We start from the raw sequence: 55,668 nt of genomic DNA, 5'->3' as shown, positions 1-55,668 counted from the left end.
ACAGGTCGCGAAAGCTGGCGGTGTCGCTCTCGAACGCGATCCACCGCCCGTCCGGCGACCACGACGGCGAGCGCACGCGCGCGCTCACCGGCCCGATGGCCCGCGCGGTGCCGTCCTCCCCCAGCAGCGCCATCCGCTCCTGCATGTCCTGCCCCTCGCCCGACACCGACACCGTCAGCAGCGCCGATCCGTCCGGCGCGGGCGCGGCCGGATAGTCGTGCGAGGCCGCGTTGGTCATCCGCCGCAGGTCGCGCCCGTCGGGCCGCACGGAGTAGATCTCCGGCTGGCTGTCTCGCTCGGAAACAAAGACGATGCGCCCCTCCAGCCCACGCAGCTCGCCGCGCGAAAGGGACGCGGTACCGCCTGATTCGGCGGACGCGCGCTCGCACGCCGCAAGGGCGAGCAGCAGGACGGAGGTACGGAGGATGTGGATCATCGGCGGATGCATCTGGTTGTTACCGTGCGTGGAGGGGAACGATGCAGACGGATCCACGGCTCGTCGAACGAGATCGAACTGCGTCCGCTGGCGCCCCCCCTCTCCCGGCCTCTCCCCCCCGAACTGCAGGGGGGAGAGGAGAAATTCGATCCCGCCACGACGAGTTTTTCTGCCGTTCTCCCTCCCCCACGCAGTTTGTGGGGGAGGGCCGGGGAGGGGGGCGCCGGCCGCTCGCGGCGAAGCCTGCCGGACGCTGCCCCTCCCTTCCCTTCCGCGTTACCGCGCGCGGACGGCGTCGGCGATGACCACGTAGCCTTCGGTGGTCCAGCGCGACAGCACCACGCGGTTCCAGCCCGCGCTGAAGTTCCAGGTGCCAATGGTGCGCCAGGCGCCGCCGCCCGACTGCTGGTTCACGTTCACGCGGCCTACCTCGGTGCCGGCGGCGTTGTAGGCGATGAACGGCGCCGTGGCCGAGCGGTTGGTCCCCGACGTATACCACACGTCGATGGTCCGGGCACCCGCTGCGGACAGGTAGAACGAGAACGTGGCGCCGTCGCTGACGGGCTGCGTGGACGCGAACGCGTAGTTGCTGCCGTAGTAGCCCGCCGTGCCCGTCGAAGCCTGCCAGGTGGCGGACGACGAGAAGCTGGCGACCGAGGCGTTGTTGTTCGCGTTGTTGTTGTCCACCACGATCCCGGTGACGGGCGTGCTGCCGCAGTGCGAGTTGATGCGGTTGATGTAGTCGGTCCACGGCCAGTTGGGGCCCGGGTCCGTGCGGTTGTACGGCTGCAGCTGGCCGTGCGCCACGTAGTGATAGCGGTCGCGCGGAATGCCGTACGCCTTGCTGATGTCGCACGAAAGCTGCGCCGACCGGTCGATCTGCCCCACCGGGAACGACGTCTGCGACGCAAAGCCGCCGTGCTCGATGCCCACCGTGAAGTTGTTGCTGCTGTAGCCGTTAAGCCCGCACTTGACGTTGCTGTTGAGCGAGCAGTTGTACGTGGCGGCAATGTGCCAGGCGCGGCTGCTCTCACGCACCAGCTGGCTGATCTCGCTGCCGCTCTCGTTCACCACGTAGTGCGCGCTGGCCTGCGAGGCCGAGTTGGTAAGCCAGCTCCAGCAGCTGGTGTAGCTTCCTTCGCAGGTGTGGATGATGACCATCTGCACGCCGCCCAGGCTGCCCGCGGGACGCGCGTTGTAGTTGGGCGACGGGCGCCAGATGGTGCCGCTGACCGGGTAGTCGGGCGCCACCGCCAGCGCGGCCCCGCCCTTGGGCAGCTGAAAGTTGGCCGTCACCTTGACCGGCATGATGGACGCGACCGCGCCGCCCGTGGCCGTGCGGCCCACGACGCCCTGGTTGAGTGTGGCGTACACGTCGTTGTGCACGTAGTTGGCCTGCCCGTCCACGTCGCCGATGCCGCTGTAGCGCGCCACGACGGGCCCCCACGCGGCCACGTCCGTCGCGCCGATCCCGGCCCCGTCGGCCCACGACGAAAGCAGCGCCGCGGCGGCGCGGATGTTGGCGCGTGCCTGGTTTTGCACCGCGCGCTCGTCCAGCTTCGCGAGGGATGCGCCCTTGCGCAGGTTCTCGCCGCGCAGCGCCATCACGCCAAACGCCGGCTCCTGTCCGGGGAACTCCGATTCGCCGCGTACCATCTGCCAGCGCGTTTCCACGTAGCCGATGGACTTGAGCAGCCCCGCCGGCACTCCGTAGTCGCGCGCCGCCTCGTCGAACAGGGCGTCGAGCTGGGCGGTGCCTGGCGTTTGCGGAGCGGCGGTGGAGTCGGGTGTGGTAGCCTCGTCCGAGCACGCCGCGAGCGCGGCGATGCACAGCAGTGACGTGGCCACAAGGCGGAGCTTGCCCATGCGTCCTCCTGACGGGTGGGAAGTGTGGCGCCCGCGAAGACCGCGCAGCGCCCCGGCATAATGTGGAAGCACTCACACCTTATGTCCGAAAACATCATGTCGCAAGAGGCGCGAGAGAACCGGTTGCCTGGCAACCACTTAGACTTTTTCGGTATATTTATCCAGTGGGATGCGTAGTGACTTCGAGAAAAATCTGCGCCGGAAGTGCAGGATCCAGGCCTATGCCAAAAGGGATGTCGGATCCTGCAAGGATCAGGGATTGCACAAGGTTTAGCCTTCCACCGCTGCACAAAAACGTGGCAACTGGCCCAAATCTGCAGCGCCGCATCACATGAACGATACGTCCGCAAGGGAACGATTCACTCAGAAGCGCGGAGGGCGCGGAGACAAAAAGAAAGAGGACGCCGAGTTTTCTCAGCGTCCTCAGATTGTGTTCGACGTTGGTAGAAGGTCCCCTGGATCACCGATCAGGTTACGCGCTCGCCTGATGACGTCCGCGCTCGCGGAAGCGCGCACAAGTTCCTCCCAGGCATCCGGCGGGTTTCCTGAGTTGAGCATGTCCCGGAACACCGCGTAGGCCTCGGTACGGCTCCCATACGTCCGCAGCGTCTCGGAGTCGTTCACCCAGGCATACACGATTACCCGGGATTTGCTGTGGTATCGAAAGAAGAGACGGAACCGGCCGTTGCCGAACTTGACGCGCTGCCAGTGCCGAAACCCGGGCCCCAGCGTGTTGCCCTGGCGGTACGCGGAGCGGGATGGATCCTCCGGCACTTCCCTTACCAGTTGATCCCACAACGTGGCCAGCAGCTTGGTGTTGGGCCCGGCAGGCGCACCGGCCGGGCGCTTGGTACGCTCACCCCGGGCTGTGTCACGAAGGCGTTCGACTTGATCGATCAGGCGAGGGTGGAAAAGAAGCGTCCAGCCGTTGACCACGACCAGAGCACCGGAAACGCCGGCTCCCGGTGCAGATGGGGTCTTCTCGTCCCGTCCGCCCTCAGAGGACAATCGACCCCTCGAACGAGTCGTCGGGATCCGGGGTCACACCGTCGGTGAGCTCCAGAATGCTGCGGTACAGATGCTCAGGCATTCCCTGAAGACGCTCCGGGTGGGCTTCGATGTCATCCGCCAGCATGCGCAGAAACGGCTCGAGAGCCGGATCATCTTCTTCTTCCTCCGTCATCTGGGGAGCGCGCCGCACGATGGCCTGGTCACCCCGGATCTCCCACGCAAGGCGGTCTTTGCCCTGAACTCCCAGCGCCTTGCGAACGCCGTTGGGAACGGTGGTCTGATATCTGTCCGTTACTGAGCTCTCCAGCATGATCCCCTCCAGCGATGTCGCATTCTCTTGTTCAAAGGTAATGCATTTGCATTGCCCACTCAAGTTCCGGCGCAACCTTAGACCGTCAGCTCCCAGGGGCGGGCGGAGGGGGCGTGGCTGCGGGTGTGGGCGTCGCGCATCAGCATCTCCTGGTAGTTCACCTCGGGCTCGCCGGGGGCGGGGCGGCGCTGCACGTAGCGGCCGTCGGAGCGCAGGTCCCACGCAAGGCGGTTGTCGTTCAGCGCGTAGTGCAGAATCTCCACGATCCGCTCGCGCAGCGCGGCGTCCAGCACCGGCGCCATGGTCTCTACCCGCTCGTTCAGGTTGCGCCCCCGCCAGTCTGCGCTGCTGATGAAGATCTCCGGGTCGCCGCCGTTGTGGAAATAGTAGACGCGGTCGTGCTCCAGAAACCGGCCCAGGATGCTGATCACCCGGATGTTGTCGCTGTATCCCGGCAGCCCCGGCCGCAGCCGCGAGTGCCCGCGGATGATCAGGTCCACCTGCACGCCGGCCTGCGAGGCGCGATACAGTTCCTGGATGATCCCCGTGTCGTCCAGCGCGTTCATCTTGGCCACGATGCGCCCGCGGCCGCCCGCGCGCTGCGCCTGCACCTCGCGGTGGATTCGCTCCTCCATCACCCGGCGCATGTCGCGCGGGGCCACGATGAGCCGCTGGTAGTGCTGGTCGGGGGCGTAGCCGGTAAGGAAGTGAAAGAAGTTCACCAGGTCCGCGCCGATCTCGCGGTTGGCCGTCAGCAGCCCCAGGTCCGTGTACAGACGCGTGGTCTTTGCGTGGTAGTTGCCGGTGCCGATGTGGCAGTAGGTGCGCGGCCGGCCCTCCTCCATCCGCACCACCAGCGTGACCTTGCTGTGCGTCTTGTAGCCGACGAGGCCGTAGGTCACGTGCACGCCGGCGTCTTCCAGCATCTGCGCCCCGACGATGTTGTTGGCTTCGTCGAAGCGCGCGGTGACCTCCACCAGCACGGCCACCTGCTTGCCCCGCTCGGCCGCGCGCAGCAGCGCCTGCACCACGGGCGACTGCACGCCGGTGCGGTACAGCGTCATCTTGATCGCCAGCACCGCCGGATCGTCCGCAGCCTCGTTCAGCAGCCGCTGCACGCTGGCGGTAAACGACTCGTACGGGTGGTGCACCAGCAGGTCGCCGTTGCGCAGGATGGCGAACAGGTTGCGCTCGTCCTCCGTCTCGCCCTCGTGCTGCAGCGCCTCGGGGGTCACGGGCTCCCACGGGTCGTACTTGAAGGCGGGCAGATCCAGGTCGGCGAATGCGATGCAGTCGGCGTGGTCCACCAGGTCGGCGGCGTCGTACACGTCGGTCGTATCCAGCTCCAGCTCGCGGCACAGCAGGTCGCGCACCTCGCCGGGCATGCCCCGCTCCACCTCCAGCCGCACCACGGGCGCAAAGCGGCGCTCGCGAAGCTCCTCCGAGATCATCTCCACCAGGTCCTCGGCGTCGTCGTCGTCGCGGTCCACGTCGGCGTTGCGGGTGACGCGAAAGGCACTGGCGCTCACGATCTCCATCCCCGGAAACAGCTCGGCCACGTTGGCCTGGATCAGCTGCTCCACGGGAAGCACGTGGTGGCGGTGCGGCGAGTGGGGAACGGCCAGCCAGCGGCCCAGCGTGGTGGGCACCTTGAGCCGCGCAAAGTGCATGGTGTTGCGCGCGCCGTGGCGCATGAGCACCGCCAGCGAAAGGCTCAGGTTGCTGATGAAGGGGAACGGGTGCCCGGGGTCGACGGCCAGCGGGGTAAGGATGGGGTAGATGTTCTCGCGAAAGTACTGGTTCAGCTCCTTCTGCTGGGCCCCGTCCAGTTCCGTCCAGTCGGCGATGACGACGTCGGCTTCCGTGCGCAGCAGGGGGCGCAGCTCGCGGTCCCACGCGTGGGTGATGGCGGCGTACATCTCCTGCGCGGCCTCGGCGATAAAGGCCAGCTGCTCGCCGGGGCTGCGGCCGTCCTGCGACAGCGCCTGCACGTTGGCGTCCAGCTGCCGCTTAAGGCCGCCGACTCGTTTCTGGAAGAACTCGTCCAGGTTGCTGGACGTGATGGCCAGAAAGCGCACGCGCTCCAGCAGCGGCACCCGCCCGTCGCGCGCCTGGTGCAGCACGCGCCAGTTGAAGTCCAGCAGCCCCAGCTCGCGGTTGAAGTACAGCGAGGGGTGGTCCAGGTCGGCGTCGGGCGGCACCGGCTGCGGCTTGACGGCGGTGGGCTGCTGCGGAGTGATGGCCGGCACGGCCTGCAGCGGCGGGCGGGACGGGGCGGGTTCCGCCGCCAGGTCATCCACCGTGACGGGCGTTTCCTGTGCGCGCATACGGAAGGCAGAAACTTTGTAACGACGCCAGGAGGTTCAGTGACGCGGCGCCGCCGTGTAACGAAAACACATCGTAAGTATGTGTGCGTACACGCGGGAGGTGCAATGAGGTTCGTGTAACGATGGATTGTAACGAGCGTCTGCGGCTGGGTGCGGAGGTGCGGCGGCTGGCCCCGGCAACGGCGGTTCACGCGGAGCCGCGGAGAAAAAGAAGAGGCGCGAAACCGATGAGAGGTTTTCCGAGCCTTATTTGCGTAGAGGATAACTTTGAACTTTCGAGAGGCGCGTCATCAAACGCCTCACCTGCCGTCGACGGTAGCCCCACTGTCATCCTGAGAGAGCGCACGCCCGCAACTCGCCTGACCACAGAAGCTTGCGCGCGACCGAAGGACCTCTGTCGGGTCGGGCGAGGCCCAGCCTTGGGGGACGTTTCCGATCCCTCAGCCAGCCGAGGTCCTTCGGTCGGCGCCAAGCCGTGGGGCAGCGGACGCTTCTATGCGGCGCCTTCTTCGAAATGACAGATGGGGCGCGGACGGCTTCCATCCTGCCGCCGCCACGATCACTTCGGAATCCCCACTCTCCACTCGCTACTGCTTCGCGACCGGCTGCTCGGGCTCCAGGGTGATGGAGCGCATTACGCGCTGGGCGAGGGTGTCGGTCTCGGCGGTGGCGGGGCCCAGCACCTGAACCTGCCACAGCGTCTGGCCGCGGATCACCGACAGCATCTCACCCATCGCCGGGCGGTCCTGCACGGCCATGCGCAGGGAGGTGCGCAGGGAGGGCTGGCCGGACGTCTGGGCGGCGGCGTGCGTGTGCGTCATCCCCGCGACGGCGGGGTTGGCGCGCATGGCGTCGACGGCGCCCTGCGCGGAGTTCCGCAGGCTGAGCGCCACGCCCGGCGTGTAGGTGACGCGCGAAACGCGGATCTCTGCCTCACCCTGGCTGCGGCCATGGCTGTCGATGCGCTGCACGGCGTCGCGCACGGCGGGGTCCAGGGCGGCGGGCACCTCGGTGGTAATGCGCAGCAGGCGACCGGGCGAGGAGAGCGTAAGGCCGCTGACGGTGGTGGGCGCCCACTGGCCCTTGGCGTTGGCGGGGCGGGAGCGGTCGCAGGCGGCAAGCGCGCAGGCGATCGCCAGCACGGCGGCCAGCGACCGGTGGATGGACTTCGTCACGTTGCTTTCGGGGTGTGGACCAGGGGTCCGCGTGCCGTCAGGCGGCGTCCAGGTCGCGGACGATGATGATGCCGCGCTGCTCCGCGGGGACGTACGTCATGGAGATCTGCACCAGCCGCGCGCCGCCCCGGAAGCGGAACACGTAGCGAAAGCGCGCCACCCCGGCGGTTTCCGTCTCCACCATGGTGCGAAAGCGGCCCTCGAACTCCTTGACCGAGGTGCACGGCGCCACGTCGTGAAAAAAGCTGCGGCCCACCACGTCGGCGGCGGCAAACCCGCTGTAGGTGGTCTCCATCGCGTTGAACCCCATGATGATCCCATCACGGTCCACGGTGATGAAGCCTACGGGCAGGCGGTCGCTGGCGGCGGCATCCAGCGAAAGCAGGTTTTCAACCGGGACGATCTGCAGCTCGGCCGCGCAGCCGGCGCAGAATCCGATGGGCGGGCCCGTGTGCGGGCGGTCCGCGCGAAACGTGCGGTCGCAGAGCACGCATGTGCCCCGCGCCGAAAGAGGCGAGGTCTCCATGTCCGGGAATCTATCGTGCCCCCCCGCCCCTGCGGGAGAGGACAAACCTTGGATCGCGCGGGTGAGATGGCGGACGCCCTCATCTCACACCTCTTCACAAGGTTACTCGACACTTGATCCTGTCCCCGCGTCGCACACGGTTGCGAATCGGCGAAAGTGCCACGATCTTGTCGGTTCAGGTATGTCTCTCCCCCCAGGCAATCCGGATGACTTCCCTCTCAGACGCGGTCGGCACGTCGGGTGTGCGCCGGGACCGGGCCATTACCCGCGTTCCGCTGCGCGACCAGGTTCACCACGCCATCGTCGACCGCATTCTGCGCGATGAGCTGCGGCCCGGCGCGCGCATCAGCGACACGGCGTTGGCCCGCGAGCTGGGCGTGAGCCGCACGCCCATTCGCGAGGCGCTGCTGCGGCTGGAGCGCGAGGGGTTCCTGGAGGCCGACATTGGCCGCGGCTTTTTCGTAAAGCCGCTGAGCGTGGCCGAGGTGCGCGAGGTGTATCCCGTGCTGTGGACGCTGGAGGTGCTGGCGCTGCGCAGTGCCGGCGCGCCCAGCGCCGAGCGGCGGGCAGAGATGGACCGCATCAACGCCGCGCTGGAGGCCGAGGACGATCCGGAGCGGCGCATTGACCTGGACGGCGACTGGCACCGCACGCTGCTGGAGCCGTGCGGCAACGAGTACCTGATGGGGCTGATCGCCAGCCTCAAGGCCGTGATCCGCCGCTACGAGTACGCGTACATGCAGAACGCCGGCTACAGTCCCGTCTCTACCCGCACCCACGAGCAGATCGCCGAGCTGGTGTCCGCGGGTGACGTGGACGGCGCTGTGCCGGTGCTGGAGAACAACTGGCGCTTTACCATGCAGAGCCTGCTCGGCTGGCTGCACGAGGTGGTGTAAACCTCCTAGGAAGTGACCTCACACAGAGTCAACAGGGTCAACAGAGTTTGTTCTGCGCGAGGAGCAAACTCTGTTGACTCTGTTAACTCTGTGTGAGGCCCATCTTTTTGCCTCAGTCTGCTCGGCGCACGGTGATCGGCCGGCGGGCGGTGGCGGCGGGCATGCCGGGGGCGGTGACGGTCACCTCCAGCGTATAGTCGCCGGGACGCAGGCCGGCGGGGATGCCCACGGACAGCGAGCGGCCCACCACGGGCCCCGCCTCCATCCCCTCGTTCCACCCCATCCGCACCGTCCGCGCGCCCTTCACGATCCCGATCGCCTCCAGCCGGCGGCGGCCCCATGCGGCGCGGCCGGGGATCAGCCCCACGCGCACCTGCACGGAATCGCTCGCCTCTACGTCGTACATCTCCCAGAACACACCCACGCGCTCACCCGGCGCCAGGATGGCCGATCCGCGCGCGATGCGGGCCGCCTCCATCACCTCCACCGGCCGCGCGTCGGGGTGGGCCAGCAGCAGCAGGTCCGATACGCGCGCCTCCGCGTCCCACGCCACCGCCTGCCGCCGCCGCGCGACGGAACGGGTGGAATCTTCCCGCAGTTCCAGGCTGATGACGGTGTTGGGCGTGGGCAGCTCCACGTACAGCGCGCCGCTGGCCGCCTGGGGCTGCCAGGGCGACTCGGTGCGGATTCCGCCCACGTCGTCCATGGCCACCAGGGCGGCGTGCAGGCGCGCGTCGGCGGGCAGGCTGTCCTCCGGAAGCGCGTAGCCGGCCACCAGCAGCGCGGCGCCGCGGCGGGGAAACACGGCCAGCTGGTGCGGCAGCGCCATGATGTGCCGCGCGTACTCCGGCGCGTAGCGGGTAACGGTGGGTTCCGGCTCGGAGAGCGGCCACTCGTCGCCACGCAGGCGGGTGGGGTCGCGCACCGTCGTGAGCGGTGGGATGAACTCCCAGGTGCGCGGCTCGTGGTAGCCGATGCCGGAGCCCTGGCCGTTGCTGGGCGAGGTGGGCTCCTGGCGCTCCCACGCGGTGAACCAGCCAAAGCGCAGCAGGATCTCCGTCAGGTCGTCGCCCCAGCGCACCACGTCCACCTGGCGCGCGCGCTGCTGGATGCGGTCCATCGTCCACCGCGCGTAGTGCTCGGTAAGCCGGTCGTTCCCCGGCTCGGACCACAGCGGGTCCGCCAGCCACCACAAGCGCCGCAGCAGCCGCGCGCGGTCCGTGTCCGCGACCGTGCGCCAGGCGCGCTTGTCGGCGGGCTCCAGCAGTACCTCCACGTCCGTCCACCGCGCGCGCTCTTCCGCCGGCATGGCATCCAGCGCGGCGCCGAACGCCTGCTCCGCCTGGTCGAACCGCTGCGCCTCGTGCAGCGCCATCCCCTCCAGCGCGGCGCACCACCAGCGCTCCGCCTGGCAGGCGCGCGCGGCCGCGACGGCGCCGTCGTCATCCCCTTCCTCCACCAGGTAGCGCACCCGCTGCCCGGCGATCCACGCATCCCCGGGAAGCACGGCGGAGGCCTGGGCAAAGTCGGCCAGCAGCCCGCGGCGGCGCTCGGCGATCACGGGCGGCTCCGGCGGAGGTTGGTCGCCCTCTTCCTTGTCGCTGAAAAAGAAGCAGAAGCGGCCGATGGTCTCATCGCACCGCCCCGACGACCCTCCGTAGCTGCGCGGCAGCCGCGCAAAGCGAAAGCGCTCGAACGACGCCTGCGCCGTGCGGGCCCGCGCCAGCACCGTCGCGGAGTCCTGCCCCGCGAACTGCGGAGTCCGGCCGTCGGCGAGGCGATCGGCCTGTGCACCCGCCAGTGTGGGAGTGATGAGAAGGGAACCGGCGACGACCGTGCATCGAACGATGGCAGGAACCATAGGCCGCTCCTGGGTCTGCGGATCAAACGGGAGGACGGAATGGACGGTGCCGCATTCCATGGACCACGCCACGGTGCCGTGTCCATAGGATACAGGCCGCCACCGCGTCGATTTCACACACCGGGCCTCACCCCGGCTCGTTCCTCGCCTGCCCCTCTCCCACAAACTGCGTGGGAGAGGGGCTCAACGGCACCAGCCATTCGGTGTGTTTCGATTTTGTGGTTGAAGCCCGGTTCGGCGAGCACGAGCGAGACCGGGCTTATGGCCTTTCGAGCCGCGGATCATTCGCCCTTGGCGGGTCATGCGCGAGGCGCTCCGCCTCACCCCGTGCCGCCGACGTTCCGATATCCGGAGGAAAAGACCAGCGCCACCAGGATGATGAGGATCACGCCGTACGCCGCCGCGCCGCCAAAGTCAAAGCCGCGCAGCTGCGACAGCATCTCCACCGAGATGGGCCGCGTGCGGTGCGTGTACAGCAGGATGGACGCGACGAACTCGCCCAGCGCCGTCACGAACGCCAGCAGCGCACCGGCGGCGAGCCCCGGAAGCACCAGCGGCAGCACCACGCGGCGCGCCGTCGTAGCCCGCGAGGCGCCCAGCGAGGCGGCGGCTTCTTCCAGCGAGGGATCCAGCTGGCGAAAGCTGGCCAGGGCCGCGCGAGTCACCAGGGGGATGTTGCGGACAAAGTACGCCAGCGGCAGGATGGCGAACGTGCCGACGAGAACAAAGCGGCCGGCCAGCGGCTGGTGCACGTTGAAGGTGTACGCCAGGGCAATGGCCAGCACCGTCCCCGGCAACGCCCAGGGCAGCGCCACCAGCGCGCCGATGAGCCACTTGCCGCGCACCCGCCGCCGCGCCAGCAGCCACGCCGCCCCGAACGCGAACACCACGTTGGCCACCGTTGCGATCGTCGCCATCCGCAGCGAGTTGATCACCGGCACCAGCCGCTGCGAGTCGCTGAAGATGCGGCCGTAGTTCTCCGCCGAGTATTCCGGCGGCAGCGCCTGGATGGTCCACGTCCCCTCGGGGACGAACGACACCAGCAGCACCGTCAGGTGCGGCAGCAGCAGAAATCCCACGAACGCCGCCGCGCCCAGCCCCACCAGCCATCCCCGCCCGCCGCTCTCCCGCCGCCCCGCGCCCAATCCCTTTCCCGCCCCCGTGTACTCGCGGTTGGATTCGTAGCGCTGCAGCAGGAAGAGGAAGAGGAGCGACGCGGCGGCCAGCACCACCGCCTCCACGGCAACCAGCCCGTCCTCGCCGTTCAGCTTGCTGCTGTACAGCTGCGTGGTGAGCACGCGAAAGCCGCCGCCGAACACGTACGGCGCGCTGAAGCTGGCCATGGACGTCATGAACACCAGCAGCGCGGCGCCGCCCAGCGCCGGCCCCAGCATGGGCAGGGTCACGCGGCGCAGCGTGGTCCAGCGGTCCGCGCCCAGCGCCGCGGCGGCCTCGGCGTACCCCGCGTCAAGCCGCGACAGGCCGGCGGAGACGAACATGTAGAAGTACACGTACATGGTGTACGCGTGCACCAGCAGCACCGCCCACGCGCCCGAAAGCCGCCACGGCGCCTGCTCCATCCCGAACAGCGCCTGCACGCCGCGCGTCAGGAATCCACTCTCGCCGTACAGGAACATGAAGCTGATGGTGCCCACCAGCGGCGGAAGCAGCACCGGCATGGCCGCCAGCGCGCCCAGCACGCGCCGCCCCGGGAAGTCGCGTTTGGCGAACAGAAACGCCAGCGGCACGCCGATCAGCGCGGAAAGCACCACGCTGGCCAGCGAGATCCACACGCTGTTCCACAGCGCCTCGCGCTCGCTGCGGCTGCCCAGAAAGCGCGCGTAGTGCTCGCCCGTGACCCGGCCGCCGTCCAGAAAACTGTCGGCCAGCACGAACAGGTTGGGATACAGCACCAGCCACAGCAGGATGACGAGGACGATCCCCGTCAGCACCGCCACGGCGCCCGGCCGCCGGAATCCGCCGCGCCCGCTCATCGTCCCCTCTCCCTCACGACCACCTTCCCGGATTGCATTTCAGAGGATCCATGTGATGATGGATGCCGCCGGCGCGCCACCGCGCACTTCGCGGCGGCGCCCGGAATTTCTTTCGGCGCCGACGCACCCGCGCCATCAGAATGCGGCGCGAACCGCTCCCACGCGATCAGTCATCCTGAGGGAGGCGCCGCTCCGCATCCTATTTCTACAGAATGCTTTGACGCCGACCGAAGCACCTTGTCTGCCCGACTTCCGGACCTGAACGGCTCCCGACGGCTGGATCTCGCGCGAACCGACAAAGATCCTTCGGTCGCGCGCAACCTTCTGTGGTCATGACCGTACGGGTGTGCGCTCCCTCAGGATGACAGCGGGCTTCTTACGTGCTGGGCCGCTCAGGCGTCCGCCGGGCCGCGGAGGCGGCGCGCCAGCAGGATGTCGGGCTTGCCGAAGCCGTTGGCGTCGGGCACCACGCCGGCAACCTGAAAGCCCAGCTTCTGGTAGAAGCCGAACGGATGCTGGCGGAGGTTGCGGAGGTCGCGAAGGTGGTCCAGCAGATCCGGGTACAGGTCCGCCCCGCCCAGGCTGGTCATCTGCGCCTCGTCGTCCGTTCCCACCCACAGCGTGAACGCGCCGGATTCACGCGCCGCATCCGCCAGAAACTCCACCAGCGCCCGCCCTACGCCGCGGCCGCGGTGGTCCGGATGCACCACCAGCGGGTGCAGTTCCCACACGTTGCCGCTGTACCCCTGGATGGCGCCGATCCAGCCCAGGACGTGCCCGTCCGCGTCGGTCGCCGCCCAGGCCACGCGCTCGTCGTCGGTGGCAAAGGTGGCCAGCTCCGCCAGCGCGTCCTCGATGCGCGGCCACGCGTCCGGCCAGTTGGCGCGAAAGCCCTCCACCAGCAGCTCCGCCGCCTGCCGCACCACCTCCCTGTCTTCCGCCCGCAGCGGGACGATGCGGATTCCGTCGAGCGTCATACCTCCTCCATCGCGTAGACCATCACTCCGCGCACGGCACAGGGGCCGAGCGGATCATGTACTCGGACCCATCCGGTTGACCTGCATATCCCGCCAATCAACACCATTCTAATTCCCGGTGATTCGCACGGTGCGACCTCCGGACATCCTATCCCCACGAGGAGCCGATGAAGAAGCTCAGGCTTGATCCCGAGACGCTGCGCGTGGAGTCGTTCGCCTCAGACAACCTGACGGCGCCGGCGCGTGGAACGGTGGACGCGTACCTCAGCATCGTAATCGGCGCGTGCTCCGACCCCGACAGCCATACCTGCCCCCCGACCGCCTACCCGTTGAACACGTGCGGCAACTCCTGCCAGAACGACTGCTTCCCCACCGAGTTTGACTGCTCACCACACTGACGGCGGCCTCTCCCTCGCCGCTCTACCACGAGCCGGTCGCATCACCGTGGAGCCATCGCGCCGCCGCCTCGGTTCACGGGGGCGGCGGTTCGCGTTCAGTCGCCCGCCTCCGGCGCGTAGGCCACCGGCTCCGCGCGCGGGTGCAGCGCCAGGCGCACGGTGTCGCCGGGGTTGGCGTCGTGGGGGCGGCCCTGCACCAGCACGTCGGCGCCGCCCTCCGTCTCCACGCGGTAGAAGGTGGCCGCGCCGGCAAAGCGGCGGTCCGCGATGACGCCGGGGATGGCGTCCGCCGCGCCCTCCGCCGCCAGCTCCAGCGCCTCCGGCCGCACCATCAGCCGCACCGCCGCGCCGGGCGCACGCGGCGCGTCCGCCGACAGCCGCGCGCGCCACGCGGCGCCGCCCGACAGCCGGCAGACCGCGAGATCGCCCTCCACCGACGCGACCGCCGCGGGAAAGAAGTTGGCGCGCCCCAGGAACGAGGCCACGAACGCGTTGGCCGGCGCGCCGTACAATTCTTCCGGGGTCCCCAGCTGCTGAAGGCGACCGCGATTGAGCACGGCTACGCGGTCGGAGAGCGCGAACGCCTCTTCCTGGTCGTGCGTGACGAAGACGGCCGTCATCCCCAGCCGCTTGAGCAGCGCGCGAAGCTCGTCGCGGGTGCGCTCGCGCAGGGCGGCGTCCAGGTTGGACAGCGGCTCATCCAGCAGCAGCAGCGGCGGCTCGGGGGCCAGGGCGCGGGCGAGCGCCACGCGCTGCTGCTGCCCGCCGGACAGCTCCTGCACCTTGCGCCGTCCGTATCCGCCCATCTCCACCAGCTCCAGCGCGCGTTCCACCCTGGGCCCCACGGCGTCCCGGCCTTCGCCGCGGGACTTGAGGCCGAACGCCACGTTTTCCCACACGTCCAGGTGGGGAAAGAGGGCGTAGTTCTGAAAGACCATCCCCACGTCGCGCTTTTGCGGCGGCAGCGCGCTCACGTCGCGGTCGCCCACGGTGATGCGGCCGGAGGTGGGCTGCTCGAAGCCGGCGATCATCCGCAGCGTCGTGGTCTTGCCGCAGCCGCTGGGGCCAAGAAGGGTAAGAAACTCGCCCGCCGCCACGCCGAGCGACACGTCGTCCACCGCGGTCGTCTCTCCGAAGCGGCGTGTCAGGTTCTGGAGCCGGAGCATTCCGTCAATCTGGCTGGGCGTGCCGGAGGGGTCCGGCCCGCCGCTAGTTCATCGAGGAGTCGCGCGCGCTGTGCTGCACCAGGAACGGTGCCTCGTGGCGCACGGAATCGCCCAGCCGCACCACGAAGCGGTACGTGCCGGGAGTGGGAAACTGCACGCCCACCAGCGCAAAGATCTGGTTGGCGGTGGTAAACTCGCCCGGCGGCACCGGCGGCGCCATCATCTCCCCCTCCGCCTGAAAAAGGGGCTCGCCGTCCTCATTTTCCATCGACACGTTCACGGGAAAGGCACGGCCGCCGTCGCCGGAATCGGCCTCCACGCGAAAGGCGAACACCATCTTGGGATGGATGACGGGGAACTCGGCCGCGGCGATGCGGTCGAAGATCCCCATCAGGTTCAGCTTGCCTTCCTGCGAAACGTTGGCCTCGTCGGCCAGCACCGCCATGCGGATCTTCACGGATCGGTCTTTCGGTTTGATGATCAGGATGCCGGGCAGTCGTCCGTTCCCTGGCGCACCCACATGCGGTCCACCTTCGCCGCCTCCGGCAGCGCCTCGGGGTCCAGCGGCGCCGCGATCGAGACGGTGGAATCCAGCCCGAAGCTGATTCCCGGCGCCGCGGGGAACCAGACGGCGACGCGCCCTTCGCCCGCCCCCGCGCACATCCGACCGTAGCGCCCGCGCAGCTCCGCGACGGTGGAGCCCACCCCCACGCCCACCCCCGTGCGCACCCCCGCCGTGTCCACGACGATGCGCTGCACGCGGTCGTTCTGCAGAACCAGGGTCACGGGGCGTCCGGCCAGGCGCACGTTCATCCCCCGTTCCGTGCTCCCCTCCTGCTTCCACGTGGTGTCGCGCGCCTCGGGGCACAGGGTGCGCACGTCGGAGGCCTGCATCTCCAGCCGCAGCGGGCCGATGCCGTAGCGGGTGACGCTCACGTCGTCCACGCCGCCGCACCCGCCCGCCACCACCTCGCTTCCCGCGCGGATGCGGATGGTGTCCGCCGCCACCGCCACCTCGCGCCCGTCCGCCGCCGCCACCCAGGCCCGCACGGCAAAGCGCGACGTGGTGTCGTCCACCGCCGCCGGGCGGCGCTGGCGGGGCGCGGGGGGCATGCGCACGGCCTGGCGGAACTCGGCGCTGGCGCCGGCGGCCAGCGTGCCCAGCGCAAAGGTCAGGCGCGTCCCCTCGCCGGACGAGGTGAGCGCGGGCGCCGGCGGCGCATCGGCGGGGCGGGCCGAGTCGCGCAGCACCTCCACCGGCGCGCCCACGAACAGGTGCAGGTCGCCGGACAACGGCTGCTCCGTCCCGTTGGCCACGGTGACGGCCAGCGTGTCTTCCTCGTTCCAGGCCCAGTCGGTGGCCACGTACAGCCGCACCTCCACCTGGCGGGGGACGGAATCCAGCTGCATCGCCTCACCTTTGGCCGCCGGCGCGTCGCCACGGTCGCGGCACGCGCCGGCCGCCAGCGCGGCGAGCAGCATCCATCCAATCCCCGCGAGCCTCCCCGTCATCCTCCGCATCCGTCTTCCGTTCGCCCGGTGAACGCGATCCACAGCCCCCCCAACATGGCGTCGGGGAGCCGCGCGCGCGAGTCCCGCTTTTGCGTGCGGGCAGCCCCTTTCATATCATCCCCCCGCGCCGGCGCCCCGCGCGGCGCGCAAACCGGCCCCACGAGGATGCAGATGGCGGAAAAGCAGCCGCAGGACAACCCCACGCTGAACGTGGCGCAGCGCACGCGCACCGCCACCGAAGACGAGCGGCTGCTGCAGTCGCCGGTAGAGGCGCCGCAGACGGACGACTTTACGCGCAGCGACCCGTGGCGGGTGTTCCGCATCATGGGCGAGTTCGTGGAGGGGTTCGACAACCTGGCGCGCATCGGGCCGGCGGTCACCATCTTCGGCAGCGCGCGCACGCCGGCGGACCATCCGCAGTACGCGGCGGCGCGCGAGATGGGGCGGCTGCTGGGCGAGGCGGGGTTCGGCATCATCACCGGCGGCGGGCCGGGGATCATGGAGGCCGCCAACCGCGGCGCCCGTGACGCGGGGGTGCAGTCCATCGGCTGCAACATCGAGCTGCCGTTCGAGCAGGGGATCAACCCCTACGTGGACGTGGCGATCAACTTCCGGTACTTCTTCGTCCGCAAGACGATGTTCGTAAAGTACGCGGAGGCGTTCGTCATCTTTCCCGGCGGGTTTGGCACGCTGGACGAGCTGTTCGAGGCCATGACGCTCATCCAGACCGGCAAGGTGCGCGACTTTCCGGTGGTGCTGATCGGCACCGAGTACTGGCGCGGCCTTACGGACTGGATCCGCGACACGCTGCTGGCCGAGGGCAAGATCAGCCCCGACGACGTGGACCTGGTGACGGTAACGGACTCGCTGGAAGAGGCGGTCAAGGTCATCGTGGACTGCTACGAGCAAAGCTGCTCCGCCGGCGGCCGCCCCGACCATCGGAAGAAGAAAAAGGTGGTGGAGGTGCAGGCGGAAGAGGTTCCCGCGACGCCGGCCAACACCCCCGCGGAGCCGGAGAAGCACGACGCGCAGTAGCCGGCGGCCCTCACCCGGCTCGTTCCTCGCCTGTCCTCTCCCACAAACTGCGTGGGAGAGGGGATACACGGCACGGGCTGTGGTGCGTTGAGGCTGAGCATGGCGCGAGGGGCAGCGCCCCCTCCGGGCTCGTAAACCTCGCCCACCTCCCCCAAAAAAGACTGGGGGAGGTTGGGTAACCGAAAGCCTGTCGCAGCACGATCGAAGGTCTCCCCTCTCCGTGAGGAACGAACGGGGAGGGGCCGGGGGCGGGGCACCCCGCCGACGCAGTTCGATCTCGTTCGAAGCAGTTCCGTACCAACGTACTCTCGTACTTTTCGTACTTTCGTACTTTCAACCCGGACGCAGCGGATGTCGCGAAGCAAGTTTCTCAGCGGAAAGCGCATCGAGCCCAGGAAGATCGCCGCCGGGCTTTCCGTCACCGACCTGGTGGACGGTACGTTCCAGGCGTACAACGCGGCGCGGCTGCGGGAGGCGTGTCACCTTCTCACCAGGAAGATGCTGGACGAGGACGTGACCGTCGGGATGACGATGACGGGCGCGCTCACGCCGGCGGGGCTGGGGATGAGCTCCGTCATCCCGCTCATCGAAGCCGGATTTGTGGACTGGATCATCAGCACGGGCGCCAACCTGTACCACGACACGCACTTCGGCATCGGGCTGGAGCTGCGGCAGGGAAGCGCGCAGATCAGCGACACCGTGCTGCGCGAAGAAGAGGTCGTCCGCATCTACGACATCTTCTTCGACTACTCCGTGCTGCTGGATACGGACGCGTTCTTCCGCCAGATCATCACGGCCGACGAGTTTCAGAAGCCCATGTCGTCGGCGGAGTTCCACTACCTGTGCGGCAAGTACGTCTCTGCCCGCGAGCAGGAGCTGGGCATCGGCCGCAAGTCGCTGCTGGCGGCCGCGTACGAGCACGCGGTGCCCATCTACACCTCGTCCCCCGGCGACTCGTCCATCGGGATGAACGTGGCGGCCAAGGCGCTGCAGGGAAACAAGCTGATGTTCGACGTGAACGCCGACGTCAACGAAACCGCGTCCATCGTCCTCGAGGCCAAGCGCAGCGGCGGCAAGAGCGCCATCTGGATCCTGGGCGGCGGATCGCCCAAGAACTTCGCCCTGCAGACGGAGCCGCAGATCCAGGAGGTGATGGGGATCGACGAGCGCGGCCACGACTACTTTCTGCAGGTGACCGACGCCCGTCCCGACACCGGCGGCCTGTCCGGCGCCACGCCCGCCGAGGCGGTGAGCTGGGGAAAGATCGACCCGGACCGGCTGCCCGACGCCGTGGTGTGCTACCTGGACTCCACCGTCGCGCTGCCCATCCTTACGGCGTACGCCTTCGACAACCACGCGCCGCGCACCCCCAAGCGCCTGTACGACCGCCGCGAGGCCATGATGCAGCGCATCCGCGACGAGTACGAAAAGTCCGAGCGCAACGAGAGCAGCCAGGAGAGCGCCCGCGACCACGCCGTGCACGAAGGCGGCATGCTGGACCGCGACCGGTAGCCGGCGATGACCCGGGTCGCCGGGCTGCTCCGGTCGCTGGACGGCCGCGCGTGGGTGGATGAGGACGGCGAGGCCGAGCGCCTGGAGCTGCCGCCGCCCCTGACGGACGCGCAGATCGACGCGCTGGCGGCCGTGCGGGGCGTGCCGGTTCCGGCGATACATGCGAGGTGTTGCGCGTGGCACGAGGGTTGGCGGGTAGAACAGGCCGCGCGTCGGAACCTCCTACGAATCCCGCTGTTCATTGTGCACCCGATCCCGGATTATGGAAAAGACTCGTCTCACACGGGGTCAACGGCTTTGATCGTTACCGTTGACTCTGTTGACCCCGTGTGAGACCGAAGCCGCAAAAAGATTGGGCACGCAGAGGAAGCGGAGGAAGCAGAGAACTTGCATGTAGGAAATCTGCTTCCTGTGCTCCGTCTGCGTGAGAACCTGCAGTTGGGGAATACGGCGTGAGTTGGCGGATGCGGTTGAAATCTCCGGTTCTGGAGGTGCAGTCGGGGTTCACCCGGATTCGCCGAATGCACGACGAACCGTGAGAAACGGTCCCCGGCGCGCATGCGAAAAGGCGGCGGCGCTCTGGCCCGCGGGCCGCACGCCCCCGCATCGATCGCTACCCCGCCCCACCCCTCCGCGCGCGGCGTCTCAGCTCACGCGCGTCCCCTGAAGGTCTACCTGCCGGTCCAGCTGGTCGGGGCGGGGGAACGGCGCGTCCGCCGGCAGCGCGCGGTTGTACCCGTAGATCCACGTACCCGCCAGCACCCCCTGACGCTCGAGCGTCACCGCCAGGTTGCTGGAAAAGTTCACGATCTGGCTGGCACAGGCGTGGATGAGGATTTTGCCCGCGTACCGCGGCGCCTGCCGCGCCAGCAGCTCGCCGATCTGCCGGTACGTCCAGGTCCAGTGATCGTCTTCGTCACCGATCTCCTCGTTGTTGCCATGGGCCGAGAAGCAGAGGGGGTCTGCCGCCCCCAGCGCGCCCAGCGCCGCCTCGATCACGTCGGTGGCTCCCTCCTGCGAGAGTTCCGGGTCCACCACCACCAGCTGTCCCCAGGCCGGAGCGCCCGACCGCGCGTCCTGGGCCGTGCGGACGATGGTGCGGTCCGTGGTGCAAACGATGAGCATGTTCGATCCCCTTGAATCAGAGCCGCGCGCTGGAGCGGCGCGGCGTTAAAAGGTCACGCGTGCCAGGGGGACGCCGGGGCTGCCGTGCGCCTCCACCGTCGCGTTGTGATGTCCGATCTCGTCCCTGCAGCGCCACCACCGCCTGCGCGGCGGCAGCCACACGTCGCCGCTCACGGGCACCCAGCCCCCTTCGGCGCGTCCCATCACGCAGATCCGGATGGGCGCGTGGCTCACGTTGGTCACCGCCAGCCGGCGCGTGGCGCGCAGGTCCAGCACGCGGCGCTCGCCGTTGCCCAGCTGCAGGGTAAACATGACGTGGGCGCCTCAGCCTCAGTACTCCACCTCGACAACGTTCCGTCCGTTGTCCGCGCGCCCTCCGTCGTCCCCATTCCGTCCGTCTGCCACGGCAAGCGCGACCACCAGCAGCAGCTCGCCGGGCACCTCCCCGCACGTCCTGCTCCACGCCTCGTCGGGCTCCAGCGTCACGCGGCCGCTCCACGGGGTCCAGGTGGACCCGCACTTTACGTCCACGTACACCGCCGCCCGCCGGCCGCTCACGTTCCGTACGACCAGGCCCGCGCGGCCGGCCATCGAGATCACGTTGCGTCCCAGGTGGTTCAGGTAGAAGGTCGCCATGGCCGTGGTACCGATGAAAAGGATGGGGAGGATGGATGCGCGGACGGGGAGAGGGCGCCTTTCCGGCCGGAAAGGCGCCCCGTACGTCACGCCGAGGGCTGCACCAGCAGGGGCACCAGGTTCTGGTTGGGCGGATACGACTTCGCCCAGTCCGCCTGGTCGGCCCAGGCCCAGCCGCCGTCCGCGTCGTACGTCACCGACCGGCTGCCGACGCCCGTGAGGTCGATCAGGATCCCCGGCCCGTACCCCTGCTCCAGCACGACCCCGGTGTTCAGGGGGATCGACGAGAACATCAGGAACACCTTCTCGATGGGGATGATCTCGTCCATGTTGTTGCCCAGCAGCGGGAACGCGCAGATGGGGCCGGACGAGCCGTCGGGACGGGTCTGCGAGATGCCGCAGGTAAAGCGGTTGGACGTGAGGTTGACGATGCAGATGGCGCCAGCCGTGCCGCCCACCTCGCTCACCTCGCCGATGCCCATGGGATTGTTCACCTGCAGCACCTCACCCAGGTCTGCCGCGTACGATGCCGCCGTGTCGATCTGGCCCTGCGGGATGAGGCTGCTGCGCGACGTGTACGCCTCGTACTGCTCCGTCCACGAGATGGTGTTGGTAAGCTCGAACTGGCTGGTCTGAAACCAGACCACCGGCTTGGCGCCGGGCGAGCCCGCCACCACCCTGAAGCCGTACAGGCTGAAGCCGTACTCCTGCAGGGTGGCCACCGTCTCGCCGGTCAGGGCCAGGTTCACGCTGTATGCCGATGCCATTGTCCTGCTCCTCGGGTCTGTGGGGTTGTGGCCGGGCGCGGAGGTGGCCGGGCCGGTGCGCTGCGAACGGGAACGGCGCCGTTCCCATCCCCAATGTGCGTTCGGGCCGCCTGGGCTACCGGGCCCCGACCGGCCACGCGAGGGGCTGAAAGGGACAGCCCTTCGGCCGGCTGCGTTCCCCGGCGGCCTCCCCGCCGCCGTGCCCGTTGAACGCGGACGGCCCCGCCACGCGGTGAACACCGCGTGGCGGGGCCGTATGCACTCCGGGAACGGGCGCTAGCCGCGCGCGTGCCGCGTCCCCGGCTTTGCCGCCGTGTGCGCGCCGCCTTCATCCGTCCCCGCCGTCGCCCAGGGACCCAGCGTGATGGACACCAAAGTCGGGTTTGCCACCGACAGGGTGGACGACTGGCCGCCCTGGTCGTCGTAGGGGCTGGCGTAGGCCACGCCGTTCACGCTGACCGCGGGCTGGTGAAAGAAGGCGTCGTACGCGTTGGACGGGACGTCCGCGGGAAAGTACGAGGGCGGGCTCTGGGGCGTGCCCGCGCCGCCGCCGTCCACGTACGCGCAGACTCCGTCCGTGTTGGGGACGGATGCCAGCAGCACGTTCTCCCCCCGCGACGCCGTGCCGCGGTACACGTTGAACGACTGGGCCTGCGCGGTCGACATCGGCAGCCAGTTCACCTGCACGCACGGATCGGCGGCCGTGGGTGTGGCGGAGAACTCCAGGCTTCCCACCGTTTCGCCGCCTCCGTTTACCGCCGTCACCACGTAAAAGTACGGGGTGCCGGCCGCCAGCGTGCTCGTTCCCGTAACCAGGGTGGGGGACAGCTGCACCGGCGCCGTCCCGTTTCCCCAGTTTTCCGGGGCGAGGGTGGAGGTGGCGATGCCGCGGACCAGGGCCGCCACGATCTGGTTTTCCAGCGAGCCCAGCAGCGTGCCGTACCGGGCCGCGCTCGTCGCCGGCACGCCCGGGGGCAGGTTGGATGCCGCCTGCTGTGCGCCGTCGGCGAACACCCCCTCCGCCGCCAGCACCATCATCGACGCCGGCACCTGCGGATACGGCGCCCACGCCGGGGGCGCGGGATTGCCGTCGTCGTACGTGTTGGTGTTCCAGTACGGGGAGTACACGTTGAACGGCGTTCCCACCGCGATGGGAGGCTGCGCGACGGCCACCCCCGCCTGCGTGACCGCGCTCAGCACCAGCTGCAGGCACGGGAGGCCCGATGCGTCGGTGGTGGTGGTGCCCTGGAAGGCGTACACGTACCCGTCGGAGGTGCCGTCGGTGGCGGTGAGCGAAAGCGGCGGCTGCGGCGCCGTGTAGCGGGCAAAGAACGCCTGGATCGGCGCGTCGAACCAGGTGGCCAGCGGGTTGAGCGGCGGGGTGGCGGTGGTGGAGGCCTGGCCGGTGTCGGTGAGCGCCCCCCCGCCCGTCAGCGCGCTTGCCTGCACGCTTCCCAGCAGTCCCCACGCCGTCGATCCTCCCGACGGGGTGCCGCGGTAGACCTTCTAGCTCGCCGTTCCGGCCGGCTGGTCGTCGTTGGGCGCCTAGGCCACCTGCACCGCCTGCCCGGCCGTCACCGTGGCGCGGGCCACGGTGGCCTGCGCGTAGCTTTCGGCCGCCCCGGCCCCGGTGCCGTCCAGCGCGGTGACCACGTAGTAGTACGTTCCCGCCGCCAGGGTAGAGGGCGGGCCGTCGAACGCGCCGGCCACCACCCCCTGGGGCGCGTTGGCCACCAGTGCGTTGGCGGGGGAAAGGATGCGCGTGGCAAGCGGCTTTCCAAACGGGTCCTGCGCGCATTGCAGGAACCCGTTGCCGGCCACGTACCCCGCGAACGTGCCCAGCACCTGCGCGCGGGGCATCGTCACCCCCGCGCCGGCCGGAAGCGCCGCCTCGGCCGGCTGCACCTGGATCTGGATGGGGATGCCGAACTGGTCGATCATCGTGGTGTTCAGGTACAGCACGCCGTCCACGCCGTAGGTCAGTTCCACGAAGTCATAGATCCCCGGCGTGGAGAGCGGGCTGGGCTCCTGCGGCTGCCCGCCGATGACCGGGATGGCCGGCAGGGTGCCGATGCCGAATACGACGTGGGCGGCCTGGATGGCCACGTCCGGCAGGTTCAGCGTCTGCGCTCCCGCGGCCGTGTACGTGGCGAACGGGGGTACCGTACCCGACGCCGCCGCGTAGTCCTGGCCGGTAAAGCAGACCCACTGGCCCACGGGAAGCGCGGTACCGGCCGAGGCACCGGCCGTGGGGGTGTACGGCGCCAGCAGCCGTCCGTACATGGCCGCCTGCACCGGGCCGCCGTCCTTCAGCACGTCCTGGGGCACGTTGATGGTGATGGTGAACATGGATTCGGTCCTGGAGGGGAGGTGAACGCCGCCGCGGCGCGAGGCCGGGAATGGCGGATCCGGGCGGCGAAGAAGGGAGCGGCGCCGCTCCCCTCCACAGGGTGCGCCGCCCACGCGCACACCGCCCGGCCGCGCGCGGCCACCAGGGGGGCCGCACCGGCCATTCACGTTCTTATTCCGTCGCGGGGCGGCCGCAGCGGGCCAGCAGCAGCTCCGCCAGCAGGCGCACCCCGCCGCCGGCCACCAGCTCCGCGCGGCGCAGCCCGGTGAGCGTGCGCAGGCTCCTGCGCAGCGCCGAGGGGCTGGAGAACGCCAGCGACCGCGCCACGCTTTCCACACTGCGCCGCGGATCTTCCAGCAGCGCGGCGGCGTGCAGCAGGCGCCGCCAGGCCAGCAGCTGCTCCGCCGGGGGCAGCCCCGCCGCGCGCAGGGTACGGCGAAGCGTCCGCGGGCTGCAGCGGGCCAGCGACGCCAGCTCCGCGGCGGTGGCGGGCGTGGTGGGTGACCGCAGCGCCCGCGAAAGCCACGGCCGCACGTGCGGCGGCGCGCCCTGGGCGATGCGCGCCAGCACCCCGTCCAGCACTCCCGCGTTCAGGTGCTGGTCCAGCGAGGCCGCCAGCGCGGCGGGCTCGTCCCCGGCCCCCAGCGACACCACGGCGCGCACGCCCAGCAGCGCCAGCGTGAACGGGTCGTTCGCCGCGCGGCCGGTGAAGTCCGCGTACGCCACCACCTCCAGGCGCGGGTGGCGCTCGCGCAGGCACCGGATCTCGGGCTCGGCCAGCCGGCCACCCACGTAGGGGTCGACAAAGGCGAGCCCCGCCGGCGTGCGCGCGGCCAGTTCAAACAGCTCCGCCCACCCCGCGGCGGTGCGCAGCGCGTGGGGAACGCCGCCCGCCGCCGTCATGCGGATGGCGCCGCGCAGGCGGTCGAAGGCGGCGGGAGAGCAGGAAAGCACAAGGACGTCTGCCATGAACGGTACCGGGATCAGCTAAGGTCATCGTCGGTGGGGGTGCCGCCCGGGGTGGGGGCCGCGAGCGCGGCGGCCCAGGCGGGGAGCCGCGCCCGCTCGCGCGGCGGCAGGGCGCCCACCTCCACGCGCACCCGGGCACGCAGCGACGCCTGGGCGCGCTGGTAGCGGCGCTTGGCCCCAGCCTGCGTGGTGTCCAGGGCGAGCGCCACCTCCTTCCAGGTGTATCGCAGCTGCACCCGCAGGCGCAGCAGCTCGCGCGTGGGCTCCGGCAGCGCGCGCAGGGCCGCGGCCACCACGGCCGCCAGCGAATCACCGCGGGCGCGGCCCGCCATGGGGGTGCGCCAGTGGTCCAGCGCCACGCGGCCGTCCAGTGCGCTCACGTCGCCGGGGGCCACCACCGCTCGCCGCGCGCGCTCCGCCCGCACGTGATCGATCAGCACGCGCCGGGCGATGGTGAGCATCCAGGCCATCAGCCGGCGGTCGTCGGCGAAACGGCTGCGCGGCAGCGCGGCGGCGGCGCGCAGCAGAACCTCCTGCCCCAGGTCGCGGGCCTGGTCGTCGCAGTCCCCCGCCGCCGCCAGCCGGCCGCACAGATAGTGGTGTACCGGGTCCTGCACGGCGCGCAGAAGCTGGTTGAGAGCAGGGGCTTCGCCCCGGGCGGCGGCACGGGCCAGATCGGCCAGGAAACTGCCTTCCCATCGGAACGCGCACGGCAGGTGCGTGCACGCGGGTGCGGGGCGGGATTCGGCGCACATTGTCTTGGCACATGAACGTTTCCGCGGATGAGCCGACGCCGCTGCTCTGCTACCGTACTTGTGCACACCGTTTGCGCCGATTCATCCATTCACTCAGACAACGGAAACGCGGCACCGTCCCCCCCGCATACGACCGCGGGAGCATGAATGCGCAGAGGGCCCCCGTCCGTGATGACGGGGGCCCTCTGGCTGTTGAATGGAACCGATCAGGTCTGGCTCACCTGGATCGGCGGAAGTCCCGGATCGGTACCGGCCGGCTCGGGGCCCCGCTGCCGGCACCGACGAGGCGCGCGGTGCGCCGCCGAACCGTGTGGGCACCGCGGGTGGGCGCTCCGCCTCCCCGAATGTTTGCTGATCGATGCGAATCCCGCGCGTAAATCCTTCACGTCTCCACGCGCGGCCTTGCGTCCGGCATTCTCACCGACAGGCAAACAGGGACTGTACGCGGATGGCGCTCGATGCGTCGAGCGCCATCCGGTTGAAAAGGATGCCAAAGGCGCGGAGAGAACCCATCCTCTCCGCGCCCGTGCGCCTCCGCGCGAGCCTGCTTCCTCAGCCGGGCGCCGGCGCCGTGGCGCACAGCTGGTCGCGGACAGCCGCCGGAGATATGGACTCGTCCTCCAGGCGAATGCGCCACTGGCCGTCCTGGCGCAGCAGCAGGCCGGTGTACGAGATGGGCAGCATCTTTCCCTGCGCGTCGGTCCACTCGAAGCGCCCTACCACCATCACCGCGTCGTCGCTCAGCACCTCGTACGACAGGTCGCGCCACTCGAACACGGCGGGCGCTTCCCACCGGCTCATGTACATGGCGCGGGTGGAATCCAGCGGCTCGAACGACTTGTGGCCATTGCCCACCCGGTACGAACCGCGCGGATCGTAGCGCGCGATGATCGCTTCGCGTGCGCCGGCGCGCAGGTCCTGCGCATAGCTTTCCATGAATGCGCGCGCCTCCGCCTCGGGGTCCCGGTCCCGCTGTACGTTGACGTTCGCCGCGCAGGAGGCGGCCAGAACCAGAAACGCGAGGGCCGAGGTGGCGCGGAGGATCGATGGCATCGGCAGGGAATCCGGGCTGGGGGTAGATGGCTGGACGTGCAGGCGGGTAGAGGATTGCTGTCCTGCTTATCGTCGCGCAATACCCGGGATCAGCGAAACATCCATGTGCTCCCGCAGGCGGACGGTCCCGCCGCCGCATCAGATCGCGACCCAACGCCATCGGCCGGTGCCATCCATGGCGCTTACCGCCAGCCCGGCGCCCACGGTGGGGGCGAGCGGAACCGCACGCTGTGGAGGATGGCGTGGGCGACGGCCTGGCTGTGCGGGTCCGACGCGCGCGTCCGGATGGAAATGGCCAGGTTCGTGTCGCCCATCGGCCCGGCGGGCGCGATCCGCCGCCACGCCGCGTGCAGCACCAGGCCGCCACGCGGCGTGTTCCACGATGCCACGTGCGCCTCGGCGCCGCCAATTGTCGTGGTGCATTCGGAGTAGTTGCGGGCGTCGGATGACCCGCCCGGGGCGGGGCCGGCGTACGGTCCCTCTTCGTGGCTTATGCGCACGGCGCGGCCGGTGTAGGTATCGATCCCCGAATCGATCCCCGTAACGCGGGCGTAGCGCAGGCCGGGCGGGACCCGGAACGTGAAGAGCACGCCGTTCCTCGTCTCCCACCCCGCCGTGGAAGCGGGTGCCGGGGCGCACGCCGGCAGCGGCGCGACGACCGGGCGGCGGTGCACGCAGCCGGCGGCAAAGGCGAGGCCCATCAGCGCGATCCGCGGCAGCGCGCGCACGCTACGGCTGCGCACGGGGGACGAGGAGGGTGAAGACCGAGCCGGTACCCACGGTGCTCGCCGCGACCAGGTCGCCGCCCATGCCGCGGGCCAGGTCACAGCCCCACAGCCGCTCGAACGCGGGGTTCACCGCCAGCAGGCGCCCCGCGGGGTCGTAGATCACCGTGCTGAGCGGCGACTGCGTGAACAGCGCATCCGCCAGCGCACCGTCTACCCCCGCGGCCGGCGCGGGCGCAATGGAGACGTGGGGCAGGTGGATGCCCGCCGCCGGCGTGGAGTCGTGCATGGTCATATGGGTAGTGCACCCGGCGGTGGGACGTGCATCGCCGGTGAAGGGAAGAACGCGCGGGTGCCGTTCCGGAGGGGGCGGACTGTTCGCGGAGTTACGGAAGGTAAACGAATATGCGGCGGGATACAACGCGCCCTTTTCCGTCCGACTCGGGCCGTGCCGGAGAAAACGTCCGTTCCGCCCAGGTGCGCCTCGCGGGACGCGTCATACCATCTGCCGGATTTCGATGTGCAGTGAGGGGAGCGATTTTCACGCGGAGGCGTGGAGGAAACAGAAGAGGCGCGGAGGGAACGCCAAAAAACGCCTCCGCGCCTCATCAGTTCCTCCGCGCCTCCGCGTGATGCTTTTCCGTCGTTCCTCTGATTGCACAACGAACCGCGAGAACTGGTATCAAGATGTTACGAAGCCGCCCCAAGCGTTGATTTCCTGGGGAGACGCCGCGCAGAACCTGCTCGGGCGATGGGGATTGGCGCCGACCGAAGGAATCTCGCCGGCACAAGCGTGGGGTTTGATTCCACGCCCGGATTCCAGCCCTGCGTGGGGCAGACGAGATCCTTCGGTCGCGCGCAAGCGGTTGTGAAAGTTCAGGTTCGGGGTGGCGCCCCCTCAGGAAATCAACGCTCGGATCGAGTGTAGCGAAACCGCTCAGGCGGGATTGGGCGGCGCGACGGGTCCCTTGGTGTCCAGGTCTTTTTCCTCCACCGCCACCATGGGCCGGCGGGTGCGAAAGTAGCGCACGGCCTCGATCCCCAGCCCGCAGATCACCGCCCACGCCGCGCCCATGACGAACCCCGCCAGCACGTCGGACGGGTAGTGCACGCCCAGGTACAGCCGCGACCAGCCGATCAGCAGGATGACGAGGATCGCCAGCAGCCAGGTGAGCCGTTTGAGCAGCGGCGTGGGCGCCAGACGGGCGATCAGAAACGCCAGCGTGCCGTAGACCACCACCGACGTCATTGCGTGGCCGGACGGGAACGACGCCAGCCCCACGTGTGTGGTCCGCCAGGGAAACACGTCCGGCCGCGGGCGGTTGAACGACACCTTGAGCGCCGCGTTCACGAACCCCGCGCCCAGCATGGACACCCACAGCAGTGCCGCGGAGTAGTGGTGCCGGCTGGACCATAGAAAGACGCTGGCGATCAGCACCACCATCCAGACGACGACGCGGGCGCCCAGCGCCGTCACCTCCAGCGCGATGTTGTCCATGAACGGCGAGCCCATCCGCTCCATCAGCCGCAGGATGGACTCGTCCATGTGCAGCGTGTCGCCGGCCATCACCCGCTCCGCCAGCGTGGCGAACCCCACCGCCGCCAGCAGCACCACGGCCAGGCCGATGATCAGGAACACGCCCACCGCCCGGTAAAAGCCCTGCACGTGCGATCCGATCCACCGCAGCAGCCGGTAGAGCAGGTCGTACAGCGGACGCTGCGGCCCTTTGCGGGGGAGCGTGCGCCGGTCGTAGACGGGAGGCTGGGTCCGCGGTCTCATGCCGCACGGCCCGCGCACGCTCCATGCCGCACTTGCGTTCCCACGGGTGCGGGCGGTACGCTCCCGCCATGATCCGGCTAGAGAAGGTGGTCAAGGAATTTGGCGGCCCGCTGGCGCGCCTGCGGGGGGAGCGGGTGCGCGCCCTGGACGGGGTGACGCTGCACGTCCCGCCGGGCGCCGCCGTGGGCCTGGTCGGCCCCAACGGCGCGGGCAAAAGCACCATCATCCGCCTGCTGCTGGGCTACCTGTCGCCCACGGCGGGCGGGGTGCAGGTGGGCGGCATGCTTCCGCGCGACTACGCCGAGCGGCGCGGCGTGGCGTACGTCCCGGACCGCGTGGCCCTTCCCCCCGTGTGGACGGTGCGCGGCGCGCTGCAGGCGTTCGCCGCCCTGGGCGAGGTGGAGCGTCCGGCGGACCGGATCGAGCGGGTGACGCGAAAGCTGGGGCTGACGGAGCTGGCCGGGCGCCGCGTGGCCGCGCTCAGCAAGGGCAACCTGCAGCGCCTGGCCATTGCGCAGGCGCTGCTGGGCGACCGCAAGGTGATGGTGATGGACGAGGGGACGGACGGGCTGGACCCGGAGTGGGTGGCGCGCGTGCGCGAGATGCTGGCCGAGTGGCGCCGCGCGGACCCCGAGCGCGTCCTGATCTACGCCTCGCACGACCTGGACGAGGTGGAGCGCGTGGCGGACCAGGCCATCATCCTTTCCGAGGGCAAGGTGCGCGAGGTGGTGGACCTGCGCGGCGGCGGAGGCCCACGCCCCGCGTACCGGCTGGAGGTGGAGGGTGCGGACTGCGCCCGCCGCGTAGCCGAGGCCTTTCCCGGCGCGCTCCCGGTCGCCGGTGCGGCGCACGCCTTCCGCGTGGAGGCCGGCGGCGCGCGCGACCTGACGCGGCGGCTGGGAACGCTGATCGGCGCCGGCGCCATCGTGCGCGCGGTGACGCCGGAGGCCGGCACCCTGCGTGAACGCTACCAGCACGGCCTGGCCCGGCGCACGCAAGGCGCCGCGCGGATCGCCGCCGCCCTCGATGCGGTCGGCGAAGGCGCCGTATCCGTGGACGCGGCGGAGCCGGAGGAGGGCGCATGATCCCCATCCTGCTGCGCGGAATGCTGCCGCGCCTGGCGTTGGTGGCGCTGCTGTGCGTCGCCTTTTACTTCCTGGAGCCCGGCTTTCACACCCACGCGGAGGAGGCCGCCGCGTCGGAGGAGTTCGCGCTCAACCTGGGGTACATGGGGATCGCGGCCAGCCTGGCGAACCTGGCCGGGCTGTCGATGCTGGTGCTGCTGGGCGGCTTTGTCTCCAACGACCGGCGGCAGGGCTACTACCGCCTGTACTTTTCCCAGCCCACGCGCCCGCTTGCCTTTTACGGACTGCGCTGGGGATTGGGGCTGCTGATGGCGATGGCGGCGGCCACGGTGTTCCTGGTGGTGGGGCAGGTGGCGGCGTGGGGGCAGTTCGAGGGGGGATGGAGCGGGCTGTACCTGGCGTTTCTGGCCGCGTTCGCGTACGGAGGGATGATCGCCTTTCTCTCCGTGGCGCTGACGCGGGGGGATGCGTGGGTGGCGCTGGTGCTGTTTCTCTTCAACTACTTCTGGCTGTACGCCATCTCGCTGGGCGTGCAGCCCCTGCCGCCGGTGCTGAACGACGCCGTTTCCATCCTGCTCCCCCCGCAGCTGGCCCTGAACGACGTGTTCGACGGCCTGCTCCGCGGCGAGATTGTGTGGGGCGCCAGCGCGTTCACGGCCGGCTACGGCGTGTTCTGGCTGCTGATGGCGGGGCTTCTGCTCCGCCTGCGCGACTGGCCCTGATCGTCATCCGGATCCGCAAAAGAACAGGCCTCACACAGAGTTAACAGAGTCAACAGAGTTTTCTCGTGCTGTCTCCTCCGGGCGCGTGGTGAAGCTGAAGTCCCAGGTGTCGGGTGCGGGAAGGGCTGTCGACGAGGCAGGCTCCTTTGTAGAGGTGTCGGAAACGGGCAGCAGATGGAATGCGGCAGGGGGCCATCCGCGTTTTCTGGAGGAACACCATTCCCGCCATCTCCGCGCGGGCGCTGCAGGCAGCGAGGGATGAGGAGCGGTGGATGGTGTCCGGAGCGCATGGAAACAGGCCGATCGCACCCCCTGATGCGCGATCGGGAAGACCATCCGCCCACTCCACGCCCCAGGGTGAGCGGGAGCCGGACCTCCGCCGTTGCCCAAATGCGAAGGAGCCGGCAGAAGCGGGCAGATGGAAAACGCGACGGGGCTCCCTGGCGGGAGCCCCGTCGCTCGCAGGCAAGGACGTGCGCCTCGTCAGCCGCTGAGGCTGGTGCGGTATCCGCCGCTGCCCGGCGCCAGCGGAGGGACGGAGCGGCCGCCGCGAGCCTGCCGAAGCCGGTACAGCGCCAGCAGCGCCATCCCCGCGTACAGCGCGGTGCGCACGGCCTGCAGCACCCACGGCCGCGGCACCCACTGCCCCGCGATGTCGGCGCGCGACGAGGCGGCGAACCACAACACGTTGAAGGCCAGGCTCATCGCGTAGACGCAGAGCAGCGACCAGAGCACCCGGTCCATCCGGCCGCCCAGCAGTGCAGCCATCAGGGTTCCCAGCAGAACAAGCAGCTCGACCACGTCCCACTGGGCCACGGCCGTAAAATGGGTAAGCGCCGTGTACCGCGGCTCCATTGCGCCAAGCCCCGCCCCCATCAGAAACGCTACCGCCATCGCCGCCAGGGCGCCGCGGTAGTACCGCCGGCTGAACGGTACCGGGCGAACCGAAAAGTGCGCCAGGATGATGCAGTACGCCAGCAGCAGGAGCGTCCTGCTGTGGTTGAACGCCGGCGTCCAGGCCATGTAGTTCGCCCAGATCGCCGTTTTGGGACCCGCCGCGTACGCCCAGATGCCCAGCGCGCCGTGTATCCCCTTGACCAGGGCGAGCGTACCCAGTGCCGTTCCGGTCAGCAGCCACATCCCGCGATGCTCCACCGGCGCCTGCGCCCTGGCGGCGCCATACACCAGCAGCGACGCGATGGCGCACACCGCGATCAGCAGCGTCGAGACGTTCTGAAGGACGAGGGTCAGCATGGATAGGGGGCGGGTGCCGGCGTGAGCCTTACTCGTCGTCGCAGTACGGCGGGCAGGTGTCGGCCGAGTTCATCACCGTAAAGGTTTCGGTGGTGCCGGGGTTGAAGGTCGCTTTCCGCGCGGGATCGCGCGACTCGTCGTACAGCTCCAGCGACAGGCTGTGCACACTGTGCTCGGGATCGTCGATGGTGATGGTGATGTCGCGCTTCTTCCCGTTCTTTCCCTTGAGCTTGATCACGTGCTTCTTGGGGTGCCCCTCCGAGCCGCAGTTGTGCTGCTCCGTCTGCTTGTAAAGCTGCCGGCCGGCCTTTTCGCCCTTGCGGGTGATGGTGCACTCGCTGGCGAAGCCGGGATGGAACGTAACGTCGTACTCGGAATCGGCGGTAACGGTCTTGTGGTTGTTGTTCATGCTTCCTCTGGTCGTTTTGAATGCGGCGGGGTGGGAACACAGGAGGGGGACTGCACGGCCAACAAAGTGCACCATCGTGCGCGATCCGGCAAGTCCAACTGCTGCTTACTGCTACATGAGCACCGCTCAGCCGTGGACGGGCCGTCGCATGGAGTGCACCGCCTCGAACGCCGGGGGCACGCGCCGTCCCCCCGCTGACAGCTGCAGCCTTCGCGCGGCAAAGCCAACCATGCACAGGCCGATGACGATCCCCACCCAGTACAGCACCGAAAAGTAGGTGCGGGCATACGTCATGGTCCAGGCAGCCATGACCGCCATGATGCTTACGGTCATCGTTTCCTTGAGCGTGTACGCCGCCAGCGCCAGCCAGAGCACCTGGTCCAGCCCGTCGCGGTGCACGGCCGCGAACAGCGCCCCCATCAGCACGATGGCCGTCAGGGCCGCCACCAGCGCCATCCCGGTGAGAAGGGCCGAGGCGCCGGTGTACGGCACCTGGTGCAGAACCAGGGTGGAAAGCACCGCCGTGGCGGTCAGGACGAGCGGCGCCGCGGCCGCCATCCGGGCACCCCACCGCCGCCTCGACACCATCAGCACCAGCAGCATCGCGGCGAACACCACGCTCACCACGCCACGCCCCAGGTTGGCCGCGGGCGACCACTGCGTGACGAACTGGTACAGCGGCGACTCCAGCCCGATGAATGCACCAAGAGCGGAAAGGAGCGACTGCAGCGTGGAATAAACGCCCACCACCAGAAAGCTGGTGGCGGTCAGCGACCAGGCCAGCGCCGGCCGATCCCGGCGCACGGGGCCAAAGCGGCGCCACACCAGCAGCGCCAGCACGCCAAAAACCAGCAGAAGCGCGCTGGAAAAAAGCTGCTGGACGTACGGCTTCATATTCCGCCGGAACCCGGGCACAGGGGCGGGCACAGCACCGGCCCATCCTCCACGACCACCCGCTCCGGATTGCCGCCCACGACGCGCGGCTTCAGGACGATCTCCACGCGCTCGATCTCGTGAAGGGGATCGTACAGCTGCATGGCGATGTCACGGCCGTTGCCGCGAAGCTCCAGGGTGTTGCTGGGCCAGGGGAGCAACTGCCCCGGCGGCAGCACGAACACGCCCTTCTGTTCGTAGATGAGCGTTTCCGACCCGTCTTCCTGAACCGACAGCCGCCGTACGAATCCCGGATAGAAGCATGCTTCGTATCCGCCCGCGCTGCGGCACTCGCGGGCGGGGGAGGGCGGGAGCAGCGGCGGCAGGTTTGACCCTCCGGTGTCGATCATCAACGCCTCCGGTGAAATGAACAAAGGAACCGCAGTCGTGAGAAGGTGCTCAGGCAGGTCGGGAAACGCAAGCCTTTTGTTTCCACCCGGTGCGCTCGCTTGGAGAAATTACTTGCATGATCCGCGCCCGGGCGCGGCGCTTGCGCCCCGCTTTCACGCAAGGCAACTCCGTGCCGCGGCACCCCCGCCGCCCTGCTTCCCTGGATATCAGATGAGCCGACGCCACCGTTTTCCCCTGCCTGCGCTGCTGGCCTGCGGCCTGGCCGCCGCGTGCGCCCCCGCCCCGCCGGCGTCCGGCCCGGCGCCGGAGTCCAACGGCCCCAAGCGCGTGCGCATCGTGCACACCAACGACTTTCACGGGCGCCTGCTGCCGCAGCAGGTGGGCGGGCGCGCCGCGGGGGGCTCGGCGGTGCTGGCGGCGCACTTCGACAGCGCGGCGGCGCGCTTTGGCGGGCCCACCATCGTCCTCTCCGCCGGCGACGACATGCAGGGGACGGCCATCAGCAATCTTAGCTGGGGGCGCGCCACCATCGCCGCGCACAACGCCGCCGGGTACGACGCGGCCGCGCTGGGCAACCACGAGTTCGACTGGGGGCAGGACACGCTGGTGGCCCGCGTGCGCGAGAGCCGCTTTCCCTGGTTGGCGGCAAACGTGTTTGTGGAAGGCACGCGGCGGCACCCGGAATGGGTGCGGCCGTGGGTGATGATCGAGCGCGGCGGCGTGCGCACCGCCATCATCGGCATCGCGCTGCGCACCACGCCCGAGATCGTGCTGGTGGGCCGCACGGCGGGGCTGGAGTTCGGCGCCGAGGCGCCAGCCATCGACCAGGCGGCGCGAGAGGCGCGCGCGGCCGGGGCGGACTTCGTGGTCGTCACCGCGCACGTGGGCGCCAGCTGCGAGCAGTCCGGCACCGCGCCCGCGGAGGCGTCCACCGGCTGCCGGGGGGAAATCCTGGAGATCGCCGACGAGCTGGCGGAGCCGGTGGACCTGATGGTGGGCGGCCACACGCACCGCCGCGTGCTCACGGCCGAGGATTCCATCCCCATCGTGGAGGCGTCGTCGTACTCCCTGGCGTACAGCGTCACCGACCTGCAGGCCGGCGCCGGGCGAGCCACCGTGTTGAGCCGCGAGGTGCGCGTGCCGTTCGCCGACGAGGTGACGCCCGACACGCAGGTGGCGCGCGTGGTGGCGGAGTGGGAGCGCAACGTGCGCCCCATCACCGAGCGCGTGATCGCCACCCTGGCCCAGCCCATGGAGCGCGAAGGAACGGAGTACCCGCTGGGCAACCTGATCGCCGACGCCCTGCGCGTGCAGACGGGCGCGCAGGCGTCGCTGGTGAACAACGGCTCGGTGCGCCGCGCGCTCCCCGGGGGCCCCGTGAGCTGGGGCGTGCTGTACGAGCTGCAGCCATTCGCCAACGCGCTGGTCCGCGTAGAGGTCACCGGCGCGCAGCTCAAGGAGGCGCTGGAGAACGCCGTCAGCGGCGACCGCCCCGACGCGCACCTCTCGGGGCTGACAGTCCGCTACGATCCCGCCGCGCCCGCCGGGCAGCGGGTGCGGGAGGTTCGCCTGGACGACGGGCGGGTGGTGGATGCGGACGACCTGGTGACGGTGGGCCTCTCCGAGTTCATCGCCACCGGCGGCGACCGCTACACCAGCTTTACGCGGGGGCGCACCACGCGCACGGAGCTGGTGGACCTGGACGCCGTCATCGCCTATCTGCAGTCGGTTCCGCAACCGGTCCGCGCGCCCGCCGTGGGCCGCTGGCAGCCGATGCGCTGACACGGCAACGGCATGCCTCACACAGAGTTAACAGGGTCAACCGAGTCTGTTCTGCGCGACGATTAAACTCTGTTGACTCTGTGTGAGGCTTTATCTTCTTCGTTCGATGAGAAGATGATGAAGCGCCGCACCGGCCCGCCACGCGAGTGTATCACCCGCCGAAAGCCGTTGCCGTTCGCCTGGATCCACGCGCCGCATGATGGTTCGATCGACCGCACTCCTCCTTCTGCTGCTCGCGGGATGCGACGCCGCGCGTGACACCGGCGCCAAGGCGGATGCCACTCCGCCGCCCGCCGCCACGACGGCCGCCGCGCCGCGCGTGTCGTCGGCGGATACCGTGCTGCTGGCGCAGGCGCTGGAACGCGCGGCGGAGCTGCCACGGCTGCGCGGCATCCTGGTTTCGCAGCGCGGCGAGATCGTGATGGAGCGCTACACGGGCGGCGCCGGCGCGGACCGCGCGACCAACGTGAAGTCCGCGTCCAAGAGCGTGCTGTCGGTGCTGATCGGCATCGCCATTCAGGAGGGGCACATCCGCGGGATCGACCAGCCCATCTCGGACTACTTCCCCGACTACTTTGCGCGGGGCGACGTGGATCCGCGCAAGCGCGCCATCACGGTGGGGCACCTGCTTTCCATGCAGTCGGGGCTGGAATCCACCAGCTTCAACGAGTACGGCGCCTGGGTCAGCAGCCGCGACTGGGTTCGCGCCGCGCTGGACCAGCCGGTGGTGGAGGCGCCGGGCGGGCGGATGCTGTACAGCACCGGCAGCACGCACCTGCTTTCCGCCATCCTCACGCGCGCCACCGGCAAGAGCACCTGGGCGTACGCCAACGAAAAGCTGGCGGAGCCCATGGGATTCCGCATCCGCCCCTGGCAGCGCGACCCGCAGGGCATCTTCTTTGGCGGCAACGACATGTACCTTACCCCCCGCCAGATGCTGCGCTTTGGGCAGATGTACCTGGACGGCGGTGCGTACGGGGGACGGCAGATCGTGCCGCGGGCGTGGGTGGAAGAGAGCGTGCGGCCGCGCACCTCGTCGCCGTACAACGGGCACGGCTACGGGCTGGGATGGTGGAGCAAGGATTCCGGCGGGCGGCGCGCGTTCTTTGCCTGGGGCTACGGCGGGCAGTACGTGTTCGTGGTGCCGGAGCTGGAGCTGGTGGCCGTCTTCATCTCCGAGTCCGACGGCCCGCGCGCGCCCGGCCACCTGCCCGCCATCCACCGCATCGTGGACGAATACCTGGTCCCCGGCGCCGCCGCGCGTCTCGCGGCACCCGCCACCGCGGCTCCGACCGCGGCCGCGACCCCGTCCGCGTCCGGCATCGCGTCTGCGGCCGCCAGTACCTCCACCGCGTCCACGACCGCCATCACCGCGTCGGCCACCCCGGGCTCAAGCCCGGGGCTATGACGGCCGCAAGCCCTGTCTCGCGCCGAGGCGCGGCACGAACAGGGCTTCACCCGCTCCCGGCAGCCACGGCCCGGCGCGCCTGGCGCCCGCGGTGTTGATGCCCGGGTCGATCCAGATAGCGTCCAGATCAGAGGTTTTCGCGGTTGCGGACACACAAGTACCGGGAACGCCGCAAACGGCCCAGCCGCCGAGTCCGCGCAGGCGGACGTTGCGACGTTGTAGCGGCGAATTTTTATTCGCTCCTGCAGGCGGCGCGGCATTTTACCGGATCACGCCCGCTCCCGACGGCGAGGGGCGCGTGGCGTATGTGGAGGTGGACCAGGCCACGGCGACGCGTTCATCGACCAGAATCTGGAGGCGATCGCCATGCGCCTGCGCCCCGCCATACTGGACGGAGAAGCGTTCGACGTGCGCTTTCGCTTCAACCCGACGTTCAACGTCCGCTGATCGCCCGGCGCGATTGACGGAAGGGCCCGTGCACGGGTAGACTGCACCTCTTCCCGCGCATCCGCGGGCTTCTTCCTTTTGGGCGATCGGGCAAGCGGAACGATGGATTCGCTGGACGTTCTTGCGCCGGCCGCGGCGCTGGTGGCGGGCTTTGCGCACGCGCTGGAGCCGGACCACATGGCCGCCGTCACCACCTTTGTCTCGCGCCGCCCGCGGCCCTTGCAGGCGGCCGGCTTCGGGCTGCGCTGGGGCGCGGGACACGCGGGCGCGATCGTCGTCGTCGGCTGCGTGCTGATCGCGCTGCGGGTGCGGCTGCCGGACGGCGTGGCGCGTGGGCTGGAGTTTGGCGTGGGCGCCATGCTGCTGGGGCTGGGCCTGTGGCTGCTGTGGAGCGTGCTGCACGATCGCGCCCACCGCCTGGCCGCCGGCGCCGACGCGCATTCGCACCCGCACCCTCACGGCGGACGCGGCTCGCTGTGGGTGGGAATGGCGCACGGCCTGTCGGGAACGGCGCCGCTGGTGGCCGCGCTCTCCGCCTCGTTCAGCGGGTCGCCGCTGCGGGCCGCGGGGTACCTGCTGCTGTTCGGGGTGGGCACGACCCTCGCGATGGCGCTGTACGCGCTGGCCGCCGGACTGGTGTTTGACCGCGCGGCGCACCGCGCGCCCGCGCTGGCCGGCACCCTGCGCGCGCTCACCGCCGTGGGCAGCGCCGCCATCGGCGTTCTGTGGATGGTGAACGCCGCCGGGGCCGCCTGACGAATCCCATCGACCGTAAACCCTGACTTCCCGCGCTCAGAGAGAACCATGTCCGACGGAACCGAGCAGACCCCGGCCGCCACGCCCCCCGTCACCATCCTAGCCAAGAACAACGGGCCGTTCCTGGTAGAGGGCCCGTTTCGGCTGATTGACGCGGACGGCAACGAGTATCCGCTCGAGGCGGGAAAGAAGTACAACCTGTGCCGCTGCGGCGCATCCACCCGCAAGCCGTTCTGCGACGGCACGCACAGCCGGATGGGATTTGCGGCTGCCGAGCGCGCGGTTCGTGAAGCGGATGCGGGCGGCGCGGCCTGATCGGACGGACGCCTCGCATGGAGTCGACGGAGTCAGCGGAGCAAGGTCTCCGTGGACTCCGTTGCTTCATCCGGGTGGATGCTTATCAATAATCATTCTTGACAAGCGCCGTCCGCGCGCGTAGCATCAGGCCCATGCGCGCCGCCGCCCACGTCCGCAAACGCTGTAGTTTCTGCCGGCTCCCCGCGGGGGGCGCGGCGGGACGCGTGACGCGCGGCTAGCGCACACGGCCGGGCCTGAGCGCCCGGCTCTAACGGCTTCCCCCGCCCGGCCCGCTGCATCCAGCGTCCGGGCGTTGTTTTTACGCGGCAGCGGCGCCGCCGTTCGGCGCCTTTGCATCAAAAAAATCTCACGGGAGATCACGGATGTCGACTGAGAGCCTGCCGATCGAGCAGCGCGGGTACGCCCACCCCGAGGCGCTGGTGAGCACGCAGTGGGTGGCCGACCACCTGGACGATCCCGCGGTGCGCATCGTGGAGAGCGACGAGGACGTGCTGCTGTACGACGTGGGCCACGTTCCCGGCGCCGTAAAGATCGACTGGCACACGGACCTGCAGGACCCCATGATGCGCGACTACCTGGACGCCGAGGCGTTTGCGCGGCTGATGGGCGAAAAGGGGATCTCGCCGGAAACGGTCGTCGTGTTCTACGGCGACAAGAACAACTGGTGGGCGACGTACGCGCTGTGGGTGTTCCGCCTCTTTGGCCACGAGCGCGTGCGGGTGATGGACGGCGGCCGCAAGAAGTGGGATGACGAAGGGCGCCCCATGAGCACCGACTTTCCGTCGTATCCCGCCACGGAGTACCCGGTGCCCACGCGCGACGACGAGAAGATCCGCGCCTTTCGCGAGGACGTGATCGAGCACGTAAAGAAGAAGGGGAAGATGATCGACGTGCGCTCGCCCGAGGAGTATCGCGGCGAAAAGCTGCACATGCCCGACTACCCGCAGGAAGGCGCCATGCGCGGCGGCCACATCCCGGGAGCGGCCAACGTGCCCTGGGCGCGCGCCGTGAACCCCGACACCGGCGAGTTCAAGAGCGCCGACGAGCTGCGCGAGCTGTACGAGCAGGGCGCCGGGCTGAACCCTGGGGAGGAGACGGTGGCGTACTGCCGCATCGGCGAGCGGTCGTCGCACACCTGGTTCGCGCTCTCGTACCTGCTGGGCTACCCCAACGTGCGCAACTACGACGGCTCGTGGACGGAGTGGGGCAACGCGGTGCGGCTGCCGATCGAGAGGTAGTACGAGAGTACGGGGTGCGAGAGTACGGGTACGAGAGTACGGGGTACGAGAGTACGTTTGATGGATGGCGAAGCGCGCCGGGCCGCGAGGCTGGCGCGCTATGTCATCGTCTCGTCACGGCAGCGTCCCCGATTGTGGGCGATGCGGACGTGCGGGTACGCCGGGCCTGGCACGGAAGCGCTTATGCCGGATGTGGTTGGAGAGGACCGGCTCGCTGGCCGTTCATGTGCATGGCCGATAGACGTGACCCGACACGTTTCATCCAACGAGTGGACGCCACATGCGAATCTCCATCCTCTTTCTCGCCGCCGCCATGACGCTGGCGGGCTGTGGTACCCGTCAGGGACCCGCTGCCCGGCTGGAGCCGCGGAGCGCCAGCTCAATCCGGATCTACCAGAACCAGCTGCCGACCTGCCCGTTCCGTGACGTGGGACACGTGCAGGGCCGCGGCATCCAGGACGTTCAGCTGGCGGCGTACAGGCTGCACGCGAACGCCGTGCTAATGGAAGCGGTGGAAGGCGCACCCCGGGACGGCGTCCCCATCATCGGCACCGCCATCCAGTTCCTCAGCGTCGACTGCCGCCGCTAGAACGTCAGGAGGATGATGCGAAGCGCGACGGGCTGGTGGCCGTCGCGCTTCGTGTTCGTGAGGCATGAAGGTGGACGTGGAACGATGCGGACGCGCGGCGTCGCCACGAGGCGCCGGAGATGTCCACAATCAGGGGCAGTGTGGATTCACGGATCAGCAGGCACCGAAGCCGAACTGCTTGCGCCGCATCCGGTTGATACTATCCGGCGGTGTGGCCGTCCACGTGCAGGTGGGAAACGTGATCGTAACGCTTTCATCCAACCGACTGGACGCCATGCGAATCCCCATCGCCTTTCTCGCCGCCGCCGTGACGCTGGCGGCCTGTGCCTCACGCCAGGAGAGCACCCGCTCGCTGGAGCCGCGGAACACCGATTCCATCTGGCTCTACAGCAACTCCCTGCCCCGGTGTCCCTATCAGGAGCTGGGGCGGGTGGCGGGCGTCCGCGAGCCCCAGATTCGCAGAGCGGCGTTCAACATGCGCGCGAACGCGGTGATCCTGGATCCGGTGCTCACGCCGGGAGGGTTCGGCCCCTTGTCGGGGGTGGCCATCCGCTTCGACAACGCCACCTGCCGCGGCTGAACCGCGAGATTGTACGGAATCCGGAAAAACAACCTCGGAAGGTACAGAGGGACCAAGAACAGCCAGAGGAACAGAGGCGATCCTTCCGTCCTCTGTTCCTCTGGCTGTTGTCTGTTCCTCTGTACCCTGGCCTCTGTTTCCCGTAGCGCGACTTGAGGTGAGGTGTTTTTCCGGATCTGGTATCAGTCTTCGGGAGCGCCGGCCTGCCGTTCGAGCATCTGCTTGACGCGGGCCGGCGCTTCGTTGGTCAGGGGGCCGATCAGGCGCGCCTCGGGCAGGTTCTTCCAGTAGCGCTTGGGCATCTCGGCGCGCATGGCAGCGGGGCGCAGGCGCGCGGGGTTGAAGGTGCTGGCGTAGTACGTCCGCCACAGCGCCTCCAGCCGGTCCTCGTCCGGCGCCTGCGAGCGCGGCACGCCGGGGGTAAACGACAGCCGCTCGCCGTCCCAGTGCGCGCACCGGCGGGGCGTAAGCACGCTCCAGCGCATGGACGGAAAGCGGTCCACAAAGAAGGGCGTGCCCCGCTCCACCACGTGGTGCTCCGGCTCAAACCAGGCCACGTAGTGCGTGCCGCCCTCGTGCTCCACGGTGCGAAAGCGGACGAACGCGTGCAGCTTGTGAATCTCGCGCCGCACCGCCTTTTCCATCCGCAGCAGCCGGTGCACGTCGGGATCCGAAGCCACCTCCATCAGCCGCGGCTCGCCGTGCGTCTGCCGCCAGAGCAGGCGGTACAGCAGCCCCCAGCGCTCCGCGTCGCCGTGGCACGCCGCGGCTTCCGCCAGCTCTACGAAGCGGCGCGACACGCGCAGCCCCGGCGACGGCTGCGTGCCGCCCGCCGGCGCCGCGTCCATCGACAATCCCAGCGACGCCTGGTCGTCCTCTGCCTCGCGCCACTCCACGTCGCGCGGCTCCACGCCCTCAAGCAGCAGCCCGCGCGCGGCCTGCCGCCAGGCGGCGAACGAGGGTTCGATGGTGATGGCCCTCATGAACCCTCACCCGCGGGGCCCTCACCCGCTCGCTCAGGCTCGCACCCTCTCCCGCAAGCGGGAGAGCGTAGACTACGGAATCCGGGAAAACACCTGTCATTCTGAGGGAGCGCCCTCGCCGGCCTCTCGGGAACGCCACGAAGCCAGTGGCGCGACCGAAGAATCTCCCTCCCCTCGCGCGGAACCCCTTTCCGGGCAACGCCCGGGAACCCCGTCGTGACGGAAAGAACCGCGCGTTTCAGCATGGAGATTCTTCGGTCGGCGCCATGCTCCTGCGCGAACGGAGAGCGCTGCGCGGCGCCTCCCTCAGAATGACAGTTTTGTCGGATCTGGTATAAACGTCCCATCAACCATCAGCGCGTGGTGGTGAGATCCTCGGTCCCACATCAACACCCTTCACTCTCGCACTTCCCTACAGCTCCCCGTGCGCGGCGGCGGTCGCCGTCTCGAACAGGTCGATCTGCGCGCGCTTGGGGGCGATGCGGTCGCGCAAGTCCACGGCATCCAGCCCCAGCAGCGTGGGACGATGATCCGCGGCGACCAGAAAGGGGAGCGCGCGGCGCAGCGGGACGCCCAGGCGGCGCAGGTCGTCGGTGCGGATGTGGGTCCAGCGGCGCGCGGCCAGAATGCGCTTTACGTTGCGCGCGCCCAGGCCGGGGATGCGCAGCAGGTCCTCGCGCGGCGCGGTGTTCACGTCCACGGGAAAGCGCTCGCGGTTGCGCAGCGCCCACGACACCTTGGGATCGATGGAGAGATCGAGATTCGGCGCCTCGGCCGTCGTAAGCTCTTCGGCGCCAAAGCCGTAGAAGCGCATCAGCCAGTCGGCCTGGTACAGCCGGTGTTCGCGCACCAGCGGCGCGGCGATCGGCGGCAGGCCGGGCGAGGCGTCGGGAATTGGCGAAAAGCCGCTGTAGTACACGCGCCGCAGCCGCGGCCCGTTGTACAGCTCCGAGGCGGTGGAAAGGATGGTGGCGTCGGTCGCCTCCGTGGCGCCCACGATCATCTGCGTGCTCTGGCCGGCGGGCGCAAACACGGGGAGGCGGCGCCGGGGCTCGGCATCCTGCTTTGCCTCGGCGATGCGGTCGCGCATGCGGTCCATGGCGCCGGTGATCTGCACCAGCTGCTTTTCGGGCGCCAGCCGGTCCAGGTTTTCCTGCGTGGGAAGCTCCACGTTCAGGCTGAGCCGGTCGGCCCAGCGCCCCGCCTCGTCCAGCAGCTCCGGCGAGGCGTCCGGGATGGCCTTGAGGTGGATGTATCCCGCGAAGCCGTGCTCCACGCGCAGCGTCCGCGCCACGGCGGTCAGGGCTTCCATGGTGTAGTCCGGGGTCTGGATGATCCCGGAGCTCAGGAACAGCCCCTCGATGTAGTTGCGGCGGTAGAAGTCCAGCGTGAGATCCACCACTTCCTGCACCTTGAACCGCGCGCGGCGAACGTCGCTGCTGCGGCGGTTGATGCAGTACTGGCAGTCGTAGATGCAGTAGTTGGTGAGCAGGATCTTCAGCAGCGACACGCACCGCCCGTCCGGCGTGTAGCTGTGGCAAATGCCCGTGCCCTCCGTGCTGCCGATGCCCCCCGGCCCCGCCTTGCGCCCCTTTGCGCCGCTGCTGGCGCACGAGGCGTCGTACTTGGCCGCGTCCGCCAGAATGGCGAGCTTCTGCGCGATCTCCATCGTGGTCCAGCCCCTGGATTCCATCCACCGAACAGGAGCCGAAATTTAACGTTTGCATAGCGTTGGCGCAAGTCGCGCAAGTGCAGTGATGAAAAGGAGATGAGGTCAATTGTGGAGGCTCGGCCGCCGTGCCGCGCGTCGCAGATCCGGATCGTACGAATCCGACGAACCACGTTCGATATCGCCGGACAGAGCCTATGGGATCCAGGTCGAGATTTTGGGCGCGCCTCGCCTCCAGGAGCGAATGAATTCGCCGCTGGAAAATCGCAAAGTCCACCTGCGTGGACTGCAGCCGCGGGTTCGTCGCGCCGGGCAATCCACGAGCACACCGACGCTAGATTTCTCAGTCGCGCGCCGGATTCGTAGAGAACCGACAGGTAGGTGCGGCGCTCCTTGGAAATGACAATTTTGAGGTTGGCGACAGGCGTACACCTCACGAGCAGGTGAAGCCCCGTTCGGCGAGCTTTGCGAGCCGGACGGGGCTTATGGCCCTTCGAGCCGCGGGTTTACCCGCCTTTTCTTGGTCTCGTATCCGCGGGGCCGGGGGTTTACCCGCCCATCTTTGGCCTCGTAGCCGCGGGTTCACCCTTCTTCCTTGGCCTCGTAGCCGCGGGGCCGCAGGTTTACCCGCCCATTCCTGGTCGTTCGGCCCGTGTGTGATCGTCTCACCCGCCTCAGCCGAACAGGTCGGGCGGCGCGGCGGGGGGATGCAGGCGCGCCTGTCCGGTGGGGCACAGGTCCAGGACGGGGCACCGCGCGCAGCCGGGATTGCGGAAGAAGCAGCACTTTTGCCCGTGCAGCATCAGCGCCTCGTGGTGGTCGTACACCTGCTGCGCGGACCAGTCCGGCGGCAGCAGCGCCTCCAGCAGGCGGTGCGCGGGGCCCACGGGCACGCCGTCCGGCAGCAGCCCCAGCCGTGCGGCCACGCGGTGGTGGTGGCTGTCCACCGGCAGCGCCGGCATCCGCAGCCGGCTGAAGAGCAGCACCGCCGCGCTGGTCTTGGGCCCCACGCCGGTGAGTGATTCCAGCCACGCGCGCGCCTGCGGCACCGGCATTTCCGCCAGAAAGTCCAGCGACAGCTCGCCCCGCCGCGTCGTTACGTCGCGCAGCACCTGCTGAATGCGTGGCGCCTTCTGCTCCGGCCAAGTGCAGGGGGCGATGGCGTCCTGCACCTGCTCGGTCGGCGCGTCGCGGACTTCCTCCCAGGTGGGCAAACGCCGCCGCAACTCGCGGAACGCCTGTCCGGAGCTGCGGTTGGTGGTGCGGTGCGACAGCATGGACGACACCAGTTCGCTGAGCGGGTCCAGGTCGTGGAAGTACGGGATGGGGCACCCGTACGCCGCGCACAGCCGATCGTGGACCAGGAGCGCGAACTCGCGCAATGCATCGGGTTTGTCCATGCGAACGGCGGATGGCAAACCCTGGGCCCTTCGTTTACTTCCTCGCCATTTCGCCGCCTCGGCAACGGCAAAAGACAAGGCCTCACACAGAGTTAGCTGAGTCAACAGAGTTTTTGCTCTGCTGACTCCGCCAACCCTGCGTGAGGCCTCTTCTTCTTTGGCCGCCGGCGGAAAATCTACGAGTTCGGGCGGCTCAGCGCGGCCAGGGCCGGGGTCAGGCGCGCGAACATGGCGCGGATCTCGTCCAGCGACACGGCGCCTACCGAGGTACGGAACCAGCCCGTGTCATCCGTGAACCCAAAGGCCTGGAACGGGACCACCGCCAGCCCGGCGGCGTCCAGCAGGTACAGGCGGATGTCGGCGTTGGTGGCCAGCACGGCGCCGTTGGGCGTGGTCCAGCCGTGCAGCGGAAAGCGCACGCTCAGGTAGATGGCGCCCATCGGCGGAATGGCCTCCACCGCGTAGCCCGCCTCGGCCAGCGCCTGCACGCCTTCGTACAGCGCCTGCAGCCGGCTCTGCACGCCGGCCTTCATCTCCGCGTGATACGCCTCGATGGCGGCCGTGTCCTCCAGCACCCGCGCCGTGGCGATCTGCTCCGCGCGCGGCGCCCAGGCGCCCACGTGGCCCAGCACGCTCGCCATCCGCGCGGTCACGTCCGCCGGCCCGACCGTCCATCCCACCCGCACGCCCGTGGCCGCGAACGCCTTGCTGATGCCGTCCACAAAAATGGTGTACTCCCGCATCTCCGGCCGCAGCGAAACCGGGTTCACGTGCTGCGTGCCGTCGAACGTCAGCATCCAGTACACCTGGTCGTACATCACGTACAGCGGCCGCTCGTCCGGGCCGCGGCGCGCGTTTTCCTCCAGCACCAGGTCGCAGATCTCGCTCAGCGCCTCGGCGGTAAAGCAGGTGCCGGAGGGGTTGAGTGGCGAGTTCAGGGCCAGCAGGCGCGCGCCGCGGATGTGCGGCTCCAGCGTGGCGCGCGTGGGGAGAAACGCGTCCTCCTCGCGGCAGACAATGGGGATGCCGCGCGCGCCCGCCATGTGCACGTAGTGGTTGTTGTTCCACGACGGCACGGGGTACAGCACGGTATCGCCCGGATCGACGATGGACGTGTAGACGGAGTAGATCCCCGGCCGCGACCCGCCGGTGACCAGAATGGATTCCACGCCGTACGTCAGCCCCAGCCAGCGCTGGTAGAACTCGCCCACGGCGCGGCGCAGGTCCGGCACGCCTTCGGAGGGCGGATAGTTGGTTTCGCCCTGCTGCAGCGCCTGGATGATCTCGCTCTCCAGCGCGGCCGGGATGCGGAACTGCTTGGGAGAGAAGTCGCCCACCGTGAGGTTGCAAACCTCGGCGCCGCCGCCCACCAGCGTGCGGATGTCGGCGGCGATCTTGAGGATCTCCGACCCCACAAGGCCGCCCGCCATGGTAGAAACACGCCTGTCGCTCATCTCCGCTCCGTTCGTCGCGCCAAAAGGGCCGTGGAAAGCGGGCAACTTACCGTGGGAGTTCCGCGCGCGCGAGGGTGGGGGACGGAGCGCGGCGCGGGAGCGAGTGGACTCGCGGCAACGAAAGCGGAAAGCCCCGCAAACAGCGCGGGGCTTCAACTGCGGAACGGCAACCGCTGCGCGAGGAGAGTCGCCGGCACCGCTCCGGCAGGCATCGCACTGCGTCCGCGGGCGGCCCCCTCTCCCGGCCTCTCCCCCAACTTCGGGGGAGAGGTGACGCGCACCGAATCTTTGGCGCGCAATGAAAGGAGTTTTCGGATGAAGCCTGTCGCAGCGGGATCGACTTCCCCCACGCAGTTTGTGGGGGAAGGGCCGGGGATGGGGGGCGGCTCACCATCCCGCTACTCCATCCACAACTCACCGTTCTCAACCTGTGGCGTCCCCGCCCCTACACCGCCTCCACCCGCATCCGCAGGCCCACGGCGCGCAGGGTGATGCCCACTTTGGCATTCACGTCGGCGCCGGGGAGGTGGCGCAGGCGCCAGCGGCGGGCGAGCGTCGCCAGCACCAGCACCCCCTCCATCCACGCGAACCCCTCGCCGATGCACTTGCGCGGTCCGCCACCGAACGGAAAATAGGCGAAGCGCGGCAGGCTGGCCTCGAAGTCCGGCCGCATCCACCGCTCCGGGCGGAACACGTCCACGTCGTCGCCCCACCAGCGCGCGTCGTGGTGGATGATCCACGGGCTAAGCAGCACGATGCTCCCGGCGCGGATGCGGTATCCGCCCGCGGCAAAGTCCCGCAGCGGCTGGCGCCCGACCGTCCACGCGGGCGGATGCAGCCGCATCGACTCCGCCAGCACGGCGCGGGTAAACGGCAGCGCGCCGTAGTCCGCCGCCGTGGGAGCGCGGCCGGCCAGCACGGTGCGCAGCTCCTCGTGCAGCTTCGCTTCGACTTGCGGATGCCTGGCGAGCAGGTGCCAGGTCCAGGCGAGCGCGTTGGCCGTGGTCTCGTGCCCGGCAAGAAAGAGCGTCAGCAGCTCGTCGCGCAGCTGCAGGTCCGTCATCCCCCCGCCGTCGCCCTCGTCGTCGCGCGCGGCCAGCAGCATTCCCAGCAGGTCATCGCGGTCCTCGGCTGACGCGCGGCGCTCGGCGATAGCGCGGTAGATGGTGGCGTCCAGCCGCTCGCGGGCGCGGCGCATCCGCAGCGTGCCAGGGACGGGAAGGCGGTCCAGCAGCGGCGCCAGCGGGTTGTGCAGCCGGTCGAACAAGCCCAGCGCGTCCGTAAGCGCCCGGCCGATCTCGTCCGCCTCGCCCTCCACGTCTACCCCCAGCAGCGTCATCCCCGCGATGGCCAGCGTGACGCGGTTCATCTCGCGCGTGGCATCCACCTGCATCCCCGCGCTCCAGCGGTCCGCCGCGTCCTCCGCGTAGCGCACCATCGTCCCCGCCATCGCGGCGACGCGTTCGCGGTGAAAGGCGGGCTGCGAAAGGCGGCGCTGGCGCAGATGAAAGTCTCCCTCGCTGGTGAGCAGCCCCTCGCCCAGCAGCACGCGGGCGCGCTGCAGCGCAAAGCTCTTGATGAAGTTGCGGTTGCTGGTGACCAGAACGTCCCGCGCCATCTCCGGATGGCTGAGGACGTAGAGACGGCGCCGGCCCAGCTGCGTCATCACCACATCGCCCCAGCGCGCCTTGAGCCGGTGGATGGACGTGAGCGGGTTGCGCCCGAAGCGGACGGCGCGGAGCAGGCTTCCGCGGCCGTGCGGGCCGGGTGGATCGGGAAGGGTGGCGGGGTCGGGGCCGCCCGCGGACGGGGCGGCCGAGCGAGGCTCCGGCGGCGCCAGGCTCATCGGCTCAGTGAATGGGGGTGCCGATGCGCTTCCACCGCGCGGCCGTGACGAACGCCGGGAAGGGCGCGCCCAGCTGCTTGTCGAACGAGTAGTAGATGAACAGCGGCTTGCCGCGGATGGTGCGGCGGGGGATGGGCCCCATGAAGCGCGAGTCCAGCGACTGGTCGCGGTTGTCGCCCATCAGCCAGTAGTGGCCGGCGGGCACCACCAGCGGGCCCCAGCTGTTGCGCGTGGGCTGGTACCCGCGCGGGTCCACCGTGCTCAGCAGCAGCGGCAGGTGGTTCTTGGCGCCGTACGCCTCGGGCCGGATCGTGGGGTCCATCAGTCCGAAGCCCTCCAGCGGGATGGCGTCGTCGTACGCCTGGTCGTGGTGCGCGTACCGCTCGTTCACCCGGTCGCCGTTGCGGAACAGCTGCCCGTTGGCCATCTGCAGCGTGTCGCCCGGCACCCCGATCACCCGCTTGACCACGTCGATCTGCGGCTCGTTGTACGTGGGCCGAAAGACCACGATCTCGCCGCGCCTGGGGTCGCGCAGGGCGGGGAGCTTGATGTCGGTGAAAGGGATGGTGGCGCCGAACAGCGCGTTGTTCGCCATCAGGTAGTCGCCCACCAGCAGCGTTTCCTCCATGCTCTCGGAGGGGATGGAGTACGCCGTGACGATAAAGGTGCGGATGACGAAGAACAGCAGCACGGCCACCAGGATGGACTTGAGCCCCTCCAGCGGCCCGCCGTTGTCGTTCGACGCCGGCTTCGCGTCCTTCTTCGCCTTTTTCGACCGATCCTTGCCGCGAAGGATGCCCTTGAGCTCCGCGCGCCGCTCCTGCTCCGCGGACGCGGCGGCCGGTGTGGCGGGGACGGAATCGCCGGACGCCGCGTCGTTGCCGGCGGGGAGCGGCCGGCCGTTGGGCGCGTTGCGGCTGCGGGAGTTGGACACGATGGCGCGATCTAGCTGAAAGACGGCCCGCGAGGGCGGCGCGCGGAGCGAGCCGCCGGGTCAGGCCGTGCGGGTGAATCGGGGAAGATCTCCCGCGCCGCCGTTCTGCACGACGGCGCGGGCCCGGTTGGGTACGCCGGTCCGGGGCGAAAGTTTCCGCGACGCGCGCGGGAGAATCCCGTTGCGCCTACCGTCAGCGGAACCACTCCGGCTCCGCGCCGGGCTTCCACTTGATGTTGCAGCCAATGCCGGGGCGCTGCTCGGCCGGCACCGGCCGGCCGTCGAGCACCGCGTCCAGCGCCGCGCGCAGGTGCGCGCCGGTGGGCGCCATGCCGTTGTTGGGGCGGCTGTCGTCAACCTGGCCGCGGTACACCAGCCGCCGCTCGCCGTCAAAGAGATAGATGTCGGGCGTGCAGGCGGCGCGGTACGCCCGTGCCACCTCCTGCGTCTCGTCGTAGAGGTACGGGAACGTCCACCCCCACGCCGCGCGCGCCTCGGCCATGCGCTCCGGCGCGTCGGCGGGGTGGCGCACCACGTCGTTGGACATGATGCCGACGATGGCCACGCCGCGCGGCGCGTAGTCGCGGGCAAGGTCCGCCAGGGCACGCGTCAGGTGCTTTACGAACGGGCAGTGGTTGGAAAGGAACATCACCAGCAGCGCCGGCGCGTCCGCAAAATCATCCGACGCGACAGTGCGTCCATCCGTATCCGGCAGGGCGAAGTGCGGCGCCCGGGTGCCCAGTTCCAGCATCGTCGATTGGACCGGCATCTCTCTCCATCTCCTGTTCCGTTGATCGTGGTTCCATGAGCCGCCCTAATCTGCGCGCACGGGGCGGGATGCGCGAGTCCCGGCGGAAACGCGGAAAGCCCGCGGCGCGACGGGGTCGTCATTCGCACGAATGCATGAACAGGTACCGATCCCCCCGCACTACATCACTGTAAAATCGACTCGGGCGCCGTGCATTCGGGCGGATCCGTCCCAGCGGCCGCGGCGCACGCGGCAAACAGCTGCGCCGTCCGGAGCAGCACTGAGATGTCCGGCTCGTACGCCGACAGATCTTCGGCACCGGCGGCGGCGGGGCTGACGGCGCGGATGCGCCGGATGAGCCGCCCGCCGTCGAAGTAGAATCGGTGCTCGATCGTCCGCTGCACGCGCCCGCTCAGCAGTTCGTCATACAGCCCGTGCACGACGTGGACGAAGATCAGGCGGCCGCCCGCGAAGTAGTACTCCTCCGTTCCCTGCCACGTCTCGCCGAACAGCCGCGCGTGCAGCTTCCGAAGCTCGCCCCCGTGATAGAAGCCGGTCAGCACGCCACCTTCGAGCGAGAAGTCGTAGACGTCGTGCGTCGTCTGGCGGTAGCCGGGGCCCTCACGCTCGATCTGCGCGAACTGCGCGCGGATGCGGGCAATCGCCGCCGGGCTCCCGCTGGTCGCGCTCACCGCGTCCTGAGCGAACGAGGGGGAGGCGGTGAGCGCGCACACCGTCAGCAGAAACGCGTGGCGAATCAGGCGAGCAGAGTGGGAGGGAAAGCGCATCTCGGATCTGGAGGAAGGCAGGATGAGGGCTGCGCGGTGCGCGGTTGCTTGTCGCGGATGCGGATTCGGGGCAACTCAGGCGAGCGGCCCCCGGTCCGTCTCAAGCCGCCGCGCGCCGCCAGGGGAGCGTGAGGAGACGCCTCAGCCGGGGGCGCTCGCGCGTCGACGGATGCGCGGCATCACCCGCTGCGGGGGCCGCCGTGCTGCTTACCGGTGCGGACGCGCCGTCCGGCCGGTACCCGGACCACCACACCGGCCGCCCCTTCCACACCAGCCAGCCGTCGATGAAGTCCAGTTCGGAACGCGGAGGCACCTCCGGGATTACGGCCTTTCCCTGCCTTGCGCGCTCCACCTGCTCCAGAAGACTTTGATAGTATGCCTGCACCGCGTCGAACCGCGCGATTCTCTCGGGCGATGCCTGGCCGCTCGTGGTCATCAGCTGCCGGGATACGCGGGCGAGGGAATCCGCACATTTGCTCATGGCGCGGACGCGATCCGTGTCCGTCACACCCACGGGCGATTCCATCCAAACGCCTTCACCGCCGGATGGCCAGACAGGTCTTCCTCCCCAGATCAGATGCCCGTCGACAAAGTCCAGCTCGGACGGTTGGGGAACCGCTGGTACCGCACCCCGCTGGTGCAGGGCCCGCTCGGCCTGATCGTACAGGTGGCGGTAGTAGGCCCTTTCAGCATGGATGCGCGCCTGATCATCGCTCATGGGACGTTCCCTCCTCACGTTCATCAGCCGGAACTGCGGCGTTATTCTCCTCCACGCGCGCTGACGTGACCCGTGCTTCGGCCTGCACGAACTCCACGTGGCCGCGGTTGCCTGCGATCTCGGCGCCAAGGCTGCGCACGCGCGGAATGTCCGCTTTAAGCATACGCAGGACGTGCGCCGGGCGGAAGAACGGCGCGATCAGCAGCAGGTAGACGTACGAGCAGCCGGCCAGCAGCACCAGCAGCGCCACCCGCATGGCCCAGACCACCGGCGGCCATTCCAGGACGGAGCCCACCGCCTCACCCCTGCCCCTCGCACCAGGCCAGCACGTCGCCAAAGCGGTGGTCCTCCAGCGCGCCGAACATCACGTGGCGGCTCAGCTTGGCCGCCACCAGCGCGGGGCTGGTAAGGCCGCACAGAAAGCGCGCCCGGCGCCGCGGCGAGGCCAGCGCCTCGGGATACGCACGGACCAGCGCGGCGAACGCGCCGGCATCCACCCGCGCCTCGATGGGCTGCGGCGGCGGCGGCGGGGGAAAGGCCGTGGCGCGCTCCGTCTGGCACCAGGTGCAGTGGCCGCACGGCACGTCGTGCGGCTCGCCAAAGTAGGCCAGCAGGTAGTTGGTCTGGCAGCCGTCCAGCGTCACCAGCTCCGCCATCGTCGCCATGCGCGCGATCTCCGCCTCTTCGCTGCGGTGAAAGCGCGCCACCAGCTCTTCCGTCACCGCGTCCACGTCGGGATGCATGACCAGCTTCTGAAAGCGCAGCCGCAGGTCGCTGGCCTGCACCTCCGCCAGCCCCTGCTCGCCCAGGTACTCCACCGCGCGCACCGTGCGGCTGCGCTCCTCCGGCTCCAGCCCGTCCAGCTCCAGCGTGTACCACGTCCGCCCGAATTTGGCGCGGCGGAAGATGCCTTCGATGAACCGCGCCCGCTCCCCCTGAAAGCGGCCTACGATCTCCTTGACCGGCACGACCGCGCGGAGCTTGTAGCCCGCGTAGAAAGGCGTGCTCTGGCGCAGGACGCCCGTCAGCTCCAGGTAGGTGAGCGCGGTCCGCAGCACCAGCTGGCGGATGTCGTGGCGGTTGCCCAGGCTTTGCGGCGCCACGTCGAACGTCGGGCCGCTGTCCGCCACCTCCTGCACCAGCCCGCGAATGGCCTCGCGGTCGGGCGTGTCGCCGTAGGCAAAGTTCTCCAGCGTCGACAGGTCTTCCAGGCTCCCCAGCAGCTCGACGATGGAGGGCAGCCCGTCGCGGCCGGCGCGGCCGATCTCCTGGCTGTAGCTTTCCAGCCCCTTGGGAAGGTTGAAGTGGTAGACGTAGCGCACGTCCGCCTTGTCGATCCCCATTCCGAACGCGATGGTCGCCACCACCATCGCCCGGTCGCTCTCCTTCCACCACTCCTGCACGGCCGTCCGCTGCTCGGTGTCCATCCCCGCGTGGTAGGCGCGCGCAGGCACCCCCGCCTCAGCCAGCGCCTTGGCCACCCACTCCGCCGTCTTCTGCAGCGTCACGTAGACGATTCCCGGCCCGTCGTCGCGCTCGCGGATGCGCTGCAGCAGCACCCGCTCGCGGCGGACGCGCTCCGTCGGCAGGGTGGAGAGAAAAAGGTTGGGTCGATGGAAGCCGGTCACGATGGCGCACTCGCGCGGGATCGCGAAGCTCTCGCAGATGTCGTGGACGACCGCCGGCGTGGCGGTGGCCGTCAGCGCCAGAACGCGCTCCACACCCACGGCGCGCGCGGTTTCGGCCAGCTTCAGGTAGTCGGGGCGAAAGTTGTGGCCCCATTGCGAGATGCAGTGCGCCTCGTCCACGGCGAAGAGAGAGATGCGGGCGCGGCCCAGCTGGTCCAGAAAGCGCTCGTTGTTGAAGCGCTCCGGCGCCACGTACAGCAGCTTGAGCGTCCCCGCGCGCAGCCCGCGCTCCACCTCGACGGATTCCTCGCGCGTGAGCGAGCTGTCCAGCCGCGCCGCCTGGATTCCGCGGCTGCGCAGGTAGTCGATCTGGTCCTTCATCAGCGCGATGAGCGGCGAAACGACCACCGTCACGCCGTCCAGCAGCAACGCGGGAAGCTGGTAGCACAGCGACTTGCCGCCGCCCGTGGGAAACACCGCCAGCGCGCTGCCACCGCCCAGCAGGCACTCGATCACCTCCCGCTGCCCGTCGCGAAACTCGCGCAGGCCAAAGCGCTCCAGCAGCACGGCCTGCGGTTCGGGGCGGGTGGCGAATGCGTCGGTCACGTCACGGCTTTGCGTGGGCGAAGAAGGCATGATGGACCCCGATTGTAAGGGATGATGATCGCGGGCGCGAACCCCACCTGCGCGCTTCTGGACGGACGAAGGGAACCGACGGTTCAGGCGGGGTCAACCCCTGGCGGGAAGTGGGCCCGCTGGTCGGCTCAAGGGGAGCGATATGGCGGATTCGGAGGATGAACGTGTGTTTCAGGTGTGTGTCTTCCGGTACCGGTCAGGGGCGATGCCGGGGGGAGAGGGGATTGCGCGCTTCGAACGGTATCGAACCGCGTCGGCGGGTGCCCCTCCCCCGGCCCCTCCCCGTTCGTTCCTCACGGAGAGGGGAGAACTTCGATGCCGCTACGACAAGGTGCATCGCACCTCCCTCCGCCGCGCCGTTTGCGGGAAAAGGGCCGGGGGCGAGTGCCTGGCGTAACCGGGGAAGCGAATCGCTTTCCATCCCGTGCTTTGCCATCGCGGCGCGCGGGCGCTATCTTCCGCGCCCTTCCCAACCCCCGCGCCCGGCGCGGGGTGTGCATTTCGTCCACCGCGTAACGAGCCTTTCTGCCATGCGGATGCTGGTGCTGGGGGCGGGGCTGCAGGGCTCTGCCTGCGCCTACGACCTGCTTGCCTATACAGACCACGACGTGGTCCTGGCCGACCTGAACGTCGACCACCTTCCCGCCTTTCTGCAGCCGTACCTGGGCAACCGCCTGACGGCCGTGCGGGTGGATGCCAACGACCGCGCGGGCGTGCGGCAGCTGATGGAGGGCATCAGCGCCACCATGAGCGCGTTCCCGTACTACTTCAACCACGGGATGACCGTGGCGGCGGTGGACGCGGGCTCGCACTTCTGCGATCTGGGCGGCAACACGCAGATCGTGCAGGAGCAAAAGGCCCTGCAGTCGCGCGCGGTGGAAAAGGGTGTGAGCGTGGTTCCGGACTGCGGGCTGGCGCCGGGGATGGTGAACATCCTGGCGGAGCACGGCATCGCGCAGCTGGACCAGGTGCACTCGGTGCGCATCAAGGTGGGCGGCCTGCCCCAAAAGCCGGAGCCGCCGCTCAACTACCAGGTGGTGTACAGCCTGGAAGGCGCGCTGGACTACTACACCACGCTGTCGTGGGTGCTGCGCGACGGAAAGCAGACGCAGGTCAAGGCGCTGTCGGAGATCGAGCACCTGGACTTTCCCGGCATCGGCACGCTGGAGGCGTTCCACACCGCCGGCGGCCTGTCGACCATGGCGCAGCGGTACGAGGGCAAGATCTCCACGATGGAGTACAAGACGCTGCGCTTTCCCGGCCACGCCGAGCTGATGGCCGTGATGCGCGACATCGGCCTGATGGGGATGGAGCCGATCGAGGTGAAGGGCGTCAAGGTAGTCCCCCGCGACGTCTTCATCTCCATCGTGGGTCCCAAGCTCAAGAAGGACTACACGGAGAGCCCGGACCAGGTGGCGCTGCGGGTGGAGGCCGAGGGCATCGACAAGGGCGAGCACGTGCTCTACCGCTTTGACCTGCTGGACCGCTACGACGCCGACACCGGCATTACGGCGATGATGCGGACGACCGGCTTTTCGCTGGCCATCACCGGCGCCATGCAGGCCGCCGGCAAGGTAAAGCCCGGCGTGTGGACGCCCGACGAGGCCATGCCCGGCCGCGAGTACATCGCCGCCCTGGCGGAGCGCGGCGTGGTGATTCAGGAGAGCCGCGTGGTGCTGGGACGGTAAGGGGTACGAAAGTACGGAGTACGAGAGTACGAAGTACGGAGGGCCCGGCGCGATGCCGGGCCCTTTTTCGTTTGCGGCACTTGTGGAGTCCGGGATTGGAGCGCGTCGAACGGGATCGAACTGGCGCCCGACGGGGTGGCCC

55 protein-coding genes (1 of these 55 only partly in view) are annotated in these 55,668 nt (G+C 69.4%); 15 read left to right on the top strand and 40 right to left on the bottom strand.

Annotated features, from left to right (window positions below):
• The 7 genes from ACOJUJ_RS14435 to ACOJUJ_RS14405 all read right to left on the bottom strand — a co-directional run.
• Positions 1–436, bottom strand: partial view of a tolB protein precursor protein gene (locus tag ACOJUJ_RS14435; protein WP_420127595.1) — the 5' portion only. It extends 626 nt beyond the left edge of the window; 436 of the gene's 1,062 nt are visible here — the first part of the coding sequence; it begins with the start codon at positions 434–436; the stop codon falls past the left edge of the window.
• Between the two features lie 276 nt (positions 437–712).
• Positions 713–2,302: an N-acetylmuramoyl-L-alanine amidase gene (locus ACOJUJ_RS14430; protein WP_420127594.1), complete on the bottom strand. Its 1,590-nt coding sequence runs from the start codon at positions 2,300–2,302 to the stop codon at positions 713–715.
• Positions 2,303–2,725: 423 nt separating this feature from the next.
• Positions 2,726–3,310 carry a type II toxin-antitoxin system YhaV family toxin gene (locus ACOJUJ_RS14425; RefSeq protein WP_420127593.1) on the bottom strand — a complete coding sequence of 195 codons (585 nt, stop codon included), beginning with the start codon at positions 3,308–3,310 and terminating at the stop codon, positions 2,726–2,728.
• Positions 3,300–3,623, bottom strand: a complete 324-nt coding sequence (locus ACOJUJ_RS14420) for a type II toxin-antitoxin system PrlF family antitoxin (protein WP_420127592.1) — start codon at positions 3,621–3,623, stop codon at positions 3,300–3,302. The genes ACOJUJ_RS14425 and ACOJUJ_RS14420 overlap by 11 nt, the downstream gene beginning before the upstream one ends.
• 77 nt (positions 3,624–3,700) lie before the next feature.
• The gene (ppk1, locus tag ACOJUJ_RS14415; RefSeq protein ID WP_420127591.1) at positions 3,701–5,950 is read right to left on the bottom strand and encodes a polyphosphate kinase 1; all 2,250 of its coding nucleotides are present in this window, start codon (positions 5,948–5,950) and stop codon (positions 3,701–3,703) included.
• Between the two features lie 587 nt (positions 5,951–6,537).
• Positions 6,538–7,125 (bottom strand): hypothetical protein, encoded by a 588-nt coding sequence (locus ACOJUJ_RS14410; RefSeq protein ID WP_420127590.1) that lies wholly within the window; start codon positions 7,123–7,125, stop codon positions 6,538–6,540.
• Positions 7,126–7,162: 37 nt separating this feature from the next.
• Positions 7,163–7,651: a PAS domain-containing protein gene (locus ACOJUJ_RS14405; protein WP_420127589.1), complete on the bottom strand. Its 489-nt coding sequence runs from the start codon at positions 7,649–7,651 to the stop codon at positions 7,163–7,165.
• Between the two features lie 206 nt (positions 7,652–7,857).
• Between ACOJUJ_RS14405 and ACOJUJ_RS14400 the strand changes: the two genes are divergently transcribed.
• Positions 7,858–8,547 (top strand): GntR family transcriptional regulator, encoded by a 690-nt coding sequence (locus ACOJUJ_RS14400; protein WP_420127588.1) that lies wholly within the window; start codon positions 7,858–7,860, stop codon positions 8,545–8,547.
• Between the two features lie 112 nt (positions 8,548–8,659).
• On the opposite strand, the gene ACOJUJ_RS14395 is transcribed toward ACOJUJ_RS14400, so the two are convergent.
• From ACOJUJ_RS14395 to ACOJUJ_RS14385, 3 genes are all read right to left on the bottom strand, one after another.
• Positions 8,660–10,408 carry a hypothetical protein gene (locus ACOJUJ_RS14395; protein ID WP_420127587.1) on the bottom strand — a complete coding sequence of 583 codons (1,749 nt, stop codon included), beginning with the start codon at positions 10,406–10,408 and terminating at the stop codon, positions 8,660–8,662.
• Positions 10,409–10,728: 320 nt separating this feature from the next.
• Positions 10,729–12,402 (bottom strand): ABC transporter permease, encoded by a 1,674-nt coding sequence (locus ACOJUJ_RS14390; protein ID WP_420127586.1) that lies wholly within the window; start codon positions 12,400–12,402, stop codon positions 10,729–10,731.
• Between the two features lie 392 nt (positions 12,403–12,794).
• A complete protein-coding gene (locus ACOJUJ_RS14385) occupies positions 12,795–13,379 on the bottom strand; it encodes a GNAT family N-acetyltransferase (protein WP_420127585.1) in 585 nt (194 codons plus the stop codon).
• Between the two features lie 167 nt (positions 13,380–13,546).
• Between ACOJUJ_RS14385 and ACOJUJ_RS14380 the strand changes: the two genes are divergently transcribed.
• Positions 13,547–13,777: a hypothetical protein gene (locus ACOJUJ_RS14380; RefSeq protein WP_420127584.1), complete on the top strand. Its 231-nt coding sequence runs from the start codon at positions 13,547–13,549 to the stop codon at positions 13,775–13,777.
• A gap of 95 nt (positions 13,778–13,872) precedes the next feature.
• Here ACOJUJ_RS14380 and ACOJUJ_RS14375 read toward each other — a convergent pair whose 3' ends face one another.
• Genes ACOJUJ_RS14375 through ACOJUJ_RS14365 form a run of 3 tightly spaced genes read right to left on the bottom strand, consistent with a single transcriptional unit; the run spans position 13,873 to position 16,455 of the window.
• Positions 13,873–14,943 (bottom strand): ABC transporter ATP-binding protein, encoded by a 1,071-nt coding sequence (locus tag ACOJUJ_RS14375; protein WP_420127583.1) that lies wholly within the window; start codon positions 14,941–14,943, stop codon positions 13,873–13,875.
• 43 nt (positions 14,944–14,986) lie between these two features.
• Complete coding sequence (locus ACOJUJ_RS14370) at positions 14,987–15,400, bottom strand: DUF6941 family protein (protein WP_420127582.1); 414 nt, start codon at positions 15,398–15,400, stop codon at positions 14,987–14,989.
• Between the two features lie 23 nt (positions 15,401–15,423).
• Entirely contained in the window at positions 15,424–16,455 is a 1,032-nt protein-coding gene (locus ACOJUJ_RS14365) for a hypothetical protein (RefSeq protein ID WP_420127581.1), read from the bottom strand.
• 171 nt (positions 16,456–16,626) lie between these two features.
• Here ACOJUJ_RS14365 and ACOJUJ_RS14360 point away from each other — a divergent pair, with 171 nt between their 5' ends.
• From ACOJUJ_RS14360 to ACOJUJ_RS14350, 3 genes are all read left to right on the top strand, one after another.
• Positions 16,627–17,490 (top strand): TIGR00730 family Rossman fold protein, encoded by an 864-nt coding sequence (locus ACOJUJ_RS14360; protein ID WP_420127580.1) that lies wholly within the window; start codon positions 16,627–16,629, stop codon positions 17,488–17,490.
• A 351-nt stretch (positions 17,491–17,841) separates the two neighbouring features.
• Positions 17,842–19,002: a homospermidine biosynthesis protein gene (locus ACOJUJ_RS14355; protein WP_420127579.1), complete on the top strand. Its 1,161-nt coding sequence runs from the start codon at positions 17,842–17,844 to the stop codon at positions 19,000–19,002.
• 6 nt (positions 19,003–19,008) lie between these two features.
• Positions 19,009–19,335 (top strand): hypothetical protein, encoded by a 327-nt coding sequence (locus tag ACOJUJ_RS14350; RefSeq protein WP_420127578.1) that lies wholly within the window; start codon positions 19,009–19,011, stop codon positions 19,333–19,335.
• A 312-nt stretch (positions 19,336–19,647) separates the two neighbouring features.
• Here ACOJUJ_RS14350 and ACOJUJ_RS14345 read toward each other — a convergent pair whose 3' ends face one another.
• The 12 genes from ACOJUJ_RS14345 to ACOJUJ_RS14290 all read right to left on the bottom strand — a co-directional run bounded on the left by ACOJUJ_RS14345 (position 19,648) and on the right by ACOJUJ_RS14290 (position 29,162).
• Positions 19,648–20,127, bottom strand: a complete 480-nt coding sequence (locus ACOJUJ_RS14345; protein WP_420127577.1) for a hypothetical protein — start codon at positions 20,125–20,127, stop codon at positions 19,648–19,650.
• A 45-nt stretch (positions 20,128–20,172) separates the two neighbouring features.
• The gene (locus ACOJUJ_RS14340) at positions 20,173–20,439 is read right to left on the bottom strand and encodes a hypothetical protein (RefSeq protein WP_420127576.1); all 267 of its coding nucleotides are present in this window, start codon (positions 20,437–20,439) and stop codon (positions 20,173–20,175) included.
• 18 nt (positions 20,440–20,457) lie between these two features.
• Entirely contained in the window at positions 20,458–20,763 is a 306-nt protein-coding gene (locus ACOJUJ_RS14335; protein WP_420127575.1) for a hypothetical protein, read from the bottom strand.
• 86 nt (positions 20,764–20,849) lie between these two features.
• The gene (locus ACOJUJ_RS14330) at positions 20,850–21,530 is read right to left on the bottom strand and encodes a hypothetical protein (protein WP_420127574.1); all 681 of its coding nucleotides are present in this window, start codon (positions 21,528–21,530) and stop codon (positions 20,850–20,852) included.
• 276 nt (positions 21,531–21,806) lie between these two features.
• The gene (locus tag ACOJUJ_RS14325; RefSeq protein WP_420127573.1) at positions 21,807–22,979 is read right to left on the bottom strand and encodes a beta-1,3-glucanase family protein; all 1,173 of its coding nucleotides are present in this window, start codon (positions 22,977–22,979) and stop codon (positions 21,807–21,809) included.
• A gap of 96 nt (positions 22,980–23,075) precedes the next feature.
• Positions 23,076–23,879 (bottom strand): beta-1,3-glucanase family protein, encoded by an 804-nt coding sequence (locus ACOJUJ_RS14320; protein WP_420127572.1) that lies wholly within the window; start codon positions 23,877–23,879, stop codon positions 23,076–23,078.
• A gap of 172 nt (positions 23,880–24,051) precedes the next feature.
• A complete protein-coding gene (locus tag ACOJUJ_RS14315) occupies positions 24,052–24,849 on the bottom strand; it encodes a helix-turn-helix domain-containing protein (protein WP_420127571.1) in 798 nt (265 codons plus the stop codon).
• A gap of 14 nt (positions 24,850–24,863) precedes the next feature.
• On the bottom strand, positions 24,864–25,604 hold the full coding sequence (locus ACOJUJ_RS14310; RefSeq protein WP_420127570.1) for an RNA polymerase sigma factor: 741 nt from the start codon (positions 25,602–25,604) through the stop codon (positions 24,864–24,866).
• A 552-nt stretch (positions 25,605–26,156) separates the two neighbouring features.
• The gene (locus ACOJUJ_RS14305; RefSeq protein ID WP_420127569.1) at positions 26,157–26,657 is read right to left on the bottom strand and encodes a hypothetical protein; all 501 of its coding nucleotides are present in this window, start codon (positions 26,655–26,657) and stop codon (positions 26,157–26,159) included.
• A 182-nt stretch (positions 26,658–26,839) separates the two neighbouring features.
• Complete coding sequence (locus tag ACOJUJ_RS14300) at positions 26,840–27,400, bottom strand: hypothetical protein (RefSeq protein ID WP_420127568.1); 561 nt, start codon at positions 27,398–27,400, stop codon at positions 26,840–26,842.
• Complete coding sequence (locus tag ACOJUJ_RS14295; RefSeq protein WP_420127567.1) at positions 27,387–27,671, bottom strand: PAS domain-containing protein; 285 nt, start codon at positions 27,669–27,671, stop codon at positions 27,387–27,389. The genes ACOJUJ_RS14300 and ACOJUJ_RS14295 overlap by 14 nt, the downstream gene beginning before the upstream one ends.
• A 648-nt stretch (positions 27,672–28,319) precedes the next feature.
• Positions 28,320–29,162: a phosphatase PAP2 family protein gene (locus tag ACOJUJ_RS14290; protein WP_420127566.1), complete on the bottom strand. Its 843-nt coding sequence runs from the start codon at positions 29,160–29,162 to the stop codon at positions 28,320–28,322.
• Between the two features lie 68 nt (positions 29,163–29,230).
• Between ACOJUJ_RS14290 and ACOJUJ_RS14285 the strand changes: the two genes are divergently transcribed.
• Both ACOJUJ_RS14285 and ACOJUJ_RS14280 read left to right on the top strand, forming a co-directional pair.
• Positions 29,231–30,247 (top strand): ABC transporter ATP-binding protein, encoded by a 1,017-nt coding sequence (locus ACOJUJ_RS14285; protein ID WP_420127565.1) that lies wholly within the window; start codon positions 29,231–29,233, stop codon positions 30,245–30,247.
• Positions 30,244–30,969, top strand: coding sequence for a hypothetical protein (locus tag ACOJUJ_RS14280; RefSeq protein WP_420127564.1), 726 nt, complete (start codon positions 30,244–30,246; stop codon positions 30,967–30,969). The genes ACOJUJ_RS14285 and ACOJUJ_RS14280 overlap by 4 nt, the downstream gene beginning before the upstream one ends.
• Before the next feature lie 483 nt (positions 30,970–31,452).
• On the opposite strand, the gene ACOJUJ_RS14275 is transcribed toward ACOJUJ_RS14280, so the two are convergent.
• From ACOJUJ_RS14275 to ACOJUJ_RS14260, 4 genes are all read right to left on the bottom strand, one after another.
• Positions 31,453–32,223: a hypothetical protein gene (locus ACOJUJ_RS14275; protein WP_420127563.1), complete on the bottom strand. Its 771-nt coding sequence runs from the start codon at positions 32,221–32,223 to the stop codon at positions 31,453–31,455.
• A 28-nt stretch (positions 32,224–32,251) separates the two neighbouring features.
• Positions 32,252–32,632 (bottom strand): hypothetical protein, encoded by a 381-nt coding sequence (locus ACOJUJ_RS14270; RefSeq protein WP_420127562.1) that lies wholly within the window; start codon positions 32,630–32,632, stop codon positions 32,252–32,254.
• A 126-nt stretch (positions 32,633–32,758) separates the two neighbouring features.
• Positions 32,759–33,526 carry a hypothetical protein gene (locus ACOJUJ_RS14265; protein ID WP_420127561.1) on the bottom strand — a complete coding sequence of 256 codons (768 nt, stop codon included), beginning with the start codon at positions 33,524–33,526 and terminating at the stop codon, positions 32,759–32,761.
• Positions 33,523–33,915, bottom strand: coding sequence for a hypothetical protein (locus ACOJUJ_RS14260; RefSeq protein ID WP_420127560.1), 393 nt, complete (start codon positions 33,913–33,915; stop codon positions 33,523–33,525). The genes ACOJUJ_RS14265 and ACOJUJ_RS14260 overlap by 4 nt, the downstream gene beginning before the upstream one ends.
• A 211-nt stretch (positions 33,916–34,126) precedes the next feature.
• Between ACOJUJ_RS14260 and ACOJUJ_RS14255 the strand changes: the two genes are divergently transcribed.
• From ACOJUJ_RS14255 to ACOJUJ_RS14225, 7 genes are all read left to right on the top strand, one after another.
• Complete coding sequence (locus ACOJUJ_RS14255; RefSeq protein WP_420127559.1) at positions 34,127–35,698, top strand: bifunctional metallophosphatase/5'-nucleotidase; 1,572 nt, start codon at positions 34,127–34,129, stop codon at positions 35,696–35,698.
• Between the two features lie 196 nt (positions 35,699–35,894).
• Positions 35,895–37,106 (top strand): serine hydrolase domain-containing protein, encoded by a 1,212-nt coding sequence (locus ACOJUJ_RS14250; protein WP_420127558.1) that lies wholly within the window; start codon positions 35,895–35,897, stop codon positions 37,104–37,106.
• A 549-nt stretch (positions 37,107–37,655) separates the two neighbouring features.
• Positions 37,656–38,309, top strand: a complete 654-nt coding sequence (locus tag ACOJUJ_RS14245; protein ID WP_420127557.1) for a sulfite exporter TauE/SafE family protein — start codon at positions 37,656–37,658, stop codon at positions 38,307–38,309.
• Between the two features lie 48 nt (positions 38,310–38,357).
• A complete protein-coding gene (locus ACOJUJ_RS14240) occupies positions 38,358–38,624 on the top strand; it encodes a CDGSH iron-sulfur domain-containing protein (RefSeq protein ID WP_420127556.1) in 267 nt (88 codons plus the stop codon).
• Positions 38,625–38,989: 365 nt separating this feature from the next.
• Entirely contained in the window at positions 38,990–39,865 is an 876-nt protein-coding gene (locus ACOJUJ_RS14235; RefSeq protein ID WP_420127555.1) for a sulfurtransferase, read from the top strand.
• Positions 39,866–40,145: 280 nt separating this feature from the next.
• Entirely contained in the window at positions 40,146–40,454 is a 309-nt protein-coding gene (locus ACOJUJ_RS14230; protein WP_420127554.1) for a hypothetical protein, read from the top strand.
• A gap of 274 nt (positions 40,455–40,728) precedes the next feature.
• Positions 40,729–41,034: a hypothetical protein gene (locus tag ACOJUJ_RS14225; protein ID WP_420127553.1), complete on the top strand. Its 306-nt coding sequence runs from the start codon at positions 40,729–40,731 to the stop codon at positions 41,032–41,034.
• Between the two features lie 182 nt (positions 41,035–41,216).
• Here the strand turns inward: ACOJUJ_RS14225 and ACOJUJ_RS14220 are convergent, their stop codons facing one another.
• From ACOJUJ_RS14220 to ACOJUJ_RS14170, 11 genes are all read right to left on the bottom strand, one after another.
• A complete protein-coding gene (locus ACOJUJ_RS14220; RefSeq protein WP_420127552.1) occupies positions 41,217–42,017 on the bottom strand; it encodes a TIGR03915 family putative DNA repair protein in 801 nt (266 codons plus the stop codon).
• A gap of 412 nt (positions 42,018–42,429) precedes the next feature.
• The gene (locus ACOJUJ_RS14215; protein ID WP_420127599.1) at positions 42,430–43,686 is read right to left on the bottom strand and encodes a putative DNA modification/repair radical SAM protein; all 1,257 of its coding nucleotides are present in this window, start codon (positions 43,684–43,686) and stop codon (positions 42,430–42,432) included.
• Between the two features lie 674 nt (positions 43,687–44,360).
• Positions 44,361–45,086, bottom strand: a complete 726-nt coding sequence (locus ACOJUJ_RS14210) for an endonuclease III domain-containing protein (RefSeq protein ID WP_420127551.1) — start codon at positions 45,084–45,086, stop codon at positions 44,361–44,363.
• A 176-nt stretch (positions 45,087–45,262) separates the two neighbouring features.
• On the bottom strand, positions 45,263–46,540 hold the full coding sequence (locus ACOJUJ_RS14205) for a pyridoxal phosphate-dependent aminotransferase (RefSeq protein WP_420127550.1): 1,278 nt from the start codon (positions 46,538–46,540) through the stop codon (positions 45,263–45,265).
• 445 nt (positions 46,541–46,985) lie between these two features.
• A complete protein-coding gene (locus tag ACOJUJ_RS14200) occupies positions 46,986–48,386 on the bottom strand; it encodes a cytochrome P450 (RefSeq protein WP_420127549.1) in 1,401 nt (466 codons plus the stop codon).
• Positions 48,387–48,390: 4 nt separating this feature from the next.
• Positions 48,391–49,320 carry a signal peptidase I gene (lepB, locus tag ACOJUJ_RS14195; protein ID WP_420127548.1) on the bottom strand — a complete coding sequence of 310 codons (930 nt, stop codon included), beginning with the start codon at positions 49,318–49,320 and terminating at the stop codon, positions 48,391–48,393.
• Between the two features lie 193 nt (positions 49,321–49,513).
• A complete protein-coding gene (locus ACOJUJ_RS14190) occupies positions 49,514–50,089 on the bottom strand; it encodes a thioredoxin family protein (RefSeq protein ID WP_420127547.1) in 576 nt (191 codons plus the stop codon).
• A 164-nt stretch (positions 50,090–50,253) separates the two neighbouring features.
• On the bottom strand, positions 50,254–50,760 hold the full coding sequence (locus tag ACOJUJ_RS14185; RefSeq protein ID WP_420127546.1) for a hypothetical protein: 507 nt from the start codon (positions 50,758–50,760) through the stop codon (positions 50,254–50,256).
• 196 nt (positions 50,761–50,956) lie between these two features.
• Entirely contained in the window at positions 50,957–51,382 is a 426-nt protein-coding gene (locus ACOJUJ_RS14180; protein WP_420127545.1) for a hypothetical protein, read from the bottom strand.
• Between the two features lie 181 nt (positions 51,383–51,563).
• A complete protein-coding gene (locus ACOJUJ_RS14175; RefSeq protein ID WP_420127544.1) occupies positions 51,564–51,830 on the bottom strand; it encodes a hypothetical protein in 267 nt (88 codons plus the stop codon).
• 43 nt (positions 51,831–51,873) lie between these two features.
• Entirely contained in the window at positions 51,874–53,808 is a 1,935-nt protein-coding gene (locus tag ACOJUJ_RS14170) for a RecQ family ATP-dependent DNA helicase (protein WP_420127543.1), read from the bottom strand.
• Between the two features lie 560 nt (positions 53,809–54,368).
• Between ACOJUJ_RS14170 and ACOJUJ_RS14165 the strand changes: the two genes are divergently transcribed.
• Positions 54,369–55,526, top strand: coding sequence for a saccharopine dehydrogenase family protein (locus tag ACOJUJ_RS14165; protein ID WP_420127542.1), 1,158 nt, complete (start codon positions 54,369–54,371; stop codon positions 55,524–55,526).
• Positions 55,527–55,668: the final 142 nt, after the last annotated feature.

Origin of the sequence: Longimicrobium sp. (assembly GCF_048594345.1) — a bacterium.
GTDB lineage: Bacteria > Gemmatimonadota > Gemmatimonadetes > Longimicrobiales > Longimicrobiaceae > Longimicrobium.
The sequence above is the reverse complement of the archived record's forward strand: the minus strand, read 5'-3'. Positions and strand labels throughout refer to the sequence as shown.

Bases quoted from the DNA above. Each gene is read 5' to 3' on its own strand.
- ACOJUJ_RS14390 (WP_420127586.1), bottom strand. From the start codon at position 12,402: ATGAGCGGGCGCGGCGGATTCCGGCGGCCGGGCGCCGTGGCGGTGCTG.
- ACOJUJ_RS14215 (WP_420127599.1), bottom strand. From the start codon at position 43,686: ATGGAGATCGCGCAGAAGCTCGCCATTCTGGCGGACGCGGCCAAGTAC.
- ACOJUJ_RS14245 (WP_420127557.1), top strand. From the start codon at position 37,656: ATGGATTCGCTGGACGTTCTTGCGCCGGCCGCGGCGCTGGTGGCGGGC.
- ACOJUJ_RS14280 (WP_420127564.1), top strand. From the start codon at position 30,244: ATGATCCCCATCCTGCTGCGCGGAATGCTGCCGCGCCTGGCGTTGGTG.
- ACOJUJ_RS14360 (WP_420127580.1), top strand. From the start codon at position 16,627: ATGGCGGAAAAGCAGCCGCAGGACAACCCCACGCTGAACGTGGCGCAG.
- ACOJUJ_RS14320 (WP_420127572.1), bottom strand. From the start codon at position 23,879: ATGTTCACCATCACCATCAACGTGCCCCAGGACGTGCTGAAGGACGGC.
- ACOJUJ_RS14275 (WP_420127563.1), bottom strand. From the start codon at position 32,223: ATGCTGACCCTCGTCCTTCAGAACGTCTCGACGCTGCTGATCGCGGTG.
- ACOJUJ_RS14210 (WP_420127551.1), bottom strand. From the start codon at position 45,086: ATGGACAAACCCGATGCATTGCGCGAGTTCGCGCTCCTGGTCCACGAT.
- ACOJUJ_RS14295 (WP_420127567.1), bottom strand. From the start codon at position 27,671: ATGCACGACTCCACGCCGGCGGCGGGCATCCACCTGCCCCACGTCTCC.
- ACOJUJ_RS14285 (WP_420127565.1), top strand. From the start codon at position 29,231: ATGATCCGGCTAGAGAAGGTGGTCAAGGAATTTGGCGGCCCGCTGGCG.
- ACOJUJ_RS14290 (WP_420127566.1), bottom strand. From the start codon at position 29,162: ATGAGACCGCGGACCCAGCCTCCCGTCTACGACCGGCGCACGCTCCCC.
- ACOJUJ_RS14190 (WP_420127547.1), bottom strand. From the start codon at position 50,089: ATGCCGGTCCAATCGACGATGCTGGAACTGGGCACCCGGGCGCCGCAC.
- ACOJUJ_RS14240 (WP_420127556.1), top strand. From the start codon at position 38,358: ATGTCCGACGGAACCGAGCAGACCCCGGCCGCCACGCCCCCCGTCACC.
- ACOJUJ_RS14175 (WP_420127544.1), bottom strand. From the start codon at position 51,830: ATGCGGGTGGCGCTGCTGGTGCTGCTGGCCGGCTGCTCGTACGTCTAC.
- ACOJUJ_RS14255 (WP_420127559.1), top strand. From the start codon at position 34,127: ATGAGCCGACGCCACCGTTTTCCCCTGCCTGCGCTGCTGGCCTGCGGC.
- ACOJUJ_RS14355 (WP_420127579.1), top strand. From the start codon at position 17,842: ATGTCGCGAAGCAAGTTTCTCAGCGGAAAGCGCATCGAGCCCAGGAAG.
- ACOJUJ_RS14395 (WP_420127587.1), bottom strand. From the start codon at position 10,408: ATGGTTCCTGCCATCGTTCGATGCACGGTCGTCGCCGGTTCCCTTCTC.
- ACOJUJ_RS14305 (WP_420127569.1), bottom strand. From the start codon at position 26,657: ATGCCATCGATCCTCCGCGCCACCTCGGCCCTCGCGTTTCTGGTTCTG.
- ACOJUJ_RS14315 (WP_420127571.1), bottom strand. From the start codon at position 24,849: ATGGCAGACGTCCTTGTGCTTTCCTGCTCTCCCGCCGCCTTCGACCGC.
- ACOJUJ_RS14265 (WP_420127561.1), bottom strand. From the start codon at position 33,526: ATGAAGCCGTACGTCCAGCAGCTTTTTTCCAGCGCGCTTCTGCTGGTT.
- ACOJUJ_RS14220 (WP_420127552.1), bottom strand. From the start codon at position 42,017: ATGAGGGCCATCACCATCGAACCCTCGTTCGCCGCCTGGCGGCAGGCC.
- ACOJUJ_RS14350 (WP_420127578.1), top strand. From the start codon at position 19,009: ATGACCCGGGTCGCCGGGCTGCTCCGGTCGCTGGACGGCCGCGCGTGG.
- ACOJUJ_RS14330 (WP_420127574.1), bottom strand. From the start codon at position 21,530: ATGGCATCGGCATACAGCGTGAACCTGGCCCTGACCGGCGAGACGGTG.
- ACOJUJ_RS14270 (WP_420127562.1), bottom strand. From the start codon at position 32,632: ATGAACAACAACCACAAGACCGTTACCGCCGATTCCGAGTACGACGTT.
- ACOJUJ_RS14365 (WP_420127581.1), bottom strand. From the start codon at position 16,455: ATGACGGGGAGGCTCGCGGGGATTGGATGGATGCTGCTCGCCGCGCTG.
- ACOJUJ_RS14385 (WP_420127585.1), bottom strand. From the start codon at position 13,379: ATGACGCTCGACGGAATCCGCATCGTCCCGCTGCGGGCGGAAGACAGG.
- ACOJUJ_RS14250 (WP_420127558.1), top strand. From the start codon at position 35,895: ATGATGGTTCGATCGACCGCACTCCTCCTTCTGCTGCTCGCGGGATGC.
- ppk1 (WP_420127591.1), bottom strand. From the start codon at position 5,950: ATGCGCGCACAGGAAACGCCCGTCACGGTGGATGACCTGGCGGCGGAA.
- ACOJUJ_RS14225 (WP_420127553.1), top strand. From the start codon at position 40,729: ATGCGAATCCCCATCGCCTTTCTCGCCGCCGCCGTGACGCTGGCGGCC.
- ACOJUJ_RS14375 (WP_420127583.1), bottom strand. From the start codon at position 14,943: ATGCTCCGGCTCCAGAACCTGACACGCCGCTTCGGAGAGACGACCGCG.
- ACOJUJ_RS14165 (WP_420127542.1), top strand. From the start codon at position 54,369: ATGCGGATGCTGGTGCTGGGGGCGGGGCTGCAGGGCTCTGCCTGCGCC.
- ACOJUJ_RS14420 (WP_420127592.1), bottom strand. From the start codon at position 3,623: ATGCTGGAGAGCTCAGTAACGGACAGATATCAGACCACCGTTCCCAAC.
- ACOJUJ_RS14380 (WP_420127584.1), top strand. From the start codon at position 13,547: ATGAAGAAGCTCAGGCTTGATCCCGAGACGCTGCGCGTGGAGTCGTTC.
- ACOJUJ_RS14310 (WP_420127570.1), bottom strand. From the start codon at position 25,604: ATGTGCGCCGAATCCCGCCCCGCACCCGCGTGCACGCACCTGCCGTGC.
- ACOJUJ_RS14405 (WP_420127589.1), bottom strand. From the start codon at position 7,651: ATGGAGACCTCGCCTCTTTCGGCGCGGGGCACATGCGTGCTCTGCGAC.
- ACOJUJ_RS14430 (WP_420127594.1), bottom strand. From the start codon at position 2,302: ATGGGCAAGCTCCGCCTTGTGGCCACGTCACTGCTGTGCATCGCCGCG.
- ACOJUJ_RS14335 (WP_420127575.1), bottom strand. From the start codon at position 20,763: ATGGCGACCTTCTACCTGAACCACCTGGGACGCAACGTGATCTCGATG.
- ACOJUJ_RS14180 (WP_420127545.1), bottom strand. From the start codon at position 51,382: ATGGAATCGCCCGTGGGTGTGACGGACACGGATCGCGTCCGCGCCATG.
- ACOJUJ_RS14260 (WP_420127560.1), bottom strand. From the start codon at position 33,915: ATGATCGACACCGGAGGGTCAAACCTGCCGCCGCTGCTCCCGCCCTCC.
- ACOJUJ_RS14400 (WP_420127588.1), top strand. From the start codon at position 7,858: ATGACTTCCCTCTCAGACGCGGTCGGCACGTCGGGTGTGCGCCGGGAC.
- ACOJUJ_RS14345 (WP_420127577.1), bottom strand. From the start codon at position 20,127: ATGCTCATCGTTTGCACCACGGACCGCACCATCGTCCGCACGGCCCAG.
- ACOJUJ_RS14235 (WP_420127555.1), top strand. From the start codon at position 38,990: ATGTCGACTGAGAGCCTGCCGATCGAGCAGCGCGGGTACGCCCACCCC.
- ACOJUJ_RS14200 (WP_420127549.1), bottom strand. From the start codon at position 48,386: ATGAGCCTGGCGCCGCCGGAGCCTCGCTCGGCCGCCCCGTCCGCGGGC.
- ACOJUJ_RS14340 (WP_420127576.1), bottom strand. From the start codon at position 20,439: ATGTTTACCCTGCAGCTGGGCAACGGCGAGCGCCGCGTGCTGGACCTG.
- ACOJUJ_RS14230 (WP_420127554.1), top strand. From the start codon at position 40,146: ATGCGAATCTCCATCCTCTTTCTCGCCGCCGCCATGACGCTGGCGGGC.
- ACOJUJ_RS14205 (WP_420127550.1), bottom strand. From the start codon at position 46,540: ATGAGCGACAGGCGTGTTTCTACCATGGCGGGCGGCCTTGTGGGGTCG.